Here is a 57,671-nt window from a genome sequence, read left to right on the forward strand (position 1 = left end):
TCAATTAGTCCGCCCGCTAGCGAAATGAAACCTAGTACAAATCCGAGCATTTGTAACTGGCGTTTCATTCTCAGACTCCTCTCACATAACGCCGCGCTCAGGGGCGGCTAACCTTGTGCGCATTTTGCGCAAAAATATGAGCGTAGCGAATGCGCAAAAGGTGCACAAGGTTAGCCGTCCCACTGCAGCGCAGTGTTAGATTTATAGTGGGAAGACTACACCGCAATTGTTTCGGAGATCATCAAAACTTATTTTTGCCAGTGCGATCTCCTCTTCCGTCCAGGCTGCGCCTTCTCTCCAAAATTTAGACTTAAGCCTCAGCTTCATAGAAAGAGCTGGATCAATTTCATTAAGCTTTATTGCAGCCTTATCCCACCTTTCTGCAATATCATGCTCTTCATTCACGCATTTACTCTGCCCATTTGATAATTTCGCGTAATATCTACATGTTTTATGAAACGCTTCCGATACAGCTTCTTCTGCAGCCACTTTGAATGTCTTTGAAGACTTCTTATCGCCCCGGATTGCAAAAATTGCCGTTGTGAAAAATTCACGAGCATTGGAACCGTATTTTCTGGATCTTTTGCAAATTCAATTATTTTATCAAAGTTCATAATTTCACCGAAAATCTAACAGTTTATTCAAAGGCCTGGGGCTTTATATATCCTTGGCTACTATTTACAACCCCTCCAAGAATAGAAACCTAGATTCCTTTAAAATTCAAGGGCTTACCCATGACCGTTCAAATTTTAACCGGAATTATAGAGCCCCCGGCTCAAGTCGCCTGATTATACACTTGGCAAATGAATACAAGTCACCTCATGGAAAATCAATAAGTTACGTAATATCTTCCGTAAATAGAAGCCTATGGCTCTTGAATTCATTGGTTGGCAGGGTCTATATTTCCTGGAACTGTATAAAAAACCAGTGATCGAGGACAGGTCATGGATGACATTCGCCCCCCAATCCCAGAGGAATCCGGTAAGTTTATCCCCTCTCTACGTCGACATATTCGCAAGTCAGGACTGGCTTACCGTACAGAGCAGACTTACGTCCATTGGGTCAAACGCTACATTCACTTCAATGAATTGCGCCACCCGAAAAAGCTCGGAGCCTCTGATATAGAGCGGTTCCTTAATCATTTGGCTATGAATCGCAGCTGTTCAATTAACACTCAGAAGATTGCCCTGAACGCGCTGATTTACCTTTATAAACGCTTCCTTGAGGTCGATGTATCCAATCTTGAATTCACACCTGCCCGGCAGTACCGCCGCCTGCCTACGGTTTATAGCCGCGAGGAAGTTCAGTCCATCCTTTCACACCTGCGAGGCGCCCATCGTCTGCAGGTGGAGCTGATGTACGGATCGGGGTTGCGTTGTGCGGAATTGCTGTCACTGAGGGTCAAAGATATTGATTTCGGCAGCAATAATATTTTCGTTCGTGGCGGCAAGGGAAACAAGGATCGCACGACCATGCTACCTCAGTCTCTGGTCCCCGCACTGGAAAGGCAAATTGAGTACGTGAAGCTGCTACATGCTCAGGATCTTGAGGATGGCTTTGGCGACGTGTATTTGCCCGATGCTTTAGAGCGCAAATATCCCAGCGCGGCCCACTCCCTGGCCTGGCAGTACCTTTTCCCCGCCTCGAAAGTCGGTCCCGATCCACGCTCCGGTGTTTTGCGCCGCCACCATTTGCACCCAACGGCACTCGCGAAGCAGATCCGCCGGGCCGTGCAGGCCGCCGGTGTGAGAAAGCCTGCCCGCGCCCACGCCTTCCGTCACAGCTTTGCCACCCACCTGCTGGAGGCAGGTTATGACCTGCGTACGATTCAGGAGTTACTGGGTCATTCGGATATCAGCACTACTGAGATCTACACCCATGTGGTAAACCGGGGTGGGAAGGGCGTGCTGAGCCCGATGGATCGAATGCAGCCGCTGGGCGGGATCTCGGAACCAATGGCGGCCTATGGGGTGGCTGCTTGATGAGGGGGCTGTTGGAGTTGTGACCTAAAAACCTTCCCGGGCCCTCTCCCGCAAGCGGGACAAATTTGCCGGGAGCAAATTTGGACGTCGAAGGGGCCCGCAAAAAAAAGCCCCGCGAGTGCGGGGCTTCTTCTAGGTAGGCTGGATAGGCCGGCTTACATCATGCCGCCCATGCCACCCATACCGCCCATGCCACCCATGTCAGGTGCGGCCGGCTTGTCTTCCGGAACTTCCGCAACCATGGCTTCGGTGGTGATCATCAGGCCGGCGATGGAGGCGGCCGCCTGCAGTGCAGAGCGGGTTACCTTGGCCGGGTCGAGGATACCCATTTCCAGCATGTCGCCGTACTCGCCGGTAGCAGCGTTGTAGCCGTAGTTACCGGAGCCCTGCTTGACCTTGTCGACCACGACAGAGGACTCGTCACCGGCGTTGGCGACGATCTGGCGCAGCGGCATTTCCATGGCGCGCAGCGCCGCGGCGATACCGTGGTTCTGGTCTTCGTTGTCACCAGTTACGGAGATGGCCTGGGTGGCGCGAACCAGAGCGGTGCCACCGCCGGGTACCACACCCTCTTCCACTGCGGCGCGGGTAGCGTGCAGGGCGTCTTCAACGCGGGCCTTCTTCTCTTTCATCTCAACTTCGGTGGCGGCGCCAACCTTGATCACAGCAACACCGCCAGCCAGTTTGGCTACGCGCTCTTGCAGTTTCTCTTTGTCGTAGTCGGAAGAGGATTCTTCGATCTGGGCACGGATCTGGCCAACGCGGGCTTCGATGTCTTTCACATCGCCGGCGCCGTCTACGATCACGGTGTTTTCCTTGGACAGGGTAACGCGCTTAGCGGTGCCCAGGTGCTCCAGGGTGGTGCCTTCCAGCTCCAGGCCGACTTCTTCAGAGATGACGGTACCGCCGGTCAGGATGGCGATATCCTGCAGCATGGCCTTGCGGCGGTCGCCGAAGCCCGGTGCCTTGACGGCAGCAACCTTCACGATGCCGCGCATGCTGTTCACAACCAGGGTGGCCAGCGCTTCGCCTTCTACGTCTTCGGCGATGATCAGCAGCGGCTTGGAGGCCTTGGCTACCTGCTCCAGCAGCGGCAGCAGATCGCGGATGTTGGAGATCTTCTTGTCCACCAGCAGGATGAAAGGGCTCTCCAGCTCGGCGGTCATGTTGTCCTGGTTGGTGATGAAGTAGGGAGACAGGTAGCCGCGGTCGAACTGCATGCCTTCAACCACGTCCAGCTCGTTTTCCAGGCCCGAACCTTCCTCAACGGTGATCACGCCTTCTTTGCCCACTTTCTCCATCGCTTCGGCGATGATGGTGCCAACGCTCTCGTCGCTGTTGGCGGAGATGGTGCCTACCTGGGCGATGGACTTGCTGTCGGCACAGGGAGTGGACAGGCCGGCGATGTGATCAACGGCGGCGGTCACAGCCTTGTCGATACCGCGCTTCAGATCCATCGGGTTGAAGCCAGCGGCCACGGACTTGAGGCCTTCGGTAACGATGGCCTGGGCCAGTACGGTAGCGGTGGTGGTGCCGTCGCCGGCAACGTCGGAAGCCTTGGAAGCGACTTCCTTCACCATCTGCGCGCCCATGTTCTCGAACTTGTCTTTCAGTTCGATTTCCTTGGCGACGGATACACCGTCTTTGGTAACGGTCGGAGCGCCGAAGGCCTTGTCCAGGACCACGTTACGGCCTTTGGGGCCCAGGGTGGTTTTAACCGCGTCTGCCAGGATGTTGACACCGGCCAGCATTTTCTGGCGGGCGTCATCTCCGAATTTTACGTCTTTAGCTGCCATGATTCTTGTTCCTCAAATTCTGTGTGCGAATGAAGTGAGCGCTGGGCTTAGCCTTCCAGCACGCCGTAGATGTCGCTCTCGTTCATGATGATCAGCTCTTCGCCGTCCACCTTGAGGGTGTTGCTGTCGGCGTAGCGGCCGAAGACCACTGTATCGCCCACTTTTACGGACAGGGCACGAACGTCGCCGTTGTCCAGCAGTTTGCCTTCACCCACGGCTACCACTTCGCCCTGGTTCGGCTTTTCTTTGGCAGCGCCCGGCAGCACGATACCGCCGGCTGACATGGCTTCTTCTTCCTTACGGCGCACTACGACGCGGTCGTGTAAAGGACGAATTTTCATGGATAAGCTCTCCATTGAGTCGTTTTTAAGGTTTTCCAAAGTGGAAGGCCCCGACCTTAGCGGCCGGTGGCCAAACGCCCCGCTCTGACCGGCAGAACCGGGGCAAATTCTAGGGGTGCTCCCTATCTATGGGCTCGATAGAGGATTTCAACAGCGGCAGGAAAAAAAACTGTAGAGATACGGACGGGACCGCACTCGCGTACAAATTTTGCACAAGTCAGTCTTTATCTCGCTTAACGCCCTGATCGTGACCGTCATCGCGAGAATAGTCTCCCTCGATCACATCGCGGTCGCCGCGACGCTGGTGAGGTGAGGACTCATGGGGCGTGAAGCCCGGACCGCGCACCACGGTCACGTGGCGCAGTATCCGCCCCAGCAGCAGCTGGCGCAGGCCCGGGATCAGGCAGGCGAAACCGAGAGCGTCGGTGAAGAAGCCGGGGGTCAGCAACAGTGCGCCGCCCACGGCGAGGAAAATGCCCTCCGCCATTTCCCGCGCCGGCAGTTCGCCGGCCTGCATCTTCTGCTGGGCGCGCATGACCGTGGAAAGTCCCTGGCGGCGCAGCAGCGCCAGTCCGATAACCGCGGTGAGCATCACCAGGCCGATGGTCGGCAGGACGCCGATTTCACTGCCCACGGTGATCAACAGCCACATCTCCAGGATGGGCACAAGGATAAATATCAACAGCAATGGACGCATGGAAACGGTTTCCTCCAGGGCCCGGCGCTTGGCGAACCGGGCGAATCTCAGTATTTTCGATATGCTGTAGTAAATGGAGTGAGGTGGCAAATTCTTCAAGGGCGCCGTTTTCAACTCTTTGCGCCCTTGGCACTTTCGAGGCCAAGGAGGCTAACTATGGCAAGCGAGCAGCAGGACACCATGGACGTACCGTCAATCGGCCGCAGTCGCCATCTGCTGGACGAGATACTGGGCGAGGCGGATATCCGTATCAACGGCGACCGCCCCTGGGACATGCGCCTGCACCGCGCCGAGGCGCTGGACGAGATAGTCGCGCGCAACAGCCTGGGGCTCGGCGAGACCTATATGCGCGGAGACTGGGATGTACCGGCGCTGGATCAGTTCTTCCACCGCATCCTCACGGCCGACCTGCCCCGCCATGTCAAACCCTGGCGCAATGGCTGGCGCATACTGCGCAGCTATCTTGTCAACCTGCAGAGCCGCCGCCGCGCCTTCGAGGTGGGCGAACGCCACTACGATCTGGGCAATGAGTTCTACCAGGCGATGCTCGACAGCCGACTGACCTACAGCTGCGGCTACTGGCGCGAGGCAGAGACCCTGGAAGAGGCCCAGACCGCCAAGCTGGACCTCATCTGCCGCAAACTGGGCCTCAAACCCGGCATGCGGCTGCTGGACATCGGCTGCGGCTGGGGCAGCCTGGTGAGCTATGCGGCGGAGAACTACGGGGTGGAGTGCGTGGGCGTAACCGTGTCCAGGGAGCAGAGCGCCTATATCGCCGAGCACTACGCAGAGCTGCCGATCACTGTGCACCTGCGGGACTACCGCTACCTGGACGAGCCCTTCGATCGTATCGCCAGCGTGGGCATGTTCGAGCATGTGGGGCGCAAGAACCACCGCACTTTCATGCAGGTGGCCAAGCGCTGCCTGAAGAAGGACGGCCTGCTGCTCCTGCACACCATCGGCAAGAACCAGCGCCGCTCCACCACCGATCCCTGGATCGACAAATACATCTTCCCCAATGGCGACCTGCCCTCTGCCGGCCAGATCGGCGACGCCGCCGACAATCTGCTCACCTGCGAGGACCTGCACAACTTTGGCAGCGACTACGACAATACGCTGATGGCCTGGCACCACAACTTCGAGCAAAACTGGCAGCGCTTTGCCGACCGCTACGGCCAGCGCTTCTACCGCATGTGGCGCTACTACCTATTGTCCTGCGCCGGCGCCTTCCGCGCGCGGCATATACAGCTGTGGCAGTGGATGTTTTCCGATCGGCTGCCGGGCGGAATCCAGCGCGTCTCTTAAATGCGGAATGATGAATGCGGAATGCGGAATATGGCCAATCACTGGGATATCGCCGAAAGGACCAAGCGCTTTGCGCTGCGAATCATTCGGCTCTACACCAGTTTACCGAAGCCCACAGAGGCGCAAGTCATCGGTAAGCAGGTATTGCGCTCAGGAACATCGGTTGGCGCACATATCAGAGAGGATAAACGCAGCCGATCAGATGCAGAGTTGATCAGCAAGATCGAAGTGGCACAGCAAGAGCTGGAGGAAACCATTGACTGGTTTGAGTTGCTTGTTGGCTCTAATTTGGTAAGGGAAGACCGGCTAGCCGGTCTTGTTCAGGAGGCCAATGAGCTGCTCGCCATCTTGGTGAGCAGCTCAAAAACCATTAAGCAGAGAAAACGGAAATCAGTAAGCGCCGAGTGCTGAACGCCTTATTCCGCATTCCGCATTCCGCATTCCGCATTCCGCATTAAATCCTCGCGCCGCCGTCGATATCGATCACGCGGCCGCTGACAAAATCGTTCTCGAGAATAAACGCCACGGTGGAGGCGATCTCGTCCTGCTCGCCGAGACGGCGCAGCGGCACCTGCTTGACCAGGCTCTCGAGGATTTCCGGGCGCATCTGCGCGACCATATCGGTGTTGATAAAGCCGGGCGCTATGGCCGCCGCGCGGATGCCGTAACGCGCCAGTTCTCGCGCCCAGGTGACGGTCATGGCGGCGACGCCGGCCTTGCTGGCGGAATAGTTGGTCTGGCCCATATTGCCGGCGCGGGACAGGCTGGAGATATTCACGATCACCCCACCCTTGCCACCCTCGGCCATGATGCCGGCGGCGGCGCGGCCGCACAGGAAGACACCGGTCAGGTTGACGTCGATGACCGACTGCCACTGGGACAGGGACATGCGGTCGGCCACCTTGCCATCCTTGAACTTCAGCAGCATGCCGTCGCGCATGATACCGGCGTTGTTCACCAGCACCTGCAGGCCGCCGAAGTCGGTGGCGATCCGTGCAAAACCGCTGTCCACCTCGTCTTCTTTGGCCACGTTGATCACATAACTGCGCGTCTCGGCACCGTGTTTCTCGCAGGCCGCGACACTCGCCTGCAGGTCTTCCTCGTTCAGGTCGATCAGCGCCAGGCGCGCGCCGCGCTCGGCCAGGTACTCGGCCATGGCGCGGCCCAGGCCGCGGCCGGCGCCGGTGATGGCGACAATGCTGTCGGCGATTTGCATGTTGAATTCCTCGTCTGGATTTTCTTTATATTGCTCCCTCTCCCCCACCGGGGAGAGGGCTAGGGAGGGGGGATTTCGTATGCCCTTGTCCAGAGATAAAGATCACTGACCCCAATGGCACTGAATCTTGCCGCTTGCCCTTTGTAGGGTGGGCAAAAGGTAAAAGGTAAGATGGTCAAAGGAGCGTAGCGACGTGCCCATCTTCCACGGTGCTGGTGGGCACGCTTCGCTTTGCCCATCCTACGCAAAACCCTTAAGTACCACTCGTCACCGAACCATTACCACTGGTAGCCGACGCCCACCGTGACCTTGGTATCTTCCTTTTCCAGTTCCAGCGACGGCGTGTTGTCGTACAGCCAGTGGTAGGCGATCTCCATCAGCACCCCTTCCACCAGCGGTGTGCGCACGCCGAACTTGGCGTTGGCCTGGTAGTCTTCGCTGCGGTCGAGGGACTGCAGCGTCTCCTGGTCGAAATAGATCTCCGGACCCAGGGAGAATTTGTAGCGGTAGTTCAGCGCCAGTCGGCCGGCCGCGTAGCGCTCGTCCTGGCCCTCACTCAATTCATCGTCGATAAAGTGCTCCTGCAGGCTGCTGATACCGCCCTGCAGTGAGAAGGCCGTTTTCTCGGTATCGAAGAAGAGGTAACCGAGGCCGAGACCCAGGGTGCTGCCCAGATCCAGGTTGCGCGCCTCTTCCCGTTCCAGGGCACTGTTGGCAGCGGCGAACCACTTCTCGGCGAAGATCCAGCGCAGGTTGTAACCCAGCTGGTATTTCTCCAGGCCCTCCACCTCCGAGTTGGTCTGGCTCTGGTAGAGGGCGTTGATCAGGTGGTGGAAATCGCCGTTGCGAACGTCCAGGTTGACGTTCACGTCCAGGTCTTCGCGCTCGCGGTTGCCGCTTTCGAAAACGCCGCCGGCGCTGACATTGCCGTGGAACACCACCGGGTTGCCGACGAAGTTGATATAGGGTTCGGCGCGGTCGATGGCGGGAAAGTCCATTACCCAGCCGGAGCCCTCGTCGCAGTAGAGCTCCCACTGCTCGCGGCGGTGGCCGGCCAGGGCGCAGGGGCCCTCGCGCCCGGCGATCTTCAGGTCCACATCCACATCCATGGACACCACCTTGGATTTCTCCACCTTGATCTCACCGAAGCTCTCGGATTTCCACACCACATGGTCTCTTTCCACCAACACCAGCGCACCATGCACACGGTCGCCGTTCTCCAGGGTCAGCACGCCGGCGGCGGCACCGAGGGAGACAAATGGGAGGAAAAGCAGCAAGATGAACGTCAGAGGTCGAACGGCTGTAAGCACGGGGGAAGCCTTGGAGTTGTCTGGATTACTTGAAAGCGGAATTATCTGTGGGGAAAAACGCACAAACTGACGGCAATGATGCCATATCCAGGATTTGTCGTGTACTGGCTTCGGTGCCCCGCGGGCGGGTCATCACCTACGGCGACCTGGCGGAGATGGCCGGCTACCCTCGCGCGGCGCGGCTCGCCGGGCAGACACTGCGCAAGCTGCCGCGGGATACCAGGCTGCCCTGGCACAGGGTCATCAACGCCCAGGGGCGTATTTCACTGCCGGAGCCGGGGGCACAGCGGCAGAGAGAGCGGCTGGAAAGAGAGGGAATCACGCTGTTGAAGGGGCGCGTGGAGCTGGCCAAATACCGCTGGCAGCCTTGAATCCGGGTGGGAGCCTGCCTAGCTCGTCGGTTCCGGCTCCGCCGTGCGGCTTTCCCGCCACCAGAGGAATATCGCCAGCAGCACCGCCGGCGTGCCGAGTATGGCCACGTAGATAAAGAACTGCGAATAGCCCTCCGCATCCACGACTATCCCTGAGAAGCCGCTGATAAACTTGCCCGGCAGAGTCATCAGCGAGCTGAACAGCGCATACTGGGTGGCCGTGTAGGCCTGGTTGGTCAGGCTCGACAGGTAGGCGATAAACACCGCATTGGAAATACCGCCACTGATATTGTCGGCGCTGATCACCAGCGCCAGCCAGGCCTTGTCCGGGCCTATCTGCGCCAGCTGCGCAAACAGCAGGTTGGTGGCAGCCACCATGGCGGCGCCGAGAATCAGCGGGCGCATGATGCCGTAGCGCACTACCAGCAGGCCACCGAGGAAGGAGCCTATAATGGTGCAGAAGAAGCCGAACACCTTGCCGATCTCGGCGATATCGCTCTTGCTGAAGCCAAGGTCCAGGTAGAAGGGGTTGGCCATCACCCCCATGGCGATATCGCTCAGGCGGTAGATACCGATAAACAACAGCAAGACCAGCGCGAAACGGCCGTTGCGCTGGAAGAATTCGATAAACGGGCAAGCCACCGCGCGCACGAACCATTCCTTCAATGGTCCGTGCTCACCGCTGCCGAGGACCCTGTCGACCCAGTCGTGCTGGAAGGGCTCCGACTGGCTCTTCACCTTCTGGTGATCCGGCTCCGCCACCAGCAGGGTAGTGATAATGCCGACGCCCATCAGAACTGCCATGCTGGTGTAGGACACGGACCAGGTCGCCAGCTCGGCGATATACAGGGCACCGGCACCGGCCACCAGCAATGCCACCCGATAGCCGAACACATAGTTGGCAGCCATGGCGCCCTGCAGGTCCCTGTCCACCGATTCGATACGGTAGGCATCGATCACCACGTCCTGGGAGGCGGAACAGAAAGCCACCCAAACTGCCAGTATCGCCACCTGGGTCAGGGCGAGCTGCGGATTCAGGTTCGCCATCGCCAGCAGGCCCAGGGAAACCCCCAGCTGCGACACCAGCATCCAGCTGCGGCGCTTGCCGAGCCAGCGGGTTACCAGCGGCAGGCGCAGGTAGTCGATCACTGGCGCCCAGAGCACCTTGATGGAAAAGGTAATGCCCACCCAGGCGAAGAAGCCGATAGCGGTACGGCTGACGCCGTAATCGCGCAGCCAGGCGGTGAGCGTGGAAAAAACCAGCAACAGCGGCAAGCCGGCGGAAAAACCGAGGAAAAACATCGCGAGTACGCGGGGTTTGAGGTAAACCCGCAGCGCCTGTCCCCAGGTGAGTTTTTGCTGCTCCATGCCGCTTGATCGCTTCCTTTGATGTGTTATCGCGCCTGGGCTCTTCCCGCCCGCGGCCCCTCGGGGCCCAGTCTCAGTGGCCCCAGAGCACTTCCAGCTCCGCCTCGGCAAGCTTGTTGGCATTCACATTGAAGCCCACCATCGCCGGGGTGGCGTTGTCGTCCAGCGGCAACTCTTCGACCTTGAGGGCGTAGATGCGGAACTGGTAGCGGTGATCGCCGTGGCCCTTGGGCGGGCAGGCGCCGCCGTAACCGGGATTGCCGTAATCGTTGCGCCCCTGGATGGCCTCGGGAATAAGGCCGTTTTTCGGGTCGCCGGCGCCCTCCGGCAACTCGCTTACATTTGCAGGGATATTGAAAATCACCCAGTGCCACCAGCCGCTGCCGGTGGGCGCATCGGGATCGTGCACCATCAGCGCGAAACTCTTGGTGCCTTCCGGCGCGCCGCTCCAGCTGAGCTGGGGGGAAATATTCTCGCCGCCGCAGCCGTTGAAGACGTGGGCCATCGGCTTTCGCGCGCCGGGCTTCAGGGAATTCGACGTAAGGGTAAACTCGGCGGCATTGGACATGGAGGCAAAGACCGATAGCAAAGTGGCAGCCACCAGTTTAGCAGCCTGTGCGGTGCCGAAACCGGGCAGAATCCGGCTTAATACTGAAACGCTCAAGGTGACTCCTCCCTATCATTAAACAGGTCCGCGACCCTGTGCAGGTCCATATTGCCGCCGGTCAAAACGATGGCGACGTTTTTATTGCGAAAGCGCGCGCCGTGTTCCAGCACCGCCGCCAGCCCTACCGCCGCGGACGGCTCTACCAGCTGCTTGGTGCGGGTCCACAACAGGCGCATGGCCTCGACGATACCATGTTCGGTCACCGTAACGACATCCCGCACCGTGCGCCGGATCACCGCGTAGTTGCGGCGTCCCAGGGTTGTGCGCAGGCCATCGGCGATGGTATCGGGTTTCTGGGTGGTGACATGCGTGCCGCCGCGCAGGGAGCGCTGCGCGTCGTCGGCGCCGGCGGGCTCCGCACCCATCACGATAATATCCGGTGCCAGCGCCGCCACCGCCAAGCCTATCCCGGCGAGCAACCCACCACCGCCCACCGGCGCCACCAGGATATCCGGGGTAAACCCCTGCTCGCGGCACTGCTGTACTATCTCCAGTGCCACAGTGCCCTGCCCCGCGATGATGCGACGATCGTCGAAAGGCGGCACTATATGGGCGCCAGTCTGCTCCACCAGTTTCTGCAACGCCGACTCCCGGTCGGCCTGGGAAGGGCCACAGATCACTATCTCTGCGCCATAACCGGCGACGGCAGCGCGCTTTGCCAGCGGCGCAGTTTCCGGCATTACCACAGTACAGGCGAGCCCCCTTTCTGCCGCCGCCCAGGCGAGCGCGGCACCGTGATTGCCGGAGGAGTGCGTGGCGACCATCTGTGTCGCCGGCGGCAGCAGTGCCAGGGCGTTGCTGGCGCCGCGCGCCTTGAAGGCGCCCACCTTCTGCAGCTGCTCGCATTTGAACCAGAGATCGGCACCGCTCAGCCGGTTGATCTGCCCGCTGCTGATCAGGGGCGTGCGGTGGATGCGGCCGGATATATTTTGTGCCGCGGTGAAGACATCGGCACTGGTGGGGAGGTCATTGTGGTCGGTTGGCATAGGTTATTGAAACGCGTTGATGATTGTTCCCAATAGGGGAGCGTCCGTTGGCCGCAATAAAACCCGGAATTGTCTGTAGTATCGATCGCGGCCAACGGCGGATGGCCGCCCTGCCGCTACTACAGCAAAGCCCGGGATCCGCGCTAGCGCAACAGCCGCAGCAGCTTGAATTTCCGCGCATTGAAAGGCGCGTAGCGCAGATCCAGGTCAAAAATATTCCTGCGCTTCATCACCGCCTTGAAGTGGCTGAAGGTGCGGAAGCCGTGCTCTCCGTGATAGTTGCCCATGCCGCTGGAACCGACGCCGCCAAACGGCAGCTCGTGGGCGGTCATAAACATCATGCAGTCGTTGACACAGGCGTTGCCGGAGCTGCAGCGCGCGAGTATGCGATCGGCTGTCGCCTCTTTCCGGGTAAAGACATAGAGCGCCAGCGGCTTTTCGCGGCCGTTGACAAACTCTTCGACCTTGCAGAAATCGTCCAGCTCCACGACGGGTAGTACCGGGCCGAAAATCTCCTCCTGCATCACCGCCGCGTCAACCCTCACGCCGCGCAGCAGGGTCGGCGCTATATAGCACCCGTCGATATCTGCCTGGCCACCGAATACCACCTCGCCGTCGGCGAGGAAACCGGCCAGGCGGCGGGTGTGTCGGCTGTTGACGATGCGACCGTAATCCGTCGACTGGCGCGGGTCCTGGCCAAACATCTCACGCACAGCCCGTTCGATCGCCGGCACCAGCCTGTCCGCGGTGGCCCTGGTGCACAGCAGGTAGTCCGGCGCTATGCAGGTCTGGCCCGCGTTGGTGAACTTACCCCAGGCGATCCGCCGCGCGGCAACTTCGATATTCGCGTCGTCGGCGACGATACAGGGGCTCTTGCCCCCCAGTTCCAGGGTTACCGGCGTCAGGTGCCTGGCGGCTGCAGCCATGACGATCTTGCCCACCCGGCCACCGCCGGTATAGAGAATGTGGTCCCAGCGCTGATCCAGCAGTGCCGTAGTTTCCGGTACCGCGCCCTCGATACAGGCGAAGGCATCGTTGTCCAGGTAGCGGGGCAGCAGTTCCGCCACCAGCGCGGAAGTGGCCGCCGCCAGTTCCGAGGGTTTCAACACCGCACAATTGCCAGCCGCGATGGCCGGCACCAGCGGTGAGAGCAACAGTTGCAGGGGATAATTCCAGGCGCCGATGATCAGCACTACGCCCAACGGCTCCGGCAGCAGGTAGCTTTTCGCCGGCTGGGCGACAATGGGGGTCGAGGCGCGCCGCGGCCTGCTCCATTTCTTCAAGTGTTTGAGGGCGTGGTCTATGTCCCCGTACAGGGCAGAGACTTCCGTCATAAAGCCCTCCTGCGGCGCCTTGTGCAGGTCTTGCTGCAACGCCTGCAGGAAACGGCTTTCATTGTCGGAGAGCATTTTTCGCAGCTGCCGCAATTGCTCGCGTCGCCAGCTCAGGTCGGCGCTGGTACCGCTGCGAAAATAAGTGCGCAGGCCGGTGACCAGCGCGGCGGCGTTAAGATCGTTGCCAGAGGCTCTGGTCGACGCCATTTGAGGTTCCAACGAAGACACTTCCAACCCTGCTACCTCCATGAGTGTACCCGCCAAAAGTCTGTTTATTATTGTTATCGGGCCCGGGGCGGGAATATTCCCTCCCCGGGCCTGCTCGACGCAATATCTTGGGAAGGTGCAGGTAAGTCAAGAATGCAATTGGAACAATGTTCTAAATTTGGCGCCAGTTCACGGATGGGTTGCACCTGGTCACTGATCACTAATCACTGGCTGCATTCACAGATCGAAGAGTACTGCCAGCGCCAGCAGGGTGATCCACAATAGCAGCGCCCGGGACAGCAGCGCCTGCAGCCCCTCCAGCTGGGCCCCGCAGATTCGCTGACCTTCGGCGACTTCGACGCCCGCACTGCACTCGCCGGCATCTATGCCGCCCAGTGCGCCCTCGAGATAGGCTTCAAGCACTTCCGCGGTATCCCGCTCCCGGCAGGTCAGGCACTGGCGCCAGGCCCGGTAGCAGCCGGCAAAGTTGCCGACGATCGCAAAACTGAACCCCATGACCCGCACCGGCAGCCATTCGAGCAGCCACAGCCAGCGCTCCGCGGTGGCGCTGCTATCCGCACCGCGGGATTCTTCGGCATAGATAGCACTGAGGCGAAACAGCAGGGCACCGGGAATCCCCAGCAGTACAAACCAGAAGAGCACCGCAAACAGGCGCTCGAAGGCGCGGTAGGCGGCGCCGCGGAAAACCTGTTCGTGCAACTGCTGGCCGTCCGCCGCCTCCTCGTGCAGATCGCGCAGCAGCGGCGCCGCGGCCTGCTGCGCCGCCGCCAGGTCGCCCCGGTACCAGTTACGCAGGTAACTGGACACCATCTCATTGAAGTTGCCCCGCCCGAGGCAGTAGAGCAGCAGGGGCACACCCAACAGCAGCGTCCCCAGACCACCGAGGGATGTCTCCGCCAGCACCATCAGTACCGCCGCCAGCAGCGCCGGCGGCAGTATGGTAGCGCCCAGCATCAACCCCGGGTCCTTCTGCAACCGCTGGACGCCCGCCAGGCGCCGGCGCCACCAGTGAAACCAGTCGTCCCGGTGCAAGGGGGCACCGGAACCCCACAGCTGCACCAGCGCCAGCGACAGCAACACGATTAACAGTGCCATAGTGATTCTCGAAACAGGGTTTGGTAGAGAAGAATAACGCCAGCGGCGCCGGCGTGGAAGTTGATTGCGGGAGCCGAGGTTCCGCCCCGGAGGGTGCACCGCTGGCGGTCGACTAGGACGCTAGTTGGTGCGCACGGCGCACCCTACCCACTCACCACACCCTCGAGCTCACGGAAATAGCGCTGCCAGTCGAACCCCGGGCCCGGATCCAGCTTGCGCCCCGGCGCTATGTCCGAGTGGCCGGTGATCCGGTCCCTGTCGATTGCCGGGTAGGCGGCCATGATCGCGGCACTCACTTCCGCCAGGGAGCGATACTGGGCGTCGGTATAGATATCCGTGTCCAGCCCTTCCAGCTCGATGCCGATGGAAAAATCGTTGCAGTTGCAGCGCCCGCCAAACTCCGACTGGCCGGCGTGCCAGGCGCGCCTGTCCAGGGGGACATACTGGGTAACGCGGCCATCGCGGTCGATCAGGATATGTGCGGAAACCTGCAGTGCGGCTATTTCCGAGAAATAGGGATGGGCGTCTATATCCAGCTGCCCGAGAAAGAAGGCATCGATATAGGGGCCTCCGTACTGGCCCGGGGGCAGGCTGATACTGTGGATCACCAGCAGGTCAACCGGGCAGCCTTCGGGCCGGCTGTTGCAGTGGGGGCTGGGAACCTGCCGCGCTCCGGACAGCCATCCGGATTCCAGTTGGTATTTCACTCGGTGATCTCCGCTCCGATCCGGCCCGGTTCAAGCCCCGGGCCCGGCGAATTACCATTTTATGGAAGCGTTGATCGATATGCCAATTTGAATGGAGAGGCCCGGAGACTACCCAGCAGGCGGGGTTCCAGAGCAATTACCAGGATGCCAGGGTGCGATAGTGCACTCGTGGTTCCAGCGGCAATTCAGCCGGCCTTGTCCCGTCCAGCCACACAGGCCTCCAGCCCGGTCTCGCCAATGGTCCCCGCCACATAGTTCAGCGCACGCTCGAACAGCGGCCCCTTGTCCAGTGGCTTGATCACCTCGTCGCGCAGGGCGTGGGCCAGTTCCAGCCGCGAGTAAACCGCCGCTCTGGCGCCGGCGCGGTTGACGAACATGAATTGGTCCAGCTCCTTGATGATCGCCGCCAGGCGACAGCGCACCGGCGCCTTATCCGCATCCTGCAACATGAACCAGCTGTACTTCAGGTGATAGGTCTGACGCCAGAACTCGTCACTGTCGGCCAAGGGGGCCAGGCCGGCTCTGGGGGCCACAGACGCCTTCTCCGCAACCCGTTGCAGTTCTTCCATTGCCGGCAGGTCGGTCTCGCGGTCGAGTATCTGCAGCGTTTTCGCCTCATCCACAGATTCGACGAGGGCGGGAGTCTCTGCGGCCTCCGCCGCCAATCCCGCTTCGGCCACTTCCGGCGCTTCGGGGATTTCCATCACGCTGTCGGCTTCGCGGCGCAGCTCCTGCACCAGACGCTCGCGGGCGCGGCGTTCGCGCTCCGATTCGACCCGCTCGCCGAGCGCCTGGCGCTCCCGGTACAGGGTTTCCAGTCCCTCCATCAGGCGCTGCCGGTCACCGGCAGCGAGCGACAGCGACTGCGCACCCTCGTCCAGGCGTCGGCGCAGGTCGGGCAGCACCAGCTGCATTTTGAAGCGGCTCTCAGGCATAGGTGCCACCACGCTCCACACCAGGTCGCGGGCGGTCAGCACATTGCGACGCCAGCCGGCGCCGTCGGTGCCCTCTCTGAGACAGGTGCGGAACAGGACGCCATTCCAGACCCGATTCAGCCACTCGTGCACCAGCCGGGGCAACTTGCGCTCGGCAGTCAGGGCATCGAACACCGCCGCCACCCGGGCCCGGGCCGCCTCGACCCGGGCACTGCCCCGGGCCTCATCCACTGTGCGCCGCTCCATCACTTCGGCGCGGCGGCGCTCGCGGGCGACAAATTCTTCGAAGGATTGCAGCAGGCGGGCAAAGACACATTCGTCACTGTCGAACTCCTGCAAAACCTGTTCGACGACGGCGCGCACCTCGCAGTAAAAAGCCTCCTGCTGGTAGTTCTCTGCCGGCTGCCAGCCGATGGCCGCATCCGCCAGCGCATTGAACAGTTTGCGCGCCGGGTGGCCACCCTTGCTGAAGAAAGACTTGTCGGCAATGGCCAGTTTCAGCAGCGGCAATTGCAGCCTGATCAATTGCGCCTTGATGGATTCGGCCAGGTTGCGGTCCTCCAGCATGAAGGAGAACAGCAGTTCCACCATGCGAATGACTTCGGTGTCCCGCTCATGCAGGGAAGCGCCCAGTTTCGCCGCCACCAGGCGCTGCTGCAGGAGATGACCGACATCCAGCACCCGCCCCTGCCCCCCCTCCTGCAGTGGCACCGCCTGCAGGGCGCCCAGGTGCTGCAGCAGGTCGGGCGTGGCCATGGACGCAACGCCGGGAAGGGACGGCAACAGGCCGTAATCGCCGCCAGCGGCAGCGGCTCCTCCGCCAGAATCCGGAATCCGGACCTGTGCACCGGGGAGGGCCGCGGCCGAAGGTGCGGCGGGAATCCCCGACCGGAGAAAGGCGCCATCGGCGCCGCCGTCAGTGGGCGGCGGCGGGGATCTTGCCGGCCTGCCTCCCTGCCTGGGGTGGAACAGCGGGGGTTTCAGCCCGGGCAGCACGCCCTTTTCAATCAGCAGCTGATTGCAGCTCTGGTAGAGGGCCGCCAGTTTCGCCGCCAGCAGCTGTTCGAACTTTTTCAGTATTGTGAGGCGTGCGCGCAGTTGTATGTCGAGAGGTGCCAGGGCCCGCTCCAGGGCGCGACACAGCAACGCAGGCGACAGCGGCATATTCTCATCGTAGATCTTGAGCGGCAGCAGCGTATCCAGGCGCAGTGCCATTTCGGCGATGGGGCAGGCGCAATCGCGTTTCACGTCGGCAATGATGGATTGCAGTGCTACCTGCTGTTCCAGAACGTCATTGCGGAGCAGGGACAGGCCCTCTGCCGCCGCAGTCGGCTCCTGGGCCTGGTCCCGGGCGGGATCGTCGACTTCGACAAACCCCCGCTGCACACCGCTGACAAAGCGCTCGGTCAGGCGACTGCGCTCCAGTCGCAACACGCGCAGGGCCTGGAAGAGACCGTCCTGCTCCTCCTGGGTGTGCACCTTTTCCGCGGCGGCGAACAGGGTATCGTCCACGCCGGCAAACACTTCTTTCATACGCGCAAACAGCCAGCTGCTGGCGGAGTCGCGCACGCTGATGACGGCGGCGGGTAAAGCGGGGGGTCGGATTCGGTTGGCCGCCTCGACTTTACTGTTGAAGGCAACAACGCGGGAAAATTCGTCGGTGTCCATTTCAGCCTCAATGCGCCGCGCCGGCGCGAAGAGATTCTGTTTATCCGGCGATCGGCCCTGATCGCAGCGGATCCAATTTACCTCTGTAAAGACTCAATGAATTGTGAGAATTCAGGCGCCCGCCCCGAACGGTGAAATGACATGCGCCAGAAGTAAAACGGGAATGGGTCACACTTTTTCTGGAATTTCTGCGCCAGTGGGGACTATCGGGCAATTGGCACAAGCGCGCAAGTGGCGCGCGGACAGTTGGACGCCGATTTATTCGAAATAATTTCAGGACTTGCAGGGCAGTCAGGAAAGAGAGGTGGTCGGTGGTCGGTGGTCGGTGGTCGGTGGTCGGTGGTCGGTGGTCGGTGGTCGGTGGTCGGTGGTCGGTGGTCGGTGGTCGGTGGTCGGTGGTCGGTGCAGTCTCCGTCATCCCACCACTGACCACCAACCACTCATCACTTAATTTCCTTCGCTGCGTTTCTTGCGCACATTGCCGATCACGGATTGCAGTGCGCGCTCAAACAGCATGCCGTCATCCAGCGGCATCAGTTGTGCCGAGCGGAGGGCGTAAGCCAGTTCCAGTCGGGCAAATTCCGCCACCTTGGCGCCGTTGCGGTTGACGAAAATAAACTGGTCGATATCGCGGATCACCGCCGCCAGGCGACAGCGGAACTGCTCTTCGTCCGAGCGCTTCAGTTCGAACCAGCTGCCCTGGGCGAGGCGGAAGGTCATCTGCCAGTGGGGATCGTTTTCCGGCAGCGCAGCCAGTCCCTCCCGCTCCGGCTCCGCCGGCGCCATCCCGGCCTCGGCGACCACCTGCTCCAGCTCTTCCATCTGCGGCAGCGCCGCCTCTTCCGGCACTTCTGCTTCCGGCATTGCTATTGCTTCGGCCACCGGCGCCACCTGTTCCGCGGTGGCCTCCTCGCGCAATTCCCGCTCCGCCTGCTCCCTGGCCTGGCGCTCGCGCTGTGCGCTGATCTCCTGTGCCAGGGCAAAGCGCTCGCGATACACTTCTTTCAGGCCGGCAAAGAGCGCACGGGCCTCGAAGGGATTCAGGGACACTGCCTCGACGCCCTCGCGCAGCCGCTCCTGCAGTGCCGGCAGCAGGCCCAGCAACTGCTGGCGACTGTCGGGCATGGGCGCCTGGACACTCCAGACCAGGTCGCGCGCGGTACGCACGTCGCGACTCCAGGCCTCGCACTCGGTGCCCTCCTTGACGCAGGTGAGGAACAGCACGTTGTGCCAGACCTTATTCAGCCAGCCCTCCACCACCTGCGGCAGTTCGCGCTCGGCCACCAGCGCATCCATCACCGCGGCCACGCGGGCGCGCGCCGCCTGGGTCTTGGCGCGGCCGTCGGCCTCGTCCACCACACGGCGCTCAAGCATTTCCGCGCGCTTGCGCTCGCGCTGGATAAACTGGCGGAAGGACTCCAGCAGCAGCGAGAAGATATTGACGTCCCGGTCGAATTCGTTGAGCACCCGCTCCACGACCTGGCAGACCTCGCGGAACAGCGGATCCGACTCGTAGCTGTCCCCGGCCTGCCAGCCGGTTGTGGCGTCGGCCAGCTCGTTCAGCAATTTGCGCGCCGGGTGGCCGCCCTTGCTGAAGAAGGACTTGTCGGCAATGGCCACTTTCAGCAGCGGCAGCTGCAGGCGGCCCAGCTGGGATTTGATCGGCTCGGCCAGATTGCGGTCCTCGAGAATAAACGAGAAGAGCATCTCGACCAGCTTGATGATGTCACTGTCCACCTTGGCGAGGGAAGCCGCCTGGTTGGCCTGTATCAGGCGCTGCTGCAGCAGGTCCCCCACGTTTAGCAGCTGGATATCACCGGAACCCTCGTACTGGGCACTGCTCTGCAGCTCGCCCAGGTGCGTCAGCAGGTCACCGGAGGGCATGGGCGCCAGGCCCGCGGTTGCCGGCAGCAGTCCGGGGTTGAAGTTGCCACCGGCCGCTGCGCCTGCGCCCATACCGGACGCAGCGACACCGGCCTGAAGCTGCCCAGACCCGGCGCTCGTTCCGGGCGCACCGGCGGGGCCTCCGGCCGCGGGGCGCTGCGCGGTCCTCTGCCGGGCGACGCGACGCTGCTCCCGCAGCGAAGGCAGTACACCGCGCTCAACCAGCAGCTGATTGCAGAGTTCGTAGAAATCCTTCAGTTGCAGCATGACCACCTGCTCGAACTTCTTCAGCAGGGTCAGGCGGGCGCGGATATGGATGTCCAGCGGGCGCACCGCTTCGACAAAGGCATCGCAGATAGCATCCGGGCCCAGGGGGTTGTTCTTTTCGTAGATTTTGACGGAGTAGAGGGTATCGAGGCGCAGGCACAGCTCGGCGATCGGCTCGGCATAGCTGCGCTTGGCATTGGCGACCATGGTGTCGGCGGCGACCAGCTGCTCCAGGTCGTCATTGTGGACCAGGGACAGGTTGTCCGAGGCGAAGACCTGCTCCCCCTCGCCTTCCGGGGAGCGGACCTGGAAGGCTTCATTGATATTGTTGGCAAAGCGCTCGGCAATATTGCGGCGCTCGACGCGCAGCAGGCGCAGGGCCTGGAAGAGGCCGTCCTGTTCCTCCTGCCCATGGGCTCTCTCGGCCATGGAAAACAGGGAGTCATCCACCTTGGCAAACAGCTGCTTGGCCTGTTCCAGAAGCAGGTTGCGCGCCTTGTCCCGCAGTGCCACCACCGCGGAAGCCAGCGGAGCGAGTCTGCGCGCGGGCAATTCCTGGCCAACGCCGCCTTTCTCCGCCAGGGAAACCACCTTGTTGGGCTCTTTCATTTCCAGGTCGACCTCTGGATACCGCAATGGCATCCTGCACTGTTGATAGTGTTAGAAGTTCGCCCGCCGGAGCACTCCGACCGGGCCTACATGCAACCGTATAATTTTTGTACTCGCCTGCTCCATTGAATGAGCGCAGGTCTTCTTTCGGAAAACCCCCATTCTACAGGCGATTCAGGGTGGCTTAACAACCGCAGACTACGTATTTGAGACGCTTGTCACAGCTGGTTGCGGATTCTGCTGCTATCCGCTTTTGCCTGTCATCCGAGTTTAATGACAGCGCTGGTACATCCAACCGGAATCGGGGAATCCAAACCCCGGCGCATTTGCTAAACTCCGCCCCCCAGACTCGAGAGTCCACTATGCAGCCACAAGACACCGCCATTCCCAACCTGGTTTCCGATATCCGGCGCGCCGTGAGCGCAGCGCTGCAGGAGGATGTGGGCGACGGGGATATCACCGCGCAGCTGATTCCCGCCGATCGCGCTGCCCGCGCCCGGGTGATTACCCGCGAGGACTGCACCGTCTGCGGCCGCGCCTGGGTGGAGGAAGTGTTCCGCCAGCTGGATCCGCAATTGCAGCTGGTCTGGCACTGCGAGGACGGCGACCGTGTCGCGGCCGACTCGGTGCTATTCGAGCTGCAGGGCAATGCCCGCACCATATTGACCGGCGAGCGCACGGCGCTGAACTTCCTGCAGACGCTGTCCGGCACCGCCACCACCGCCGCCCACTACGCCACGCGCGTAGCGGATGTAAGTGCCGCCCGCGCGGCGGGCACCTCGATCAGGATACTGGACACCCGCAAGACGATTCCCGGCCTGCGCAGCGCGCAGAAATATGCGGTGCTCTGCGGCGGCTGTCACAATCACCGCATCGGCCTCTACGATGCCTTCCTGATCAAGGAAAACCATATCGCCGCCGCCGGCGGTATCGACAGGGCCATTGCCCAGGCGCGCTCCATCAAACCGGGCGCTCTGGTCGAAGTGGAAGTGGAGAGCCTCGACGAACTGCAGCAGGCGCTGGACAGCGGTGCCGATGTGATCATGCTCGACGAGTTCAGCGACGCCGATACCCAGGCCGCGCTCTCACTGGCGAAAGGCAGGGCCAAGATAGAGATATCCGGCAGTGTCGACAGCGAGCGACTGCAGCAGCTGGCCGGCCTGGATGTGGACTACATCTCTTCCGGCAGCCTGACCAAGCACCTGCGCGCTATAGATCTCTCCCTGCGCATCGACCTCTGATCCCTATTCCCCTTCCCGACAGGAAAAAGAGCTTTCCGCGCACCCGGAAAGCTCTCTGCGCTCTCTTCGCCTAAGGTTAAACAGGAAATAGCCCCCCCTAACGGAGACAGACGCAATGAATCGCTGTGAAACCTGCGGCAACGACTACGACAAGACCATGGAAATCAAGATGGGCGGTGCCACCCACACTTTCGACAGTTTCGAATGCGCCATTCAGGCCCTGGCACCCAAGTGCGAGCAGTGCAACTGCCGCATTCTCGGCCACGGCACCGAGGCCGAGGGCAAATACTACTGCTGTGCCCACTGTGCAGCCCGCGCCGGCCATACCGATATGGTCGACCGGGCCTAGGGGCCTGTCGAACTTAGGACTACTCTGCTGCGGAAAAGCCGGATTTGCGCAAGAAATAGCTCGAACCGGACTTTCCCTCGCGACGAGCGCCTAAGTCCGGCAGGCTCCTGGCACAACAAGAACGGGGCCAAAAGGCCCCGTTCAGGTTTACCGCTCAGCGGGTTATGGCAGATTGTGCACGTGGCTGCCCACAGGGCCGGAGAAAATACCGCCGTCGTGCATATCCCAGTTAATTGACCAGGTCATGACGCCATTGAAATCCGGCCACGCCTGGCTCGGGGTCAGGCCTGCGCAACTAGTACGCGCGGTCAGGCAGTCCAGGGCCCGGTTGATATCCGCGGTGCTGGCCTGGCCGCTGCCGGCAGAGCTGGGGCCGGACGGCAATCCCAGTGCCACCTGCTCCGGAGCCAGGCCGTCAAAGAAACCGGCCGAGCCGCCGCCGAGCGGAAAACCCTCGATCAGCATCATCGCCGATGCCACCATCATATCCACCGACCCCGCCGGATAGGCCTGGGCACTGTAGGGCGTGGACAGGCCGCCGTTGTTGTACAGCTGCACGTGCAGCAGGTCCAGCTCACTGCGCAGCTGGTCGATCATCGGCAGGTAGGCACCCCAGATCCCCGAATAAGCGACATACCCCCCCTGAACATAGGGGTGCTCCGGCGCCATGGACAGGTACAGATTCGGGTAGCGCTGCTTCAGTTGCCGGACTGCATCCACCAGGTTGTCGATCACCGGCGCCCCGTGTATGACCCCTGCGCCGGATTCCAGGTCGATATCGATACCGTCAAAACCGTACTCATCGATAATCGCCGCGGTGCTGTCGACGAAGTTGGTGACATTCTCCGCATTGTTCAGCGTCACAGTGCCATTCTGGCCCCCGAAGGACAGCACCACTATCTTGCCGGCGGCGCGCTTGGCGGCGATATCGGCGATAAACTGCTGCCTGTCCAGGCCCGGATCCAGGTTGAAGGCGACGCTGCCGTTGCCGGCGTCGTCGGCAAAGGCCACCACTATCACATCCCAGACATCGGACACTTCGCTGATGCGGTAGAGGCCGGAGCCGTTATCGAAGTTGTGCCAGTAGCCCACCAGCGCGTGTCTCGGCAGCAGGCCGCTGTTGCCACCGCCGGAGCCCCCCGAACTGCCGGAGCCGCCAGAGGAACTGGAAGAGCTGGATCCGGAACCGCCATCGCAGTCCCCCAACTGGGACCAGGCATCGTCCCAGGCCCAGCCGACACCCGGTTCATAGGCACCGCCCTGGCTGCACCAGCCGGCAATATCGCAGCGGAATTCGAGTCCGACGTTCTGCACCACATCGCCGACACCGTAACCGGTGCCCTCCACATACTGCGGCGCGCTGCAGCTGCCGCTGCCGCTGCTAGAGCCCCCTGAAGAAGAGCCCCCGGAGGAACTGGAGGAAGAAGAACTTGAGGAAGAGCCGGACGAGGAACTTGAAGAAGAACTGCTGGACGAGGAACTGGATGAAGAGGAACTGCCGTCACAGGCGCCCTCGTAGCGCCACACATCCCAGGTGCCCGAGTTGGTCACCGGATCCTGCGCCTGGGTCCACCACTTGGCTGCATAGGCATTGTTCAGGTGCTGCACCCGATCATCACCCACATAGACAGCGGCGTTTTCCCAGTTCGGCAGATTGCTGCAGTCCACTGCCGCGGCATTGGCCGCGCTGAGACCCAGGGCAAATATGCCAAGCCATAGCGTTTTCATTTATTGAGTCCTATTTATTAGGTCAAGAGTTGGGTCAAGAGTCTGTCGCCAGCCCCGAAACCGCCGGGCGCACCTGGCTCCGCCTGTCGGGCTGACCGCCTGTATTGAATAAACTTCCCGGTTTGAAACGCAGCAGCGGAAAATAGCGGCCGATGAATGCGAAGAGGCCGCGCTGCTCGATATAGCGCGCATAGGCGACATAGTCCGGATCCCAGGACAGATGCCTTTCCTCGGTGCGCGCGCGCATGAAGTAAATAAAGTTCACCAACAACAGCAACAGCGAGTGCCGCAGTGCCTCATCGGCGCTGCCGCTGACCATAAAGGGCATGGATATCATCCACCAGGACAGGTTCTTGCTGACGTAAGCCGGGTGCTTGGTGTAGCGATAGGGGCCGTTGGTGAGGATGCCGCGGTGGGTCAGGTTGGAGAAACGGATGCCGAAAGGCACACTGGCCCACACATATATGGCGATCAACAGCAGAATCGCACTGCCCCACAGACTGTAGGCCCAGGGCGTATCCCAGAACCAGTAGCCCCAGGCCGGGCCCTCATCGTACTTGAGGTAATTGCCGGAAAATGCGCTCCAGAATGGCTGGTAACTGATCAGCGCCACCCCCCAACCGAGAAAACTCGGCTCCGCGGTGCGGATATGGGAATCGAAAAGGCGCAGGGTGCACACGTAACCGACGGTCACGAACAGCAAGTCGATGTAGTAGAGAAAGTTGAAGGTGAAATCGAACACTGCCTTGAAGCTTCCGTCCATGCGTGACAGGTCGAAATTCAGCAGTGTGGTCAGGTTGTTACCCAGGTAGACAAACATCAGCGGCAGGAAGAACAGCTTCACCAGCCAGCCCAGCAGCAACTGGCCTATGGCGCGGCCGTCGACGTCGCCACGGCGCCCGAGCAACCAGCTGCCCAGGTGCCAGTAGCCATCCTTCGGCTTCAGCATATGGCCATCCAGCCAGTAAAAATAGGGCACAGCCAGCAACAGCCACCAGGGCAGTGCCGCCTTCACCACCGCGTAATAATTGTCGTAGAAGGAGCCGTGATATTCGGGAAAAACCCAGTAGACAAGGGCCACCAGGCCCACACTGGCGTAAAAGCCCAGCAGCTTCACCGCTGTGCGCCGTTCACTACCGTTCTTGCGCGGCCGGGAAAAATCCAGGCCAGCGGATCTATTGCGGTAGGGCTTCAGGAACAGCCACTCCAGTAGGATGATCGGCAACGCCAGCGCCGCGCAGACCACCACCAGACCCACAGTGCGCGAGGGCAGCTGTTGCCCGTACTCGCGCAGCCACACCACCGCCAGCAGGGAAATCACCAGGGCGGTCAGATTGATGACAATGCTTGTGGGGGCCTTGGGACAGGCGACGGCCTCCACCGTCGCGGGCTTTTTATTCTTTTTCATATCACGGCCAGTTAATCAGCAGTTTTTCCGGGACCCGGTCCTGAAGAAGCTCCGGGGCGGTCCTGCTACCGGTGGCCTTTTGCGGGACACGCTGTAAATACATCCCTGTACGCTCTCCACGGCCATCCATGGCCGCAGAAGATCCCGCAAAAGCCCCCCGGCATCAGGGCCTTCACATCAAGCCTTCGGATTTCTATCCGAATCCCGATCAAAGTTACTGATTACTGTGCATGGCTTCAATCAATTCGCCATTTGTCGTGTCTCCGGAGAGTTCCCAGAAGAAGGAACCACCCAGGTTCTCGTCGGCGATGTACTGCATCTTGCCGGCGATGGTCGACGGGGTGTCATAACTCCACCAATTGTTGCCGCAGTGGGCATAGGCGGTGCCGGCGACGGTGCCGCTGGCCGAACAGGTGTTTTTCAGCACCTTGTAATCCTCGATACCGGCCTCGTAGGTGCCCGGTGCCGCACCGGTGGCGGAACCGCCGGGGGCCGACTGGCTGACACCGGTCCAGCCGCGGCCATAGAAGCCGATACCCAGGCCGAGTTTGCTCGACGGAACCCCCTTGTTCTTCAGCGCCTGGATGGCGTTGTCGGAATAGAAACCGGCAATCGGGATACCCTGGTAGTCGTGCAGCGCGGAGTGCGGCGCAGTCGGACCGTCGGCATCAAAAGCACCGAAGAAGTCGTAAGTCATGACGTTGTAGAAGTCGACATACTGGGCAGCGCCGGCGTAATCGGCCTGATCCATCTTGCCGCCGGTGTTGCCGTCCGCGGTGATGGCCGCGGTAACCAGCTTGTCGCCGAAGCGGTCGCGCATGGCCGACATCATATTGGAGAAGGCGGAGAAGCCGCTGCTGTCACAGCTGAGGCCGCAGGCGTTGGGGTACTCCCAGTCCAGGTCGATACCGTCAAAGACGTCCGCCCAGCGGGAATCGTAGACCAGGTTGTAGCAGGAGTCGGCAAAGGCCTGGGGATTCTGCACCGCCTGGCCGAAGCCGCCGGACCAGGTCCAGCCGCCGAAGGACCAGAGCACCTTGATGTGCGGATACATCTGCTTCAGCTTGCGCAGCTGGTTGAAGGAACCGCGCAGAGCGCCGGCGTCCCAGGTATCGGCCACACCATCGACACTCTCGGCAGCGCTGTAGAAGCGGTCGTAGTCTGCATAAGAATCGCCGATGGTGCACTGACCGCCCTGAACATTACCGAAGGCGTAGAAAATATGGGTCAGTTTTTCGGCCGATCCACTGGTGACGATGTTTTTCACATGGTAGTTGCGCTGGTAGACGCCCCACTGGACGAAGTAGCCACCCAGGCGCTCGCCACCGCTGCTGGAACCACCGCCGGAAGACGAAGAACTGGAGCTGGAAGAACTCGAGGAAGAGGAACCGCCGGAAGAGCTGGAAGAACTGGAGGAGCTGCCGCCGCAGGCACCCTCGTTTTTCCAGACCCCGTACTCACCGGACTGGCTCGGGTCTTCGCCCTGGGTCCACCACTTGGCAGAGTACTCGACACTCTGGTGCTGCACATGGTCACCGCCCACATAGACCTCGGCAGCGGACCACACAGGGAGGTTTCCGCAACTGCCACTGCCGGATGAACCGCCGGAAGATGAGGAGCTGCTGGAGGAGGAAGAACTACTGGAGGATGAGCCGCCGGAAGAGGATCCGCTGCCACCGTCACAGGCGCCGAGATCGCTCCAGGCCTCATTCCAGGCCCAGCCTGCACCGGGTTCATAGGCGCCACCCTGGCTGCACCAGCCACCCACATCGCAGCGGTAGGCCACATTGCTGTTCTGGACTATATCGCCCGTGCTGTAGGCGGAACCGTCGACATAGACCTGGACGCCGCCGCAATCGTAAGCGTACGCCTGTCCTGCCAGCAGGCCGAGCAGCATCGCGGCTGTCAGTCGCAGATACGTGATTATTTTCATGATTTTTTCACCGTTATTTTTGGATGGGGTCGAACGGGTCAACGGCGAAACAAGACGCAGATACTCCGCGATGGAAAACGCCGCGACCCCACAACTGCTGTACTCCTTCGATACCGCCTCAGCGAGCCGTGTCGATACGAAAGTACAAATTGTTGCGCTGCCGGCCCTACAGCCGCTGTCACGACTGACTTCCGCAAACAGACGAAATTACCCGGCACCTTACTGAGTCCCACACGCGCGGACAGCGCTGTCATCAAAAAATGATAACGCTGTCATTTGTACGTAACGGAAGATAACCCCGATCTCCTTTTCACGCCAGATGGCATTCGCAACAAAGTGCTGAAAGTCACACAGAAAAAGAGAAAAAATTGCGCCCTTTTTTGTGGGCAGGGAAATTTGGCGCTGATTTATTCGGTTAGTGAAAACCTGCGCCAGCGAGAGACTCAGTGGTGGTGATGGTGATGCTCCTCTACCGCCTCCGCTGCCGGAGCACTGCCGTGGTCCCCGTGGCTGCCGTGCCCCAGCGCACCCCAGATGGTCCAGCAGCCGAACAGTAAAATTGCACCGGCAAACAGCAGCCGCACCGCGGGCCGCTGTACAAAGCCGCGCACCCGTGCTGCCGCTGCGCCTGTGGCGAACATGGCCGGCACAGTGCCGAGACCGAAGGCCAGCATGGCCAGGGCCGCCCCGGAGCTACTGCCCTGGGCAAGGGCGAAGGCGAGTGCGCTGTATACCAGTCCGCAGGGCAGCCAGCCCCAGAGCCCGCCCAGTGCCAGCGCCTGGGGCGCCGACTGCACAGGCAACAGCCGCGCCGACAGAGGCTGCAGGTAGCGCCACAGATAGGCACCGCCCTTCTCCAGCCACACCAGGCCGCGCCAGATACCGGCGATATAGAGCGCCATTGCAATCAGCATTATTCCGGCCGCCAGGCGCAACGGCGTCAGCGCGGGAAGTGCCGCGGCGCCCAACGCGCCGGCCAGGGCCCCCATCAGGGTGTAGCTGCCGAGGCGGCCCGCAGAATAGGAGACCAGCTGGCCCCAGGCGGTCTTCTGCCCGGGAATCGCCATACCCAGGGCGCCGGCGATACCGCCGCACATGCCGATGCAGTGACTGCTGCCGAGAAAGCCGATGGCCAGTGCCGCGGCCAGATACCCCCAGTCGCCCATTCAGCGATCCTCCCCGTCTGTTGGCCGCGCCTCTGTCCGCTCCCGGGGCGCCTCATCGTCGTCGAACAGGATACGCCGTCCCTCTGTCTCCAGGTCGTCGTACTGGCCGCTGTTTACGGCCCAGAAATACAGTTTGACTGCAGCACCGATAAACAGGATGGCGATGGGGATCAGGAAATACAGGCTGTCCAAACTTAACTCCAGCTCTCCCGACCTGTAGAAACCTGCCCGGCAGGCGATTTTTCACCGGTGGGGCTCGCTGCCACACGGAATCGGGAAAGACGCAACGCATTCAAAACCACTACCAGCGAGCTGAGCGACATGCCAATCGCCGCCGCCCAGGGCGGCACCAGCCCACACACCGCCAGGGGCAGTGCCAGCGCATTGTACCCCAGGGCCCAGGCCAGATTCTGGCTCACTATCCGCCGGCTCCTGCGCGCCAGCTCGATGGCCTGGGGCAATACCCTGAGATCGCCGTTCAGCAGAATCGCATCGGCGCGGGACTGGGCCAGGTCGGCGGCGGACATCATCGCCACCGATGCATCGGCACCGGACAACACCGGTACGTCGTTGAGACCGTCGCCGACCATCAGTACCCGTTCGCCGCTTTGCTGCAGCTGCTGCAGGTGTGCGAGCTTCTGCTCTGGGGAAGCACCGGCGCGAAAGCGGGCTATACCGGCGGCGTCGGCGAGGCGCGCCACTTCGGCGGACTGATCACCGCTCAACAGTTCCACCTCGAGGCCGCCCGCCTCCAGCTGTGCCACCGCAGCCTGCGCCGATTCACGCAACCGGTCTCCCAGCGCTATCCAGGCGACCGGGCCGAGCGAATCCGCCAACAGCAGCCACTGCCCCTCGCTGGAAGGGATTTCCGGCGCCGATTGTGCGGCAAGCTGCGCGGCAAAGTCCGCGCGACCGAGGCGCAGGCGCTCGCCGTCGACCGAACCCTCGATACCACAGCCGGTGTACACCTTTATTTCGCTGGCGCTGAGATTGCCACGCCAGGCACTGAAGGCGCGCGCGAGCGGATGGTTGGTCTGGGACTCCAGCGCGGCGGCCACATCCTGAACCCGCTGCGCGCTCCAGCCGTCGCGCAGCACAACGATCTGCAGGATTCGCGGCTCGCCGCGGGTCAGGGTCCCGGTCTTGTCGAAGACGACCCGCCCGATACGCGGCAGCGTCTCCAACAGATTGCCGCCGGCCACCAGCAGCCCCATCTGCTGCAGCCGTAGGGTTGCCGACGCCAGTGCCGCCGGAGTCGCCAGCGACAGTGCACAGGGGCAGGTCACCACCAGCACCGACAGGGCCACCCAGAAGGCGCGCCCCGAATCTATCTGCCACCAGGCGAGAAAAGCCGCAATGGCCGCCAGCAGCACCAGGCCGACAAAGTAACCGGCCACGCGATCCGCCAGCGCCACCTGCCGCGGCTTCTGCAGCTGCGCCCGCTCCACCAGGCGCTCTATCGCCGATAGCCGCGTGGCCTGCCCGGCGGCAGTGACGCGAACCTTCAGGGTGGAATCGCCGTTGACGCTGCCGGCGTAGACGCTACTCCCCACCGCTTTCTGCTGCAGCGCCGACTCGCCGCTGAGCAGGGATTCATCCACACCGCTTTCCCCGTCGATCACTTCGCCGTCGGCGGCAATGGTATCGCCAGGTTTCAGCAAAATACGATCGCCGACCACCAGCGCCGCCACGGGTACATTCTGTATTTCGGTGCCTTCAATCTTCGCCGCAGTCAGCGGTAACAGTTGTGCCAGTCCACCGCTGGCGAGGCCGGCGCGGTGGCGCGCGCGCATCTCGATGGTGCGTCCGAGCAACAGAAAGAAGGTGAACATGGAAATGGATTCAAAATACACCTCACCGGTTTCGAATACCGTGGCGTAAAAGCTGGCGGCATAGGCGAGCCCTATGGCCAGGGATACCGGTACATCCATACTCAGGTGGCGGGCGCGCAGGCTGCGCAGGGCCGCAGCAAAAAACGGGCGCGCTGAGTACAGGACCACCGGTGTCGCAACCAGCAGTGAAACCCAGCGCAGGTAACGTTCCAGATCCGCTTCAATACCACTGCTGGCGCCGAAATAGAGCGCAACGGCGAACATCATCACCTGCATGGTACCCAGCCCGGCCACACCGAGGCGCCGCAGGGCACTGCGCTGTTCACGCTGGATCATACTCTCGCTATTGGCTGCAGTGGCCGGCGCCGGCCGGTAGCCGATGCACTCCAGCTCAGCGAACAGCTGGCTTGGGTTCACCCGGGCCGGATCGAAACAGATCTGTGCGCGCTGGGTGCTGGCGTTGACCGCCACCTTGTCCACCCCTTCGCACCGGCCCAGGTGCTTTTCGATCAGCCACACACAGGCGGCGCAGCTGATACCGCCGATCAGCAGGGCCGCTACCCTTTGTCCTTCGCCAAGGTCGCACACAAATTGTCGCTGCACTTCGGGCAAATCGTAGACAGCCCAGCGGTCGGGTTCTTGCGCGGTTTGTGCAATGGAATCTTCGGGCCGCTCGCTGTTGCCGTCGCGATAGCGGTAAAAATTGTCCAGGCCGCCGGAAACAATGGCCCCGGCCACCGCCTCGCAGCCGGGGCAGCACATTGGGCGTTCGCTACCACCGATATTCACCGAGTGGTTGCTGCCGGCGGGCACCGGCAGGCCGCAGTGGTAGCAGGCGGTAGCGTTCATCGAAAGGCGGCGCTCATTGGCTGGCGGGATTCAGGGGTGCCGCGCGACCGAGATCGAAATTGATCTCACCCTTGAGGCGCCACTCGGCCTTCTGATGCTGTTGCGGGTTCAGCTCCGGCATCAGCCGCAGATACCAACGGTACTGCAAATCTCCCGGTACGCTACCCGTGTAGCGTCCGACGGATACCTGTTCCAGCAGGATATGGCGATCCATATCCGCCTCCACCGGGTGACTCAGGGTCAGCAGCAGCCGCTGTGGATATTCCAGCTCCCCGTTCAGTTCCAGGGTCACGGTACTTTTTTTGCGCTCAGGGGTTTTCTTTGGGCGCTCAGGGCTGTCATTTGAGTGCTCAGGGCTGCTGTCTTCACCGAACTGCACCATGGCCGCCAGGCCCAGCGCCGCTGCACGCTTATCCTGATCCGCAGTGAAGTGATACATACGGCTGTCTTTGTAATAGGTATCGCTGACGGTATCATCCGCATGGCGCACAGCGATGGAAACCATCACGGAACTGACCACAACCGTCAGGATCAGCGGCGACAGTACCATCCAGACCCAGAATTCGCGGTACCAGGGTTTAGCCATTTCTTCACTCATATTTTGCATAATCACCCTACGGGAAACTGCGGCCCGACCTTGCTGCAGCAAGAATGTCGTTCCGAGTCTCTGAATCTACTGTTTCGGCCCGATAAACACCGTCTGGTGTTTGTCCATCAGTTCCGGTTTGTCCACCGCCTGCACAACAATATAGATATCGTGCTTGGTTCTCTTCAGTTGCTCCTTGGGCACACTTACGCGAATAGGCACAGCGAAAATCTCACCCGCCTGCAGGTAGATCTCCCTGGGTTTGCGCAACGAATAATCGTAGCCGGCAACACCCTCGACGCCAATGGAGAACTCGTGCGCTTCCCGATCCATATTGTTGATTTTTACCGTGTACACATTCTGGATCAGTCCCTGCGACTCGCGATACATACGCGCACCCCGGTCGCGCAGCACTTCCGCTTCAATGGGGCTGCGGGTCAGCACCTGCTGTGCAAACAGGCCGACCATCGCCAGCAGCACCAGGGCATAGCCGAACAGGCGCGGGCGCAGGAAGCTGGTCCTGCCCGTCTCCAGCTCGTCTTCGGAAGTGAAGCGGATCAGCCCGCGTGGATAGTCCATCTTGTCCATCACGCTGTTGCAGGCATCCACGCACAGGCCACAGTTGATGCACTCGAATTGCAACCCGTCGCGAATATCGATATCCACCGGACACACCTGCACGCACCAGTAACAGTCGATGCAGTCACCCATGCCTTCGGCGCGATAGTCGATGCCCTTCTTGCGCGGCCCGCGGCTTTCGCCGCGCCGGGCGTCGTAGTAGACCGCCAGCGTATCCTGGTCGTACATCACCGACTGGAAGCGCGCATAGGGACACATGTATTTGCACACCTGCTCGCGCAGGAAGCCGGCGTTCATATAGGTGGCGAAAGTGAAGAAAGCCACCCAGAAGACGCCCTGCGGGTGGGCATTGAAAGTCGCCAGGTCCACCACCAGGTCGCGGATGCCGTAGAAGTAACCGACGAACGCCAGTGCCGTGGCGACGGAAATAAACAGCCAGATACCGTAGGTACCGCCCTTCCGCAGTACCTTCTCCATACTCCAGGGGGCGGCGTCGAGTTTCATGCGCTTATTGCGGTCGCCCTCGCAGATCCGCTCGGCCCAGATAAACATCATGGTCCAGACAGTCTGGGGGCAGGTGAAACCGCACCAGACACGTCCCAGCCAGGTGGTGACGGCGAAGAGGGCAAAGGCGGCGATGATCAGCAGCCAGGCGAGGAGGAAACCGTCCTGCGGGCCGAAGGAGCTCCAGAAAATATGGAACTTGCGCGTCGGCAGGTCGAAATACACCGCCTGGCGCCCCTCGATATTGAACCAGGGAATAAAGAAGAAGAGTGCCAGCAGGGGCAGGCCGGTGTATTTGCGAATACGGGTGAAGACGCCGCGAATGTGGCGAATGTAGACCTTGTCTTCCGACTCGTAGAGCATGCGATAGCGCACTTCGCCATCGCCATCCTGCTCCTCGCGGGTAGGTATCAAATCACTCACAAAAACCTCACATTACCCGGGCGAAAACTGCGCACGGGTAGGTTCGTCTGGCCAAGCTATGAGGCTTTTTTTCTTCGTCCCTGCAGCGCCCGTATCCCGTGCGGCCCGAAACGGGCCGCGACTCCAGGTATTATCGTTTACTGTTCTACGTCTTCCTGACGCGACAAGCTGTAGACGTAGGCCGCCACCAGGCGGATCTTGTCTTCACGCAGCTTGCCCTTTTGCGCCGGCATCTCGTTTTTGCGGCCGCCGCGAATGGTGTGCTGAATCTGCTCACGGCTGCCGCCATAGAGCCAGACGTTGTCGGTCAGGTTGGGGGCTCCCAGTGCCTGGTTGCCCTTGCCGTCCGCGCCGTGACAGGCCATGCACACGGTGCCGAAGACTTTCTGTCCCTCGGCCGCCATTTCCGCATTGTGCTCCAGGCCGTTCAACGCCAGTACATACTCGGCGGTGTTCTTCACGCCCTCTTCACCGATGACCGGTCCCTGCGGTGGCATCAGGCCCTGACGACCATTGTGCAGGGTCTCGAGGATTTTCTCCGGTGTGCCACCGTAGAGCCAATCGCCGTCGGTCAGGTTGGGGAAACCGTAGTTGCCGCCGCCGTCGGCGCCGTGGCACACGGCGCAGTTGTTGGCAAAGATGCGCGCACCCATCTTGAGTGCTTCGCGGTTATCCGCGATCTGTTCGATCGGCATTTCCACATATTTGCCAAAAGTCTCGTCGAACTTCTCCTGCGCCTTGGCCTGCTGGCTCTCGAGCTGCCCGACAGAGGTCCAACCGGACAGGCCCTTGAAGTTGCCCAGGCCCGGGTAAACCGCCAGGTAGGCCGCAGTAAAGAACAGCGTCGCTACGAACAGCAAGAACCACCACTTGGGCAGGGGGTTGTCATACTCTTCGATACCGTCGTAGACGTGACCTGTGGTTTTGTTTTCCGGGTCCGCCTGGTCGTCCACCGCCACCTTGCGGTTGGCAAACAGCACCCAGGTAACCAGTCCCAGATTGGTGAGGGTGAGCACAATTACCCAAACACTCCAGAATGTACTCATTTTTTGTCCTGCCCCTTCTCTTGTTTTTTGCTGGCGTTTTCTGCCGATTTTTCGGAAAGCTCTTCATCCTCGAACGGCAACCTGGCGTCCTCCTCGAAGCGCTTTTTGCGCTTGGGGGAAAAGGCCCACCAACAGACTCCCAGGAACGCCAGGGCTCCCAGGACGACGGCAATTTGTCGCAATATGTCGATCATGTGCGAATCCCTATTCCACTGCCTCTAGCGCTTCTGCTGCACCAGGGTGCCCAGTTGCTGCAGGTAGGCCACGAGGGCGTCAATCTCCATCACCTTACCGCCGACAAAGGGCTTGGAGGCGTTGGCGATATCCTCGTCGGTATAGGGCACGCCCACCGTGCGCAGGGCTTCCATTTTCCTGGCCGTATATTCGCCGGTGACCACATTGTCGAACAGCCACGGATAGGCCGGCATGATGGATTCCGGCACCACACTGCGCGGGTTGTACAGGTGCGCGCGCTGCCACTCGTCGGAGTAGCGGCCACCCACCCGGGCCAGGTCCGGACCGGTGCGCTTGGAGCCCCACAGGAAGGGGTGGTCGTACACGGATTCCTGGGCCATGGAGTAGTGGCCGTAGCGCTCTACCTCGGCGCGCAGCGGACGGATCATCTGCGTGTGACAGACGTGGCAGCCCTCGCGGATATAGATATCGCGCCCCTCCAGCTCGATCGGGCCCAGCGGCTTGAGCCCGGCGATGGGCTCGTTGTTGGCCTTGGTAAAGAACTGCGGGACGATTTCCACCAGGGCGCCAAAACTGATGGCAACGATGGTCAGTACGATCAGGATGCCGACGTTTTTTTCTACTATGTCATGGTTTTTCATTTTCTGACCTCCTACGCCGGCTGTACCGATCTGACGGTATTGTCATTGTGGGCTTCGTTTTCCTTTTCGGTAACGGTGCGGAAGACGTTGTAAGCCATCAGCAGCATGCCCAACAGGAAGAAGCCTCCGCCGATCAGGCGCACCACGTAGCCGGGGTGGCTGGCGATAACGCTCTCGACAAAGCTGTAGGTCAGGGTGCCGTCGGCGTTGAAGGCGCGCCACATCAGGCCCTGGGTGATGCCGTTGACCCACATGGCGGCGATGTACAGTACCGTGCCGACAGTGGCCAGCCAGAAATGCGCATTGATCAACTTCACGCTGTACATTTCCTTGCGCTTCCACAGCACCGGCACCAGGTGATAGAGGGCGCCGATGGAGATCATCGCCACCCAGCCCAGTGCACCGGAGTGCACGTGGCCAATGGTCCAGTCGGTGTTGTGGGACAGGGCGTTGACCGTCTTGATGGACATCATCGGCCCTTCGAAAGTGGACATGCCATAGAAGGACAGGGATACCACCAGGAAGCGCAGGGTCGGGTCGGTGCGCAGTTTGTGCCAGGCGCCGGACAGGGTCATGATGCCGTTGATCATGCCGCCCCAGGAGGGCGCCAGCAGAATGATCGACATCACCATCGCCAGGCTCTGGGTCCAGTCAGGCAGTGCCGAGTAGTGCAGGTGGTGACCGCCCGCCCAGACGTAGATGGAGATCAGCGCCCAGAAGTGCACGATGGACAGCTGGTAGGAGTAGATTGGACGGTTGGCCTGCTTGGGCACGAAGTAGTACATGATGCCGAGGAAGGCAGCAGTCAGGAAGAAGCCCACCGCGTTGTGGCCGTACCACCACTGGATCATCGCGTCCTTGGTGCCGGAGAAAATGGAATAGGACTTGAACGGATAGATCGGGATTTCCAGGTTATTGACGATATGCAGCGCCGCAATGGTGATGATGTAGGCACCGAAGAACCAGTTGGCCACGTAGATGTGGGAGGTCCTGCGTTGGGCAATAGTGCCGAAGAACACCAGCGCATAGGCGATCCAGATCAACGCAATCAATATATCGATCGGCCACTCCAGCTCGGCGTATTCCTTGGTGGAGGTATAGCCCATCGGCAGGGTAATGGCGGCGGCGATAATGACCACCTGCCAGCCCCAGAAGGTAAAGGGAATCAGCCAGCCGCCCCAGAGACGCGTCTGGCAGGTGCGCTGCACTACATAGTAAGAGGTGGCGAAGAGCACGCTGCCGCCGAAGGCGAAGATCACCGCATTGGTGTGCAGCGGGCGCAGGCGTCCGAAGTGGGAGAACGGCTGCCAGATGTCGTTGAGCTGCGGCCAGGCCAGCTGCGCCGCAATCAGTACACCCATGCCCATACCAAAGATGCCCCAGACCACGGACATAATGGTGAACTGGCGCACGATCTTGTAGTCATAGTCCGGCACAGGGCCGGTCTTTGCCACCGCTGTCGTCATTGTGTTACTTCCGTTGCTTTTTAAAATTCACTGCGATTGTGCGTGAGGGCTGAACGTGCAGAAGCCGCAATGAAACCTGCGGCTCTATGCCTTCACGATAGCCGCCGCCAGCTGCCGGGCGACGATTTAAACGCATCATTCGCCCGCGGCAGCTGATCTAGCGCCCGCGGCCGTCTCTCTGTCAGAGTAATTTTCTGCCCTTGCCCGCCGCGATGCGCAAACGCAAGGCGTTCAGTTTGATAAAGCCCTCGGCATCCTTCTGGTCGTAGGCACCGGCATCCTCTTCGAAGGTGGCGATACGCTCGTCGAACAGACTGTCGGCAGAGCGACGGCCCACGGCGCTGACACTGCCTTTGTACAGTTTCAGGCGCACCTCACCGTTGACCACCTGCTGGGATTCATCGATGGCCGCCTGCAGCATCTCCCGCTCCGGGGACCACCAGTAACCGTTGTAAATCAGCTTGGCGTAGCGCGGCATCAGCTCATCTTTCATATGCGCCACTTCGCGATCCAGGGTGATGGACTCGATGGCGCGGTGGGCCTTCAGCAGGATGGTACCGCCGGGGGTCTCGTAGCAGCCGCGGGACTTCATGCCCACGTAGCGGTTTTCGACGATATCCAGGCGGCCAATACCATTGGCGCCGCCGAGCTTGTTCAGCTTCTCCAACAGGGTCGCCGGGCTCATGCGCTCGCCGTCGATCGCCACAGGGTCGCCCTTCTCGAAGGTCAGGGTGATATAAGTGGGCTGGTCCGGGGCCACCTCCGGGCTCACACTCCAGCGCCACATCTCCTCCTCGGCCTCCGCCCAGGGATCCTCGAGACTGCCGCCCTCGTAGGAGATATGCAGCAGGTTGGCGTCCATCGAATAGGGGGATTTCTTCTTGCCGGAAGAGAAGTCCACCGGAATCTTGTGCTGGGCGCAGTAATTCATCAGCGATTCGCGCGAACCCAGATCCCACTCTCGCCAGGGCGCGATCACCTGGATGCCCGGTTTCAGCGCGTAGGCACCCAGCTCGAAGCGCACCTGGTCATTGCCCTTGCCGGTGGCGCCATGGGAGATGGCGTCGGCACCCGTCTCATTGGCGATTTCTATCAGGCGCTTGGCGATCAGCGGACGGGCGATGGAGGTACCCAGCAGGTACTCGCCTTCGTAGATGGTGTTGGCGCGGAACATAGGGAAGACGAAGTCGCGCACATACTCCTCGCGCAGGTCGTCGATATAGATCTCCTTGACGCCCAGGGCCTCCGCCTTGGCGCGCGCCGGCTCTACTTCCTCGCCCTGACCGATATCGGCGGTGAAAGTCACCACCTCGCAGCCGTAGGTTTCCTGCAGCCATCGCACAATCACCGAAGTGTCCAGACCGCCGGAATATGCCAGTACCACCTTGTCGATTTTGCTCATTGCTGTCCTCTGCTGGGAGTGTGCTGCCACCACAAAAACGCCACAGCGCCGGGCGCTGCAGGCTACGGAATTTGCGTCGGTCTGGGGGGATTATTCTTGGAGGTGTGCCCAGGATTGGCAGTCGGGCTGCCTTTTTCGGGGCGCGATTGTAGCGCCTCGGGAGCCGGACGACTAGCGGCAAGGGATTATCCTCGCGCACTGTCTACTTTATAAACAGCAGGCACATCGCAATTTACCCGCGCTTCCGGTAGCATGCGCGCCACCACTCACCACCGGCCACCGACCACAAGCTATGACGGAGCAACTCACCCTTCGCGCCCCCGACGACTGGCATATCCACCTGCGCGACGGCGCCGCACTGGAGCGCACCGTCGGCGATGCGGCACGTCAATTCCGCCGCGCCATCATCATGCCCAACCTGGTACCACCGGTGGTGGATGCCGAAGATGCCCTCTTCTACCAGCTGCGCATCCGCGAGCAGATCCCCGAGGGCAACCCCTTCGAGCCGCTGATGGTAATCTATCTCACCGACAGGACCGATGCCGAGACGGTCAGGCTGGCACACGAGGCCGGCGTCATCGCCGCCAAACTCTATCCCGCCGGCGCCACCACCAACTCGGACTCCGGCGTCACTGATATAGCCAATATCTACCCGGCACTGGAGGCCATGCAGGCCTGCGGTATGAAGCTGCTGCTGCACGGGGAAGTGACCAGCTCCGACATCGACATCTTCGACCGCGAGCAGGTGTTTATCGAGAAGACCCTGTCGCGACTGGTGGACGACTTCCCGAGCCTGAAGATAGTGCTGGAGCATATCACCACCGCCCACGCGGCCGAGTTTGTGCAGAATGCCCGCGACGGCGTCGGCGCCACCATCACCGCGCACCACCTGCTGTACAACCGCAACCATATGCTGGTGGGCGGCATACGCCCCCATTACTACTGCCTGCCGATCCTGAAGCGCGGCTACCACCAATCCGCCCTGATCGAAGCGGCCACCAGCGGCAACCCGAAATTCTTCCTCGGCACCGACTCCGCACCCCACAGCCAGGGCAAGAAGGAGACCGCCTGCGGCTGCGCCGGTTGCTACACCGCCTTCGCCGCCATAGAGCTCTACGCCGAGGCCTTCGATCGCGCCGGTGCGCTGGACAAGCTGGAGGGCTTTGCCAGCGAGTTCGGCCCGGACTTCTACGGCCTGCCGCGCAACGAGGGCAGCATCACCCTGGTGAAACAGCCCTGGGCACTGCCCGAAAGCCTGGATATGGGTGGCGAGCCACTGATTCCGCTGGCTGCCGGTGAGACATTGAACTGGAAGCTGGTCTGACCGGGACTCGCAGGGTGCTCCGTGCGCACCGACCGGCCAATGGTGCGCACGGCGCACCCTACGGCCAGAGTTTGAAAGAATACCGAAGCTTGAATGGAAGGCCCTGATGCCGGTGGCGTCTCGCGGGACCTTATGAGGCAGGGATGCCGATTAGAGCCTGCAGGGATGTATTTACAGCGTGTCCCGCAAGACGCCACCGGCAGCAGGGCCGCCCCTAAACTCGAACAAAACCACTCAATACCAAATTAAGGACCCCAAGTGACCCCCGCCGAAGAGCCCACAGGACCAAAAAGCCCCCTCGCCCAGCGATTCCGCGGCTTCCTGCCGGTGGTGGTCGACCTGGAGAGCGGCGGCTTCAACGCCCGCACCGATGCCCTGCTGGAGATTTCCGCAGTCATCCTCGATATGGATGAAAACGGCGTGCTCTTCCCGCAGGAGACCCACAGCTTCCACCTGGACCCCTTTGAGGGCGCCAATATTGAGCAGTCGGCGCTGGACTTTATCGGCATAGACCTGGAATCCCCGGAGCGAGACGCCTGGCCGGAAGAGATAGCCCTGCCGGAGATGTTCCGCAAGATCCGTACCGCGGTGAAAAAGCACAGCTGCACCCGCGCGGTTGTCGTCGCCCACAACGCCCACTTCGACCTCGGCTTTATCAACGCCGCCGTGGAGCGCTGTGGCATCAAGCGAAATCCCTTCCACCCTTTCTCCTGCTTCGACACCGCCAGCCTCGCCGGCCTCGCCTATGGGCAGACGGTACTGGCCAAGGCCTGCCAGGTGGCCGGAATCGAATTCGATAACAGCAGCGCCCACTCCGCCGAGTACGACGCGGAGAAAACCGCCGAGCTCTTCTGCGGCATAGTGAACAAGTGGCGGGAAATGGGCGGATGGCCGCTGCCGTCGCCGGCGGAGTCCGAGCGGGAAGACTGACCCCCTGCTGGAGCGGATGGGCACCCCGCCACTCCTACAACCCCGACTACAACCAAGGTCGCATTCCCAGCGCCGCGGCACCCTTCTAGGCTGCCCGGTGCCTATTCGATAAAAATAAAGGTGAATGCGATGATGACTCCCAACCCCGGGCGCGGGCTGCTCCGCCGCCTGCTGTTCGCCCTTGCGCTCTGCTCAGCCGCCGCCGGACACGCCGGCAGCTGGCAACAGAATGTCGCCATCGGCGGCTTCAGCAAGGTACACATCTACACCCCCGACAGCCATTCCGCGATCGGCGAAGGCAAGTCGCTGCTGATAGTACTGCACGGCTGCGTGCAACCGATCGACAACTACCTGACCGCCAACCTGGAAGACGCCGCCGAGGAGTTCGGCATGGTGGTGGCGGTACCGGACGCGATGAACAAGGCAGGCTACAGCTGCTGGTCCTACTGGCAGGGCACCAGATCGCGCTCCGCCGGTGACTATAAAAACCTGATCAATCTGGCCAATGCCATGTCCGGGGACGGCGCCCGCGATATAGACCCGGACCAGGTCTATATCGCCGGCCTCTCCTCCGGTGCCAGCTTTGCCAACACCACCGCCTGCCTGGCGCCGGACGTATTCGCCGGCGTCGGCGTCAGCGCCGGGCCGAGCATCGGCACCAGTTCCAATGGCGCCCTGGGCCCCTGTGAGAGCGCCGACGTCACCAGCCGCTGCAACAGTTACGCCGCTGGCTACGCCACTCACTTCGAAACCCAGATAGCCTCCATCGCCCACGGCACCAACGATACGACCGTCAATGGCTGCTACAACGAACAGAACGCCGGCGGCATGGCCGGCGTCTACGGCGTCGACCAATTGCCGGGCACCAATACGCTTTCCGAAGGCAGCCGCAGCGCAGAGGAAACACTCTGGGAAGATGGACGCGTCTCCATGCTGTGGCTGAACGGTGTCGATCACTCCTGGTCCGGCGGCGAAGGCGCAAGCGGAGGCTATATCAGCAGCGCCGGCATCAACTACGCCCGTTACCTGGGGCAGTTTTTCCTCGACAACAACAAGCGCGTGGACAGGAACCAGGGGCCGCTACTCAGCAATGTGGAAACCAGCACCAGCGGCGACCGCATACTCGTCAGCGGTACCGCCAGTGATGCGGAGGGCAGCGTCGTCCAGGTGGAAGCCTCTTTTACCGCGATTGCAGCGGAAGAAAGCACCAGCACAAACGGAGGTGTGGACGGCAGTGGTTTTTTTTCCCTGACCAGCGAGCCCCTGGCAGACGATCTCTATGAAATCACAGTGGTCGCCACCGACAACGACGGTGTCGGCAGCCTGCCCTTTGCCGACACGGTGCGCTTGGGACCCGAGCCGCCGGAAACAGCGCCGGAGTTGAGCGAAATCTCCGCGCAGGCCAGCGGCCAGTGCGTCACCGTCAGCGGCACAGTAGTGGATGTGAACCAGGACCTGGACTCGGTGTTAGTGGCATTTGCCAACGGCGATGTGATTGCCGCGGTGACCGGCACCGCCTTCAGTGCAGAGCAGTGCGACCTGCCTGGCGGCGACGGCAGTGCACAGGTTACCGCCACCGACCTGACCGGCCTCAACGATAGCGCCAGCGTTACCTTCGCTATCGACGCCGGCGCGACCGCGACACTGGATTCCCATATCACTGCCGGCCGCCTCGACTACACCGCCTATGCCAACTGCTACCTGGAGTACGGTTCCTCCACCCCCTTCCGACTGGACGAGCACAGTATCGGCGGCGGCCAGTGCGAATGGCGCGACAACGATGCCTCCTGCGTGGGACCGCAAGTGGCCTGTTCCGGAGGTGGAGGCAGCAGCGGGGGAGGTGGTGGCGGCGGCAGCTGCAGCGAACAGACGACCTACAACTACTACCACAAGACCGCCGGCCGCGCCTACAGCACCGGCAATCCCATGGCCCCGGACTACTTCGCCAGTGGCAGCGACGATCCAATGACCGGCTCCACCTGGGGCTGGAACACCCTGCACAGTGATGACAGCAGCAGCTGGCAAATGGGGGCCTGCCCCTGAGAAATCGCAGGGAAACGGAGCCGCGCGACTCTATCATCTGCGAGATTAGAGCGTTGCCATTCAGAGGAGATGAGGTATGAACTCCCCCAAGTGCGGCCTGCGCCTTTCCAGCGTATTGTTCGGTCTGATGTCCCTGGGACAGTTGTGGCGACTGATAGCGCAACCGCAGCTGCAACTGGACGGCGCACCCGTGCCCACCTGGCCAAGCGCCATCGCGTTTATCCTACTGCTGGTTCTCTGCCTCTGGCTGTGGAGGCTGTCAAACAGGACCAATTGAGTTACAGCGACATAAACAATGGCAAGCCCGGTGGACCAGTCGGGCTTTTTAATGTTTTTCGCCATCGAGAACCGTTGCTGAGTGACCTTTAGGCAGACGGGTGATTTTTTGTGCAGACTCGTGTAGAATGGCCGGTTCACGCATAGAACCGGAAATTTATTGTGGCCAAGAAAGCTTCCGCTGCTTCCAAACGCAAGCAGCCCACCTCCGTAGAAACCCGCGAGAGCATCGAGGAACAGGTGCAGGCCTTTCTCGCCAAGGGTGGTGAAATCCAGCAGGTGCCCAAGGGCGTGAGCGGGCAGACCAACACCTCCGGCCCCAAACATATCACCCTGGGCAAGAAGCCAAGGGCTTCCTGAGTGGTCGATGGTCAGTGGCCGGTACCGTTAACCACTGACCACTAGCCAATCGCCGCTTCGATCAGGGCATTTCCTCCAGCTCCGCCCCTTCCTTCACCGGCGGCATCAGGTCTTCCTTGGTGATATTCATCGCCATCAGCACGTTTGCAGCCACATACACGGAAGAATAGGTACCCACTACCACGCCGACGATCAGGGCCAGCGAGAAGTTGTGGATCAGCTCACCGCCGAAGAACTGCAGCGCCCAGAGCACCAGCAAGGTGGTGAACGAGGTCATGAAGGTACGGCCCAGGGTCTGGCTGATGGAAATATTGATAATTTCCTCGGAACTCGCCTTGCGCACCTTGCGGAAATTCTCGCGGATACGGTCCGCCACCACGATGGTGTCGTTCAGTGAGTAACCGATCACAGCCAGCACCGCCGCCAGCACTGTCAGGTCGAAATCCAATCTGAGCAGGGCGAAAAAGCCCAGCACAATGATCACATCGTGGGCCAGGGCCACCACGGCACCGACCGAAAACTTGTACTGGAAGCGCAGCGCCACATAGGCCATGACCACCACCAGTGCGAACAGCATGCCGAGGCCGCCGTCGTCGCGCAGCTCCTCACCGATCTGGGGACCCACCATCTCCACACGGCGCAGTTCCACATCGCCAGCGGAGTTCTGCTCCAGCACGGCCACCACCTTGTCGCCGATGGATTGGGAGGCTTTTTCGTCCCGGGCGCTGACCTGTGTCTGCTCTTCGGCCACCTCGGGCGGCAGCTTGATCAGGATTTCGTGATCGGAACCGAAACGCACCACCGAGGCGCCTTCGTAACCGGCTGCATCCAGCTGGCTACGCACGTCGTCGATGCGCGGTGCCTGTTCGTAGCCCACTTCAATCTGGGTACCACCGGTAAAATCGAGGCCGAACTGCAGGCCGTTCATCGCCAGCGCAGTGATGGCCGCAATCACCATGGCGATGGATACCGCCGCGGCCAGCTTGCGCCAGCGCATGAAATCGATCACGCGCTTGCCCATGTACTCGGTAATCTTGCCGTTTTCCACTTTGCTCTCGCTCATTGCCAACCCCTTAAATCCAAAGCTTCTGCACACGGCGACCGCCGTAGAACAGGTTAACCAGCGCGCGGGTACCCATGATGGCGCTGAACATGGAGGTCAGGATGCCGATAGACAGGGTCACCGCAAAGCCCTGCACCGGACCCGAGCCGATCGCGTAGAGAATCACCGCGACAATCAGGGTGGTGATGTTGGCATCGACGATGGTGCTGTAAGCGTTATCGAAGCCGGCGGTGATCGCCGACTGGGGCGGCATGCCATTCCTGAGTTCCTCCCGTATTCGCGAGAAGATCAGCACATTGGCATCCACCGCCATACCCACGGTCAGCACGATACCGGCGATACCGGGCAGCGTGAGGGTGGCGCCGAGTATCGACATCACCGCCACCAACAGCACCATGTTCATCGCCAGGGCGATATTGGCGGCGAGCCCGAAGACCCGGTAGGAGATCAGCATAAAGAAGACCACCGCCAGCAGGCCTATCTGCACCGAGGTCACGCCCACCTCGATATTGTCTGCGCCGAGCGACGGCCCGATTACCCGCTCCTCGACAAAGTACATGGGCGCGGCCAGGGCGCCGGCGCGCAGCAGCAGTGCCAGCTCCTGGGCTTCCGCCGGGCTGTCCAGGCCGGTGATGCGGAACTGGCGGCCAAGGGCGCTCTGCACCGTGGCCAGGCTGATGATTTTCTTGTCGTCGGTGCGCACCTGCACCGTGGTTTCGTTGCCCTCTGCGTCCACCTTGGTTTCCGGTACGAAGCGGCTCTCGATAAACAATGTGCCCATGCGGCGGCCGACATTCTTCCAGGTGGCACGGTGCATCAGTTCGCCGCCGCGGGAATCCAGGGTGATATTCACCTGCGGGAAGCCGCTCTCGTCGTAGCCGACGCGGGCGTCGGTGACGCGGTCACCCTTGATGATGACCTTGCGCTCCAGCCAGGCGCCGCCGTACGCCTGGCGCTGCTGCTCATTGCGATACTCGAAGTACTCCTTGTTGGTCACCAGCGTGTCCGGGCGGGCTTCCATGCGGTACTCGAGGTTGGCCGTCTTGCCGATGATGCGTTTGGCCTCGGCGGTGTCCTGTACGCCCGGCAACTCCACCACGATGCGGTTGCGGCCCTGGCGTTGCACTATCGGCTCGGCCACACCCAATTCGTTGACGCGGTTGCGCAGTGTGGTGAGGTTCTGGGTTACCGCGTAATCCTCCAGCTGCTTGATCTCCTGTTCGGACAGGGTCGCGCGCACCTCGAGGTTGTCGCCGCTACCGGATTCGGTCAGCTGCAGCTGCGGGAATTCCTTGCGCAGCGTGGAAACGGCCAGGTCGCGCAGCTCATCGCTGCGGAAGCGCGCGACGATTTCGCGCTCATCCACCAGGTCGACACTGCGGTAGCGCGCCTTGGCCGCGCGCAATTTGGCCTTCACATCCTGCGCATAGCCCTCCATATTGGTCCTGACGATGGTGTTGGTGTCGACCTCCATCAGGAAGTGCACGCCGCCGGCAAGATCCAGGCCCAGCTTCATCGGGCTGGCGCCCATGTTGGCCAGCCAATCCGGCGTGGTGGAGGCCAGGTTCAGGGCCACCACATAGTCGCTGTGGCCCAGTGCCTCCTGGATGGCGCGCTTGGCTGGCAGCTGCTCCTCGATGGAGTTGAGGCGCAGCAGCACCGCCTTGTCCCCCACTTCACCGCCGAAGTACTCGATACCCGCCTCGTCCAGCGCCTGCTGCGCCCTGTCGAGCACGCCCTGTTCCACTTGCATGGCGCTGGACTGGCCGGAAATCTGCACGGCGGGATCCGGGGCGTAGAGGTTGGGCGCGGCGTACAGGAAGCCGAGGGCCGCAACCGCGAGAATCAGTAGGTACTTCCAGAAGGGGTAGCGATTCATGCTGCTCTCATTGTTGTAGTGCGGCCATCACGGCCGGTAAATCTTGGCAATGTCGGGGGATATGCGGGCGCCAACGGTGGATTGCAAGGCGCGGAGCCCCCAGGTGGGGGCCGATTATACGGGGATAGGGTTGGGGTACAAATCGAGACTCGGGACTCGGGACTCGGGGCTCGGGACTCGGGACTCGGGACTCGGGACTCGGGACTCGGGACTCGGGACTCGGGACTCGGGACTCGGGACTCGGGCGATCGTGACCTGTAGGAGCTTGCCCTGCAAGCGAACAGCTGCGGAGCTCCGCCCCCATCGCCTGCAGGCAGGCTCCTACATCCACCGCACTCTATGCCAGCGGCGGCACCTCGCGCCCCAGGCGCCGGTAGAACTCCGCCACGAAGATCTCCAGCTCGCCGGCGGCGATGGCATCGCGCAGGCCCTGCATCAGCCGCTGGTAGTGGCGCAGGTTGTGGATGGTGTTGAGCTGCGATCCCAGGATCTCGCCACAGCGATCCAGGTGGTGCAGGTAGGCGCGGGAGAAGTGCTCGCAGGTATAGCAGTCACACCCCTCTTCCAGCGGTCCCGTATCGTGGCGGTGTTTGGCGTTGCGAATCTTGACCACGCCCCCGGCAGTGAACAGGTGCCCGTTGCGCGCATTGCGGGTGGGCATCACGCAGTCGAACATATCCACGCCGCGACGCACCGCCTCGACGATATCCTCCGGCTTGCCCACCCCCATCAGGTAGCGCGGCCTGTCCGCCGGCATCCTGTGGGCCAGGTGATCCAATACCGCAATCATCTCCTCCTTCGGCTCACCCACGGAAAGGCCGCCGATGGCATAGCCGTCGAAGCCTATCTCGGTCAGGCCGCGCAGGGAGATATCGCGCAGTTCCGGGTACATGCCCCCCTGCACTATGCCGAACAGCGCCGAGGGGCTGTCGCCGTGGGCCTGTTTGGAGCGTCCAGCCCAGCGCAGGGACAGCTCCATCGACTTGCGCGCCTCATCCGGCGTGGCCGGATAGGGGGTGCACTCGTCGAAGATCATCACGATATCCGAGCCCAGATCCCGCTGTACACGCATGGATTCCTCGGGATCCATAAACACCGGGCTGCCGTCAACCGGCGACTGGAAAGAGACCCCCTCCTCGGTGATCTTGCGCATCTTCCCCAGGCTGAACACCTGGAAACCGCCGGAGTCCGTCAGAATCGGGCCCGACCACTGCATCAAATCGTGCAGGTCGCCATGGGCCTTTACCACTTCGGTACCCGGTCGCAGCATCAGGTGAAAGGTATTGCCGAGAATGATCTGTGCACCGATAGCCTCTACATCCCGCGGCAACATGCCCTTGATAGTGCCGTAGGTACCCACCGGCATAAACGCCGGCGTTTCCACCACCCCGCGGGGAAAACGCAGGCGGCCGCGGCGGGCCTTGCCATCGGTGGTGTCTAACTCAAACTGCATAAAGCACTCGCGGCTCAATGGAAACTCCTGGTTTTTGTTCGGGGTTCGGGATCTAGTTGTAGGATGGGCAAAGCCTAGTGTGCCCATCCTAGACGGCTACCAATCGCTGACGTCGGGATTGCGGCCGATCAGCATCGCATCCCCGTAACTGAAGAAACGGTACTTTTCTGTCACCGCCTCGCGGTAGGCGTTCATTGCCTGCTCGTAGCCGGCGAAGGCGCTGACCAGCATCAGCAGCGTCGATTCGGGCAGGTGGAAGTTGGTGATCAGTCGGTCCACCACGCGGAACTTGTAGCCCGGATAGATAAAGATATCCGTCTCCCCCACCGTTGGCCGCAGCTCGCCGCTCGCAGCAGCGGTCTCCAGTGCGCGCACACTGGTGGTACCCACGGCGATCACCCTGCCACCGCGGGCGCGGCAGTCCGCCACCGCCCGGCACACGGATTCCGGCACATTCAACACCTCGCTGTGCATCTTGTGCGCGAAAATGTCGTCCACCCGCACCGGCTGGAAAGTGCCGGCGCCCACGTGGAGGGTTACAAAGGCAGTCTCGACGCCCTTGCTGCGCAGCGCATCCAGCATCTCATCATCGAAATGCAGCCCCGCCGTCGGTGCGGCCACCGCGCCCGCCTCGCGGCTGTAGACCGTCTGGTAGCGCTCGCGATCGGAGACCTCGTCGGGCCTGTCGATATAGGGCGGCAGCGGCATATGGCCCAGGCGCTCCAGCACCGGCAGCGCCCCCTCCAGTGGGAAGCGCAGTTCGAACAGCGCCTCGTGGCGCGCCACCATCTCCAGGGCCGTATTGTCCTCGAGCAATATCTCGCTGCCGGGCTTGGGGGACTTGCTGGAACGGATATGGGCCAGCGCCCGGTGCTCGTCCAGCACCCGCTCGATCAGTATCTCCAGCCTGCCGCCACTGGCCTTGCGCCCGAACAGGCGCGCTGGTATCACCCGGGTATCGTTGAATACCAGCAGGTCGCCGGCATCCACCAGATCGGCCAGCTCGGCAAACTGCCGGTGTTCTATGTCACCACTGGGCCCATCCAAGCACAGCAGGCGGCTGCCGCGGCGCTCCTTCGCCGGCGCGCGGGCAATCAGTTCATCGGGCAGATCGAAGTGGAAATCCTGGCGGCGCATGGCATCAGTTTAGGCGGTCAACAGTCGGGCGCGAAGAGTAACGGAAAGCCGCCCCGCCGCCAAATCCGGTTGACCGCTAACCGCCCATGGCTATAATCGTCCCCCTTGTCGAGGCAGCCAAACCACAGCCTCGAGCCGCTGCCAGAGTGGTGAAATTGGTAGACACGACGGATTCAAAATCCGTTGCCTTCACGGGCGTGCCGGTTCGAGTCCGGCCTCTGGTACCAAATCGAGAAAGCCCGCAAATTGCGGGCTTTTTTCATTTCAGGCAGCCTTCGGCTGTGCAGAACGGCTGGTCCGGCCGCTCCGGGTATTCACGGCACCTTCGGCCCTGCCGTTTTGTATTGGATGCCGGCCCGGGCGAATTAAGACTGCACCGCCACCTGCGCGGCACCCCGCAACGTCAGCACCGACAATCCCAACGCCAACAACGCGCAAACCGCGATAGCCGCCACCAGCGGCAGCGGCGTACCGTCGAACACCTGGCTGACAATCACTATCGCCACGGCCCCGAGCAGCATCTGCAATGCACCACCCAGCGCCGCCGCGGTGCCGGCAATGGGGCCGTGTTCCTCCAGGGAAAGCACCATCGAGGTCGGGATCACCAGGCCGAGGAAGGCATTGGTCACTATCAGCATTCCCACCAACAGCGCAAAATTGTCGTATCCCGCCGCGATCACGCTGCACATCAGTGATGCACTGGCGGCAAAGCCGGCCACCGCCCAGCGCACCACCACCACCGATCCGAAACGTTCGCCGAGATTGGCGGCGAACTGGCTGGCAGTGAAAAAGCCCAGTGCATTCAGTGCGAAGGCGAGGCTGAACTGGGTCGGCGTCAGGCCATAGTGGCCCGTATAGAGGAAAGAGGCCGTGGACAGGAAGGCAAAGAAGCTCGACATACCCAGGCCGCCGATCAGGGTCAGGCCCATGTAGCCGGGATCGCGCAGCAGCGTGGCGAAGGCCCCGGTCATGGCACTGAATTTAAACGGTACCCGCTCCGCCGGCGGCAGTGTCTCCGGCAGGCCGACGCCGGTGAGCACCATACTGGCGACGGTCGCCAGGGCCACGGCAATGAATACCGACGGCCAGCCGAAGGGGCCTATCAGCGCGCTGCCGGCCAGCGGCGCCAACATCGGCGAGATGGAAATCACCAGCATCACCGTGGTCATCAGTCGCGTGGCCTCGGTGCCGGTGTAGCGGTCGCGGATCACCGCCCGCGGAATGGACATCACCGAGGCGGCGCCGACACCCTGCACAAAGCGCAGTGCGATCAGCCACTCGATACTGGGGGCAAAGGCGCAACCGATGGATGCCAGCGCGAAGAGCACCAGGCCGAAATAGAGCGGCGGTTTGCGCCCGAACATATCCGAGGCGGGCCCGTAGAACAGCTGGCAGACGCCGAAGGCCACGAAGTAGGACATCAGCGTGTACTGGGTGGCCTCCACCGGCGCGCCGAGACTCTCGGCAATCGACGGCAGCGCCGGCAGATACATATCGATCGCAAAGGGGCCCACGCAACTCAGGAGCCCGAGAATCAACGCCATCCTGACCAGATCCGACTTCATAACAAACTTCCTATTGCTGAATACCACCCGGCCCTGACTTAGTCATGGAGGAACGCTCAGGCGTGAAGCGGGATTCTATCAGGATAGAGAGCGTTACCAAGACCCACATATAGGTCAGACTTTGGCGACACTGACGATCTTTGCCATTTCACCTCCTAAAGATTGAACCAATTCCGGTATGGCCATCCACGTTAGAGTTAGACTTCAGGGCCCGACCAAAGACGTAAAAACAAAACAAGACGGTAGGTATCGGAATGAAGTCCCTTCGAGAATCCCCAGACCGCATCCCCACAGCGCCGCGCGCCAGCCGGCCACCTGCCGAAACCCAGTAGACCAATCAGTCAGTCATTAATATCCAGTATCAGATACAGGGAAATTCGACCTAGTCGTTGAACGTTGCTCGATCACGGACCGCAGTAGCAACCACTGGATCCGTCGCCCCAGGCTGGCGACGGTATTGCAGAACAGGTGATCAAGATGCACGACGGACAACTTCCCCAACCGGCAGCGATTTGCACAGTTGCCACCGCCCCCCGCCACACCGCAGGTGGCCGGGAAAAATGAACCAGTCCAGACACCGCAGGGTAGCCGCAACCCTGAGACGCTCATTCAACCGTATCTCCAGCCCACCCCACTACCGGGACCTGGGTAACCTGCTGATCAATATTCTGCTCGGCCGATCGCCGGCTCCGGCAGGGGTGACAGCCGCCGAATCCCGCGGCCACCGGCACCGGGCCGCGGCGGCAAAACCCGAACGGGCCCGCCGGCCGCATCCCCAGGTGCGCCCGCGTAAAAAAGCACTGCGGGATCGGGAGCGCCCCAGCCTCAAACGCCCTACCAGGCAGCTGTCCCCCTATGCGGCCAACACCCCCTGTTGGGTGATCACCCTGGCCGCGGAAGGTGAGTCGGCGCGCTCGCTGATGACAACCCTGAAAAAACAGCGACTGCCGGCGTGTACCATCGCAGGAGTCGACGGCCGCAATGGCGTGCCCACCCTGGAACCGGGCGAGCGCATCGCCAACGCCACCACCCGCTGGCGCCACCTTTGCGAGCTGAAGAATTCCGAGGTGGGTTGCTACCTGGCGCACCTGCGCGCGATACGCCGGGCCTATGAATCGGGACTGGAACGCGTCTGCATACTCGAGGACGACGTGCACCTCGAACCCGAGTTCGGCCGGGTGCTGGCCGAGCTGGAACAGCTGCCGGAAGAGGTGGAGATGGTGCGCCTGATGGGACTCAAGGTGCGCAAACGCAGGGAAGTCCAGCCGCTCGCGGGCGGCAGCCACCAGCTGGTGCGACCCGAGCGCGGCTGGTGCGGTGCCCAGGGCTACCTGATCAACCGCGCCGGCATGGAAAAGGTACTGGGCTACGGCAGTCGCATTTTCGAGCCCATAGACAAACTGTTCGACCACTTCTGGCAGTATGACCTGCGCCTCTACGGCGTGGAGCCACATCTGCTGTGGGAGACGGAACACGAATCGAGTATCCAGAAATCCAATGTGCACAGGGACAGGGTCGCCCCCTGGATCTACTGGCTGCACCCACTGGGCAAACTCTGGCGCAGCCTGGAGCGGCACTACTATTTGCGCCGGCATGCTGGAGACTTCTACCCGGCGCAGAAACCGCAGGGCAGGACCGGACGAACCGCCAGGATGAAACGGTAACGCGGCTCAGTCTCTCCAGTATTCCTGCATCTTCAGGTACATGAAAGAGGCCGTCCAACGCTCGAGGTGAATCACCACCGTCACCGCACCCGGAGGCTGTTAAGCAGAAAGGCAATCGGCATATCAGCGTCGACCCCGAAAAAACGTCCGGACCAGATTACTGGCTTCCTCGGCCATTACACCGGACGCCACTTCAATCCTGTGATTGAAGAAATCGGCTTCACTCAAATTCAGACGGCTCTCCACAGCACCGGCGCGGGGCTCGGTAGCGCCGTAAACCAGCCGGCCAACACGCGCGTGCACCATGGCGCCGAAACACATGGTGCAGGGCTCAATGGTCACATAGAGGGTGGTCTGCGGCAGGCGGTAATTCTGCATCTCCTCTGCCGCACGGCGCAGGGCGATGATCTCCGCGTGGGCACTGGGATCGCAGTTGCCGATCGGGCGGTTGCTGCCCTCGCCGATAATCTTTCCCTCACGCACCAGCACCGCGCCCACCGGCACCTCGCCGCGCTCGCCGGCAATTTCCGCCAGCTCCAGTGCGCGGCGCATAAATCCGTAATCTCTCGGGGTTGCCATAAATTCCTTCGATTATTCGCGACTCCGAAGTGGGACGGGCGGAGTCCCTCCCCGAATATGTGCGCAGTCATCTTTTGCTGATCAAACGCCGCACCACGAAGTCCGCCTCCAGCTTCAGGCTGTCCCGCAACTCCAACTCGCGGCGCACGTCGCTGTTACCCTTCCAGGCGAATGGCGTCATTTTCAGGAAATCCGCGATGGCCTCGCGGCCGTGCAGCTTGAACGGAAAACAGCAGCGCACCTCCACTTCCGGCGCGAAACCCGCCACCGGCTTGGGCGGTGGATGGCGACGCGGCTCATCGTAGAGAGCCTCCTTCAGCGGCCACAGGTGCTCGGGCCCCGGCGACACATCCAGCAGCGAGCCGCCCGGGTTCAGCACCCGGCCCATTTCGTCATCCGGGGCCGGCGCGAAGATCCGCAGCAGGTGGTCGACGCTGTCCCGCGCCAGCGGCAGTTCGATATTGCTGGCCACTACAAACTGCACGCCGGGCTGGCTTTTCGCCGCCATGCGCACACCGGCCTTGGCGATGTCCACGCCGGCCAGCGCCTGTGCCGGCCAGCCTCCGCCCTGCAGCCCGCGGAGATAAAAGCCCTCGCCGCAGCCGATATCCAGCAGCTGGTGCCCCGGTGCATAGGGCAGCAGGGCCACTATCGCCTCAACAAGTGGCCGGTAGTGGCCCGCCTCGAGAAAGCGCCGCCGCGCCTGCAGCATTTCCGCCGAATCGCCGGGCTCCTTGCTGCGCTTGCGGTTGACCGGCAGCAGGTTGACGTACCCCTCGCGGGCACAGTCATAGCTGTGCCTGTCGGCGCAGCGCCAACTACTGTCGCCGAGTTGCAGTGGTAACTGACAGACGGGGCATTGCCAGATCATTCTGTTTCCAAAACTTCGGTATGTACGAATTGCGGGGCCGACTGTTTGCCCAGTATCAGGTCCGCGGCTTTTTCCGCGATGGCGATCACCGGTGCATTGGTGTTGCCGCTGATCAGGGTGGGCATTATGGAGGCGTCCACCACGCGCAGTCCATCGACACCGTGTACTTTCAACTGCGAATCCACCACGGCGAGTTCATCGGAACCCATTTTGCAGGTGCCCACCGGGTGATAGATGGTCTCCGCACGGCTGCGGATAAAGCGCTTGATGGATACTTTGCTGCGCAGCGACTTTTCCGGGCTCCACCAGTGCTTGTGGTACTGCTGCAAGCCCGATGTCAGCAGTATGTCGCGGGCCATCTCAAAGGCCTCCATCATCACTGCCATATCCTCGGGATCACTCAGGTAGTTGGGCTGAATCAATGGTTGCGAGCGCGGATCGCGGTTGGCCAGGGTAATTTCACCGCGGCTCCTGGGCCTCAGTGCGCAGGCGTGCAGGGAGTAGCCATAACCGCCGAATTTTTTCAGGCCGTGCTCGAACAATGGCGCGGAGGAAAAGTGAAACTGGATATCCGGCTGCCCACCGGCGCGGCTGGAGCAGGCAAAACCGCCGGCCTCGGCCACATTGTTGGTGAGCGGACCGCGGTTGGCGAACAGAAACTCCGGCAGGCGCAGGGCGGTCAGGATTTTCGGCCAGAGGGAGTCGGAAAAGGTGACCGGTTGCGAGGCCTCCACCACCTGGGTGATATCCAGGTGGTCCTGCAGATTCCCACCGACACCCGGCAGGTGCGCCTGGGGCACTATTCCGTGCTTTTTCAGCTCTGCCTCCGGCCCTATACCGGAGAGCAGCAGCAGTTGTGGTGACTGTATCGCGCCGGCGCACAGCAATACTTCCTTGTTCGCCAGTATGCGCTTGCCGTTCAATAGCTCCACGCCAGTCACGCGGTCACCCTTGAACAGCAGGCGCGCGGCCTGGCTGCGGGTGAAAACGCTGAGATTGGGTCTGCTTTTAACCGGGTGCAGGTAGGCCGCTGCCGAGGAACAGCGACGGCCGTGTTTCTGAGTCACCTGGTAAAAGCCGACGCCGTTCTGCTGGCTGCCGTTGAAGTCGTTGTTGAGGCGGTGGCCGGCAGACTGGGCCGCGCGCACGAAGGCAATCCCCGCTTTTGTTTTCCATTTCAGGTCCGATACCGCCAGCGGGCCGTAGCCGCTGTGGTGGGCATCGCTGCCGTGCTCATTGCCCTCGGACATCAGGAAGTACGGCAACAGGTCGCGCCAGCCCCAACCGGGATTGCCCGCCGCCTCCCAGGCGTCGTAGTCGGCGCCGCTGCCGCGAATGTAGAGCATCGCATTGATGGAACTGCTGCCCCCCAGGGTGCGCCCGCGCGGCCAGAAGAGACGGCGCCCGTTCAGCTGCTGCTGTGGTTCTGTGTAGTGGTGCAGGTTGTAGCGCTTGCCGGGCAGCAGGTAGCCGATCCCGGCGGGTATCGAGATCAAGAGGCTGCGATCCACCGGCCCCGCCTCCAGCAGGCAGACGCGGTGCTGTTCATCGGCGCTGAGCCGGTTGGCGAGCACGCAGCCGGCAGAACCGCCGCCGACGATCACATAGTCGAACACCATTTGACGGGGCATATTGTTTTCTCTCTTATCCATTCTGCCAAACAGACGGTACACTCGATCGCAGTCATGTCACAGGCCGCGCGGTGCAAACCCATGAGTGATTCCGAATTCAGTGATAAAAAGATATTACACAGCTGGCACAGGAATGCCGCACCCTGGATCCGCGCCGTCGACGGCGCCGCCATCGCCAGCCGCAGACTGGTCACGGACGCTGCAATTGTAGCCGCCGCCCTGGCGCACCGACCCGCCAGCGTGCTGGACATCGGCTGCGGTGAGGGCTGGCTGGCGCGGGAGCTGGCGGCTGAAGGCGTAGAAGTCTGGGGCATTGACGCGGTAGCGGAACTGGTGGAGGCCGCTCAGAGGCGCGCCGGGCCGCAGGAGCACTACCGGTTGCTCTCCTATGAGGCACTGGCGGCCGGTGAGCTGCGACAGCGATTCGACCTGCTGGTGTGCAACTTCTCACTGCTGGGAAAAGAGTCGGTGGAGGGATTGTTTACCGCGGCGCGGGAGCTGCTGAACCCCTGCGGGCACCTGCTTGTACAGACGCTGCATCCGCTGGCCGCCTGTGCCGATGGCGACTACCGCGACGGCTGGCGGCCCGGCTCCTGGGCCGGCTTCAGCGAAGACTTCAGCGACCCGGCACCCTGGTATTTCCGCACCCTGGAGACCTGGATCGAGATGTTCCAGCGCAATGATATGGCACTGGTGCAGCTGCGGGAGCCTCTGCACCCGGAGACCGGCAGGCCGGCATCGCTGATTCTGTGCGGGAGGCTTTAGGGAGGCGGATAATCCGATCGCGGCCATAGGCGGACGGACGACCCGCCGCTCCTGCAGGGTCGGCCGTCCGCCCCTGGCCGCGGTAGATGTCGGGATCAGCGCTGCGCTGTTGCCGGCTGCGGCAGCGCCAGCTCCACCGCGCGGCCGGCGCGGCGGCCGCCGGCGCTGCGGGCGCGCACTGCCCTTACCCCCTCCGCCAGGATTTCTCCGTCCACCGGCTGCCAGTGGTCGCCGTCGAAGTATTCCAGCGGCAGCCCCGGGAAAGGCAGCGCCATCTTCAGCTCGCCCCCCTCACTCACCGCGCCTGGTACCGGTATCCGATAGCCCACGCCACCCAGGTCCAGTTTCAGCAGCTCCTTGTTGCCAACAGTTGCGGCAAATTCGCGCCAGTCGGCGGCGAGCGCCGCTTTGTCCACAGTGTCGGTCTCGGCGGAAAACTGCTGCCCTGCAACCGGCGACAGCTCCCAGTCCGCCCGGTGCCAGGCGCGCTCTGCCAGGGCCAGCAGGCGCGGGAAGATCATATATTCCACCTGCGCATCGGTGCGCACCGCCTCACTCCAAAGCTGCCCCTGGATACCGCGCACGCGCTCGGCGAAGTCCGCTGCCGGTGCTGTCGCGGACCAGGCATTGCCGTCGCGGTCGGTGGATACCTCTGCCAGCTGGGCGGTATTCAGCGGCGCGTAACTGAAGGTCTTTTGGGTATCGATATAGCGCGAGGCCCAGTAGTAGCCGCTCTCCTTCGGATCCACCTCGTAGGGCATATCGAAGTAGAGGAAGTCCGAGTGGGACTGCACCACCTCGAAACCGGCTTCAGCCAGGTGCGCGCTCTCGTCGCCGCCGCCCCAGAAGAGCGGCGCCCAGGAGTTGACGTAGTTCTCTTCAGTTGCCAGCTCCTCGCCGGCGTCCTCTATACGTTTGACCCCGTCGTTCCAGGCAGCCATGGTGGGGATGCCGGCGTCGGCCACCAGGTCGCTGACGCGCCTGGCGTAGAGCTCGCCCAGTTCGTCGATGGCGTCCACCTCGCCACTGGCCACCAGCTTCTGGCAGGCCGGCGATTGGCTCCAGGGCTTCTGGCGCGCCGCCGCCGGCGCATCGCCCTTCTCCGGATCATTGCCGGGCGCATCCTCGAAGCTGTCAGCGGCGAGGATATTCACCGCCTCATCGCCGCCGAAGTGCCAGCTGGCCAGGGGAGCGCCGGCCGCCCGATGCATGGCCTGCACCTCGCGAATCAGCTTGCCGACGAAGCGATAGGTGGAATCGATGCAGGGGTTGATATAGCTGTCGTCGTAGAACTGCACCGACAGGTATTGGGTGTTGTCTTCGGGATCTACCAACCGGTACTCGGCCGCCTGTTCCGGCAATTCGTCCACCAGTCTTTTGTAGCGCGCCTCCATCGCCACCACCGCGGCGCGTGCGTGGGCCGGCATATCGAATTCGGGAATCACCTCGATATGCCGCGCCCTGGCATAGCGCACTATCTCGATATAGTCGTCGACGCTGAAGTAACCGCTGCCATTGTTGTCGGAGTCGGGGCCGGAACCCAGCTGTGGCAGCAGGCACCGGGTCTCGCTCGGGTCGAAGCAGCGCTTGCCGCCCACTTCCGTCAACTCCGGCAGACCGGGGATTTCCAGGCGCCAGCCCTCGTCGTCGGACAGGTGGAAGTGGAAGCGGTTGAGCTTGTAGGCAGCCATCTGGTCCAGCAGCTTCAGCACCACATCTTTGCTGTGGAAGTTGCGTCCCACATCCAGGAAGAGGCCCCGGTGCTGGAAGCGCGGTGCATCCTCAACCCGGGCCCGCGCCAGGGTGCGGCTCTTTACATCTACCAGGGCCAGCAGGGACTGCAGACCATTAAAGGCGCCAGCCTGGTCGAAGCCGAGAATCTGCGCACTGCGCTCGCCCACGTCAAGCCGGTAGGCTCCCGCCGTTTTCCCGTCGAATCTGCTCTCATCTATATCCACCCGCACCGAAAAGGCGCCGGGGCCGGTGGGTGCCAGCTGCAGCTGCTCCAGGCGCTGGC

At 61.8% G+C, this 57,671-nt stretch carries 49 protein-coding genes and 1 tRNA gene (1 of these 50 running past the window's edge); 14 read left to right on the forward strand and 36 right to left on the reverse strand.

Annotation, left to right across the window (positions count from 1 at the left end; translation table 11 throughout):
- Window positions 1-201: 201 nt before the first annotated feature.
- The gene (locus IG627_RS05705; RefSeq protein ID WP_193190893.1) at window positions 202-489 is read right to left on the reverse strand and encodes a hypothetical protein; all 288 of its coding nucleotides are present in this window, start codon (window positions 487-489) and stop codon (window positions 202-204) included.
- A gap of 455 nt (window positions 490-944) precedes the next feature.
- Here IG627_RS05705 and IG627_RS05710 point away from each other — a divergent pair, with 455 nt between their 5' ends.
- A complete protein-coding gene (locus tag IG627_RS05710) occupies window positions 945-1,982 on the forward strand; it encodes an integron integrase (RefSeq protein ID WP_193190895.1) in 1,038 nt (345 codons plus the stop codon).
- 155 nt (window positions 1,983-2,137) lie between these two features.
- Here the strand turns inward: IG627_RS05710 and groL are convergent, their stop codons facing one another.
- The 3 genes from groL to IG627_RS05725 form a co-directional block, all read right to left on the reverse strand.
- Complete coding sequence (gene groL, locus IG627_RS05715; RefSeq protein WP_193190897.1) at window positions 2,138-3,778, reverse strand: chaperonin GroEL; 1,641 nt, start codon at window positions 3,776-3,778, stop codon at window positions 2,138-2,140.
- Window positions 3,779-3,825: 47 nt separating this feature from the next.
- The gene (locus IG627_RS05720; RefSeq protein WP_193190899.1) at window positions 3,826-4,119 is read right to left on the reverse strand and encodes a co-chaperone GroES; all 294 of its coding nucleotides are present in this window, start codon (window positions 4,117-4,119) and stop codon (window positions 3,826-3,828) included.
- A 217-nt stretch (window positions 4,120-4,336) separates the two neighbouring features.
- Entirely contained in the window at window positions 4,337-4,816 is a 480-nt protein-coding gene (locus IG627_RS05725; protein ID WP_193190901.1) for an FxsA family protein, read from the reverse strand.
- A gap of 156 nt (window positions 4,817-4,972) precedes the next feature.
- Between IG627_RS05725 and cfa the strand changes: the two genes are divergently transcribed.
- Entirely contained in the window at window positions 4,973-6,121 is a 1,149-nt protein-coding gene (gene cfa / locus IG627_RS05730; RefSeq protein WP_193190904.1) for a cyclopropane fatty acyl phospholipid synthase, read from the forward strand.
- 30 nt (window positions 6,122-6,151) lie between these two features.
- Window positions 6,152-6,532 carry a four helix bundle protein gene (locus tag IG627_RS05735; protein ID WP_226864763.1) on the forward strand — a complete coding sequence of 127 codons (381 nt, stop codon included), beginning with the start codon at window positions 6,152-6,154 and terminating at the stop codon, window positions 6,530-6,532.
- Between the two features lie 43 nt (window positions 6,533-6,575).
- Here the strand turns inward: IG627_RS05735 and IG627_RS05740 are convergent, their stop codons facing one another.
- Window positions 6,576-7,337 (reverse strand): SDR family oxidoreductase, encoded by a 762-nt coding sequence (locus tag IG627_RS05740; RefSeq protein WP_193190908.1) that lies wholly within the window; start codon window positions 7,335-7,337, stop codon window positions 6,576-6,578.
- Window positions 7,338-7,615: 278 nt separating this feature from the next.
- A complete protein-coding gene (locus tag IG627_RS05745; protein WP_226864764.1) occupies window positions 7,616-8,614 on the reverse strand; it encodes a DUF481 domain-containing protein in 999 nt (332 codons plus the stop codon).
- A gap of 80 nt (window positions 8,615-8,694) precedes the next feature.
- Here IG627_RS05745 and IG627_RS05750 point away from each other — a divergent pair, with 80 nt between their 5' ends.
- Window positions 8,695-9,018 carry an MGMT family protein gene (locus IG627_RS05750; protein WP_193190912.1) on the forward strand — a complete coding sequence of 108 codons (324 nt, stop codon included), beginning with the start codon at window positions 8,695-8,697 and terminating at the stop codon, window positions 9,016-9,018.
- A gap of 18 nt (window positions 9,019-9,036) precedes the next feature.
- Here the strand turns inward: IG627_RS05750 and IG627_RS05755 are convergent, their stop codons facing one another.
- The 8 genes from IG627_RS05755 to IG627_RS05790 form a co-directional block, all read right to left on the reverse strand.
- On the reverse strand, window positions 9,037-10,386 hold the full coding sequence (locus IG627_RS05755; protein ID WP_193190915.1) for an AmpG family muropeptide MFS transporter: 1,350 nt from the start codon (window positions 10,384-10,386) through the stop codon (window positions 9,037-9,039).
- Window positions 10,387-10,459: 73 nt separating this feature from the next.
- Entirely contained in the window at window positions 10,460-11,050 is a 591-nt protein-coding gene (locus IG627_RS05760) for a YbhB/YbcL family Raf kinase inhibitor-like protein (protein ID WP_377483596.1), read from the reverse strand.
- Complete coding sequence (locus IG627_RS05765) at window positions 11,047-12,039, reverse strand: threonine ammonia-lyase (RefSeq protein ID WP_193190917.1); 993 nt, start codon at window positions 12,037-12,039, stop codon at window positions 11,047-11,049. Before IG627_RS05765 ends, IG627_RS05760 begins: the two co-directional genes overlap by 4 nt.
- A gap of 143 nt (window positions 12,040-12,182) precedes the next feature.
- A complete protein-coding gene (locus IG627_RS05770; protein WP_226864765.1) occupies window positions 12,183-13,580 on the reverse strand; it encodes an aldehyde dehydrogenase family protein in 1,398 nt (465 codons plus the stop codon).
- Window positions 13,581-13,817: 237 nt separating this feature from the next.
- Entirely contained in the window at window positions 13,818-14,696 is an 879-nt protein-coding gene (gene ampE, locus IG627_RS05775) for a regulatory signaling modulator protein AmpE (protein ID WP_193190921.1), read from the reverse strand.
- 143 nt (window positions 14,697-14,839) lie between these two features.
- Window positions 14,840-15,403, reverse strand: coding sequence for a 1,6-anhydro-N-acetylmuramyl-L-alanine amidase AmpD (gene ampD, locus IG627_RS05780; RefSeq protein WP_193190923.1), 564 nt, complete (start codon window positions 15,401-15,403; stop codon window positions 14,840-14,842).
- 185 nt (window positions 15,404-15,588) lie between these two features.
- Window positions 15,589-18,006, reverse strand: coding sequence for a DUF1631 family protein (locus tag IG627_RS05785; RefSeq protein ID WP_193190925.1), 2,418 nt, complete (start codon window positions 18,004-18,006; stop codon window positions 15,589-15,591).
- A 447-nt stretch (window positions 18,007-18,453) separates the two neighbouring features.
- Window positions 18,454-20,766 carry a DUF1631 domain-containing protein gene (locus tag IG627_RS05790; RefSeq protein WP_193190927.1) on the reverse strand — a complete coding sequence of 771 codons (2,313 nt, stop codon included), beginning with the start codon at window positions 20,764-20,766 and terminating at the stop codon, window positions 18,454-18,456.
- A gap of 362 nt (window positions 20,767-21,128) precedes the next feature.
- Between IG627_RS05790 and nadC the strand changes: the two genes are divergently transcribed.
- Window positions 21,129-22,007, forward strand: a complete 879-nt coding sequence (nadC, locus tag IG627_RS05795; RefSeq protein ID WP_193190929.1) for a carboxylating nicotinate-nucleotide diphosphorylase — start codon at window positions 21,129-21,131, stop codon at window positions 22,005-22,007.
- Between the two features lie 115 nt (window positions 22,008-22,122).
- Entirely contained in the window at window positions 22,123-22,356 is a 234-nt protein-coding gene (locus IG627_RS05800) for a hypothetical protein (RefSeq protein ID WP_193190931.1), read from the forward strand.
- 162 nt (window positions 22,357-22,518) lie between these two features.
- On the opposite strand, the gene IG627_RS05805 is transcribed toward IG627_RS05800, so the two are convergent.
- The 13 genes from IG627_RS05805 to IG627_RS05865 form a co-directional block, all read right to left on the reverse strand.
- Complete coding sequence (locus IG627_RS05805) at window positions 22,519-24,084, reverse strand: glycosyl hydrolase family 18 protein (RefSeq protein ID WP_193190932.1); 1,566 nt, start codon at window positions 24,082-24,084, stop codon at window positions 22,519-22,521.
- A gap of 34 nt (window positions 24,085-24,118) precedes the next feature.
- A complete protein-coding gene (locus IG627_RS05810; protein ID WP_226864766.1) occupies window positions 24,119-25,492 on the reverse strand; it encodes an isoprenylcysteine carboxylmethyltransferase family protein in 1,374 nt (457 codons plus the stop codon).
- A gap of 214 nt (window positions 25,493-25,706) precedes the next feature.
- A complete protein-coding gene (locus tag IG627_RS05815; protein ID WP_193190934.1) occupies window positions 25,707-27,425 on the reverse strand; it encodes a glycosyl hydrolase family 18 protein in 1,719 nt (572 codons plus the stop codon).
- Between the two features lie 443 nt (window positions 27,426-27,868).
- Complete coding sequence (locus tag IG627_RS05820) at window positions 27,869-28,591, reverse strand: sulfite exporter TauE/SafE family protein (RefSeq protein WP_193190936.1); 723 nt, start codon at window positions 28,589-28,591, stop codon at window positions 27,869-27,871.
- On the reverse strand, window positions 28,592-28,783 hold the full coding sequence (gene ccoS, locus IG627_RS05825) for a cbb3-type cytochrome oxidase assembly protein CcoS (RefSeq protein WP_193190938.1): 192 nt from the start codon (window positions 28,781-28,783) through the stop codon (window positions 28,592-28,594). It abuts the gene before it with no gap.
- 2 nt (window positions 28,784-28,785) lie between these two features.
- Window positions 28,786-31,272: a heavy metal translocating P-type ATPase gene (locus tag IG627_RS05830; protein ID WP_193190940.1), complete on the reverse strand. Its 2,487-nt coding sequence runs from the start codon at window positions 31,270-31,272 to the stop codon at window positions 28,786-28,788.
- 13 nt (window positions 31,273-31,285) lie between these two features.
- Complete coding sequence (locus IG627_RS05835) at window positions 31,286-31,858, reverse strand: FixH family protein (RefSeq protein WP_226864767.1); 573 nt, start codon at window positions 31,856-31,858, stop codon at window positions 31,286-31,288.
- 87 nt (window positions 31,859-31,945) lie between these two features.
- On the reverse strand, window positions 31,946-33,364 hold the full coding sequence (gene ccoG / locus IG627_RS05840; RefSeq protein ID WP_193190944.1) for a cytochrome c oxidase accessory protein CcoG: 1,419 nt from the start codon (window positions 33,362-33,364) through the stop codon (window positions 31,946-31,948).
- A gap of 137 nt (window positions 33,365-33,501) precedes the next feature.
- The gene (gene ccoP / locus IG627_RS05845) at window positions 33,502-34,410 is read right to left on the reverse strand and encodes a cytochrome-c oxidase, cbb3-type subunit III (protein ID WP_193190947.1); all 909 of its coding nucleotides are present in this window, start codon (window positions 34,408-34,410) and stop codon (window positions 33,502-33,504) included.
- Window positions 34,407-34,604, reverse strand: a complete 198-nt coding sequence (locus IG627_RS05850) for a cbb3-type cytochrome oxidase subunit 3 (RefSeq protein ID WP_193190950.1) — start codon at window positions 34,602-34,604, stop codon at window positions 34,407-34,409. Before IG627_RS05850 ends, ccoP begins: the two co-directional genes overlap by 4 nt.
- 24 nt (window positions 34,605-34,628) lie before the next feature.
- Window positions 34,629-35,246 (reverse strand): cytochrome-c oxidase, cbb3-type subunit II, encoded by a 618-nt coding sequence (ccoO, locus tag IG627_RS05855; protein WP_193190960.1) that lies wholly within the window; start codon window positions 35,244-35,246, stop codon window positions 34,629-34,631.
- An 11-nt stretch (window positions 35,247-35,257) separates the two neighbouring features.
- Window positions 35,258-36,712 carry a cytochrome-c oxidase, cbb3-type subunit I gene (gene ccoN, locus IG627_RS05860; protein WP_193190968.1) on the reverse strand — a complete coding sequence of 485 codons (1,455 nt, stop codon included), beginning with the start codon at window positions 36,710-36,712 and terminating at the stop codon, window positions 35,258-35,260.
- Window positions 36,713-36,893: 181 nt separating this feature from the next.
- Window positions 36,894-38,114 carry an argininosuccinate synthase gene (locus IG627_RS05865; RefSeq protein ID WP_193190971.1) on the reverse strand — a complete coding sequence of 407 codons (1,221 nt, stop codon included), beginning with the start codon at window positions 38,112-38,114 and terminating at the stop codon, window positions 36,894-36,896.
- A gap of 292 nt (window positions 38,115-38,406) precedes the next feature.
- Here IG627_RS05865 and pyrC point away from each other — a divergent pair, with 292 nt between their 5' ends.
- The 5 genes from pyrC (at window position 38,407) to IG627_RS05890 (ending at window position 43,047) form a co-directional block, all read left to right on the forward strand.
- Window positions 38,407-39,438, forward strand: a complete 1,032-nt coding sequence (gene pyrC / locus IG627_RS05870; RefSeq protein WP_193190972.1) for a dihydroorotase — start codon at window positions 38,407-38,409, stop codon at window positions 39,436-39,438.
- 258 nt (window positions 39,439-39,696) lie between these two features.
- Complete coding sequence (gene rnt / locus IG627_RS05875) at window positions 39,697-40,368, forward strand: ribonuclease T (RefSeq protein WP_193190974.1); 672 nt, start codon at window positions 39,697-39,699, stop codon at window positions 40,366-40,368.
- Between the two features lie 129 nt (window positions 40,369-40,497).
- Complete coding sequence (locus IG627_RS05880) at window positions 40,498-42,411, forward strand: extracellular catalytic domain type 1 short-chain-length polyhydroxyalkanoate depolymerase (RefSeq protein WP_226864768.1); 1,914 nt, start codon at window positions 40,498-40,500, stop codon at window positions 42,409-42,411.
- 76 nt (window positions 42,412-42,487) lie between these two features.
- On the forward strand, window positions 42,488-42,688 hold the full coding sequence (locus IG627_RS05885) for a hypothetical protein (protein ID WP_193190976.1): 201 nt from the start codon (window positions 42,488-42,490) through the stop codon (window positions 42,686-42,688).
- 161 nt (window positions 42,689-42,849) lie between these two features.
- On the forward strand, window positions 42,850-43,047 hold the full coding sequence (locus IG627_RS05890; RefSeq protein ID WP_193190978.1) for a hypothetical protein: 198 nt from the start codon (window positions 42,850-42,852) through the stop codon (window positions 43,045-43,047).
- Window positions 43,048-43,108: 61 nt separating this feature from the next.
- Here IG627_RS05890 and secF read toward each other — a convergent pair whose 3' ends face one another.
- The 4 genes from secF to queA all read right to left on the reverse strand — a co-directional run bounded on the left by secF (window position 43,109) and on the right by queA (window position 48,579).
- Window positions 43,109-44,110, reverse strand: a complete 1,002-nt coding sequence (secF, locus tag IG627_RS05895) for a protein translocase subunit SecF (RefSeq protein WP_193190980.1) — start codon at window positions 44,108-44,110, stop codon at window positions 43,109-43,111.
- 10 nt (window positions 44,111-44,120) lie between these two features.
- Entirely contained in the window at window positions 44,121-45,989 is a 1,869-nt protein-coding gene (secD, locus tag IG627_RS05900) for a protein translocase subunit SecD (RefSeq protein ID WP_193190982.1), read from the reverse strand.
- Between the two features lie 337 nt (window positions 45,990-46,326).
- Complete coding sequence (tgt, locus tag IG627_RS05905) at window positions 46,327-47,442, reverse strand: tRNA guanosine(34) transglycosylase Tgt (RefSeq protein ID WP_193190985.1); 1,116 nt, start codon at window positions 47,440-47,442, stop codon at window positions 46,327-46,329.
- A gap of 96 nt (window positions 47,443-47,538) precedes the next feature.
- Window positions 47,539-48,579 (reverse strand): tRNA preQ1(34) S-adenosylmethionine ribosyltransferase-isomerase QueA, encoded by a 1,041-nt coding sequence (queA, locus tag IG627_RS05910; protein WP_193190988.1) that lies wholly within the window; start codon window positions 48,577-48,579, stop codon window positions 47,539-47,541.
- Window positions 48,580-48,719: 140 nt separating this feature from the next.
- On the opposite strand from queA, the gene IG627_RS05915 reads away from it, so the two are divergent.
- Window positions 48,720-48,806 (forward strand) — tRNA-Leu (locus IG627_RS05915).
- A 138-nt stretch (window positions 48,807-48,944) separates the two neighbouring features.
- Here IG627_RS05915 and IG627_RS05920 read toward each other — a convergent pair.
- Window positions 48,945-50,144 carry a multidrug effflux MFS transporter gene (locus IG627_RS05920; protein WP_193190990.1) on the reverse strand — a complete coding sequence of 400 codons (1,200 nt, stop codon included), beginning with the start codon at window positions 50,142-50,144 and terminating at the stop codon, window positions 48,945-48,947.
- A 560-nt stretch (window positions 50,145-50,704) separates the two neighbouring features.
- Here IG627_RS05920 and IG627_RS05925 point away from each other — a divergent pair.
- Window positions 50,705-51,808 carry a glycosyltransferase family 25 protein gene (locus tag IG627_RS05925; RefSeq protein ID WP_193190992.1) on the forward strand — a complete coding sequence of 368 codons (1,104 nt, stop codon included), beginning with the start codon at window positions 50,705-50,707 and terminating at the stop codon, window positions 51,806-51,808.
- Window positions 51,809-51,931: 123 nt separating this feature from the next.
- Here IG627_RS05925 and tadA read toward each other — a convergent pair whose 3' ends face one another.
- From tadA to IG627_RS05940, 3 genes are all read right to left on the reverse strand, one after another.
- Window positions 51,932-52,387 carry a tRNA adenosine(34) deaminase TadA gene (gene tadA / locus IG627_RS05930; protein ID WP_193190994.1) on the reverse strand — a complete coding sequence of 152 codons (456 nt, stop codon included), beginning with the start codon at window positions 52,385-52,387 and terminating at the stop codon, window positions 51,932-51,934.
- A 67-nt stretch (window positions 52,388-52,454) separates the two neighbouring features.
- On the reverse strand, window positions 52,455-53,258 hold the full coding sequence (locus tag IG627_RS05935; protein ID WP_193190996.1) for a putative RNA methyltransferase: 804 nt from the start codon (window positions 53,256-53,258) through the stop codon (window positions 52,455-52,457).
- Window positions 53,255-54,889 (reverse strand): GMC family oxidoreductase, encoded by a 1,635-nt coding sequence (locus tag IG627_RS05940; protein ID WP_193191000.1) that lies wholly within the window; start codon window positions 54,887-54,889, stop codon window positions 53,255-53,257. Before IG627_RS05940 ends, IG627_RS05935 begins: the two co-directional genes overlap by 4 nt.
- 81 nt (window positions 54,890-54,970) lie before the next feature.
- On the opposite strand from IG627_RS05940, the gene IG627_RS05945 reads away from it, so the two are divergent.
- Entirely contained in the window at window positions 54,971-55,654 is a 684-nt protein-coding gene (locus tag IG627_RS05945) for a class I SAM-dependent methyltransferase (RefSeq protein ID WP_193191002.1), read from the forward strand.
- Between the two features lie 95 nt (window positions 55,655-55,749).
- On the opposite strand, the gene IG627_RS05950 is transcribed toward IG627_RS05945, so the two are convergent.
- A protein-coding gene (locus IG627_RS05950) for a family 20 glycosylhydrolase (protein WP_193191005.1) crosses the window boundary here: on the reverse strand, window positions 55,750-57,671 show its 3' portion. The gene runs 781 nt beyond the window's last position; only the last 1,922 of its 2,703 coding nucleotides appear in the window; its start codon lies beyond the right edge, outside the window; the stop codon is at window positions 55,750-55,752.

This window comes from Microbulbifer taiwanensis, assembly GCF_014904815.1.
GTDB classification, from domain to species: domain Bacteria; phylum Pseudomonadota; class Gammaproteobacteria; order Pseudomonadales; family Cellvibrionaceae; genus Microbulbifer; species Microbulbifer taiwanensis.

Excerpts from the sequence above, each read along its gene's own strand:
- IG627_RS05710 (WP_193190895.1), top strand. The coding sequence starts at position 945 with ATGGATGACATTCGCCCCCCAATCCCAGAGGAATCCGGTAAGTTTATC.
- groL (WP_193190897.1), bottom strand. The coding sequence starts at position 3,778 with ATGGCAGCTAAAGACGTAAAATTCGGAGATGACGCCCGCCAGAAAATG.
- IG627_RS05720 (WP_193190899.1), bottom strand. The coding sequence starts at position 4,119 with ATGAAAATTCGTCCTTTACACGACCGCGTCGTAGTGCGCCGTAAGGAA.
- IG627_RS05725 (WP_193190901.1), bottom strand. The coding sequence starts at position 4,816 with ATGCGTCCATTGCTGTTGATATTTATCCTTGTGCCCATCCTGGAGATG.
- cfa (WP_193190904.1), top strand. The coding sequence starts at position 4,973 with ATGGCAAGCGAGCAGCAGGACACCATGGACGTACCGTCAATCGGCCGC.
- IG627_RS05735 (WP_226864763.1), top strand. The coding sequence starts at position 6,152 with ATGGCCAATCACTGGGATATCGCCGAAAGGACCAAGCGCTTTGCGCTG.
- IG627_RS05740 (WP_193190908.1), bottom strand. The coding sequence starts at position 7,337 with ATGCAAATCGCCGACAGCATTGTCGCCATCACCGGCGCCGGCCGCGGC.
- IG627_RS05755 (WP_193190915.1), bottom strand. The coding sequence starts at position 10,386 with ATGGAGCAGCAAAAACTCACCTGGGGACAGGCGCTGCGGGTTTACCTC.
- IG627_RS05765 (WP_193190917.1), bottom strand. The coding sequence starts at position 12,039 with ATGCCAACCGACCACAATGACCTCCCCACCAGTGCCGATGTCTTCACC.
- IG627_RS05770 (WP_226864765.1), bottom strand. The coding sequence starts at position 13,580 with ATGGCGTCGACCAGAGCCTCTGGCAACGATCTTAACGCCGCCGCGCTG.
- ampE (WP_193190921.1), bottom strand. The coding sequence starts at position 14,696 with ATGGCACTGTTAATCGTGTTGCTGTCGCTGGCGCTGGTGCAGCTGTGG.
- IG627_RS05785 (WP_193190925.1), bottom strand. The coding sequence starts at position 18,006 with ATGGACACCGACGAATTTTCCCGCGTTGTTGCCTTCAACAGTAAAGTC.
- IG627_RS05790 (WP_193190927.1), bottom strand. The coding sequence starts at position 20,766 with ATGAAAGAGCCCAACAAGGTGGTTTCCCTGGCGGAGAAAGGCGGCGTT.
- nadC (WP_193190929.1), top strand. The coding sequence starts at position 21,129 with ATGCAGCCACAAGACACCGCCATTCCCAACCTGGTTTCCGATATCCGG.
- IG627_RS05800 (WP_193190931.1), top strand. The coding sequence starts at position 22,123 with ATGAATCGCTGTGAAACCTGCGGCAACGACTACGACAAGACCATGGAA.
- IG627_RS05805 (WP_193190932.1), bottom strand. The coding sequence starts at position 24,084 with ATGAAAACGCTATGGCTTGGCATATTTGCCCTGGGTCTCAGCGCGGCC.
- IG627_RS05810 (WP_226864766.1), bottom strand. The coding sequence starts at position 25,492 with ATGAAAAAGAATAAAAAGCCCGCGACGGTGGAGGCCGTCGCCTGTCCC.
- IG627_RS05815 (WP_193190934.1), bottom strand. The coding sequence starts at position 27,425 with ATGAAAATAATCACGTATCTGCGACTGACAGCCGCGATGCTGCTCGGC.
- IG627_RS05820 (WP_193190936.1), bottom strand. The coding sequence starts at position 28,591 with ATGGGCGACTGGGGGTATCTGGCCGCGGCACTGGCCATCGGCTTTCTC.
- IG627_RS05830 (WP_193190940.1), bottom strand. The coding sequence starts at position 31,272 with ATGAACGCTACCGCCTGCTACCACTGCGGCCTGCCGGTGCCCGCCGGC.
- IG627_RS05835 (WP_226864767.1), bottom strand. The coding sequence starts at position 31,858 with ATGGCTAAACCCTGGTACCGCGAATTCTGGGTCTGGATGGTACTGTCG.
- ccoP (WP_193190947.1), bottom strand. The coding sequence starts at position 34,410 with ATGAGTACATTCTGGAGTGTTTGGGTAATTGTGCTCACCCTCACCAAT.
- IG627_RS05850 (WP_193190950.1), bottom strand. The coding sequence starts at position 34,604 with ATGATCGACATATTGCGACAAATTGCCGTCGTCCTGGGAGCCCTGGCG.
- ccoO (WP_193190960.1), bottom strand. The coding sequence starts at position 35,246 with ATGAAAAACCATGACATAGTAGAAAAAAACGTCGGCATCCTGATCGTA.
- ccoN (WP_193190968.1), bottom strand. The coding sequence starts at position 36,712 with ATGACGACAGCGGTGGCAAAGACCGGCCCTGTGCCGGACTATGACTAC.
- IG627_RS05865 (WP_193190971.1), bottom strand. The coding sequence starts at position 38,114 with ATGAGCAAAATCGACAAGGTGGTACTGGCATATTCCGGCGGTCTGGAC.
- pyrC (WP_193190972.1), top strand. The coding sequence starts at position 38,407 with ATGACGGAGCAACTCACCCTTCGCGCCCCCGACGACTGGCATATCCAC.
- IG627_RS05880 (WP_226864768.1), top strand. The coding sequence starts at position 40,498 with ATGATGACTCCCAACCCCGGGCGCGGGCTGCTCCGCCGCCTGCTGTTC.
- IG627_RS05885 (WP_193190976.1), top strand. The coding sequence starts at position 42,488 with ATGAACTCCCCCAAGTGCGGCCTGCGCCTTTCCAGCGTATTGTTCGGT.
- secF (WP_193190980.1), bottom strand. The coding sequence starts at position 44,110 with ATGAGCGAGAGCAAAGTGGAAAACGGCAAGATTACCGAGTACATGGGC.
- secD (WP_193190982.1), bottom strand. The coding sequence starts at position 45,989 with ATGAATCGCTACCCCTTCTGGAAGTACCTACTGATTCTCGCGGTTGCG.
- tgt (WP_193190985.1), bottom strand. The coding sequence starts at position 47,442 with ATGCAGTTTGAGTTAGACACCACCGATGGCAAGGCCCGCCGCGGCCGC.
- queA (WP_193190988.1), bottom strand. The coding sequence starts at position 48,579 with ATGCGCCGCCAGGATTTCCACTTCGATCTGCCCGATGAACTGATTGCC.
- IG627_RS05920 (WP_193190990.1), bottom strand. The coding sequence starts at position 50,144 with ATGAAGTCGGATCTGGTCAGGATGGCGTTGATTCTCGGGCTCCTGAGT.
- IG627_RS05925 (WP_193190992.1), top strand. The coding sequence starts at position 50,705 with ATGAACCAGTCCAGACACCGCAGGGTAGCCGCAACCCTGAGACGCTCA.
- tadA (WP_193190994.1), bottom strand. The coding sequence starts at position 52,387 with ATGGCAACCCCGAGAGATTACGGATTTATGCGCCGCGCACTGGAGCTG.
- IG627_RS05935 (WP_193190996.1), bottom strand. The coding sequence starts at position 53,258 with ATGATCTGGCAATGCCCCGTCTGTCAGTTACCACTGCAACTCGGCGAC.
- IG627_RS05940 (WP_193191000.1), bottom strand. The coding sequence starts at position 54,889 with ATGCCCCGTCAAATGGTGTTCGACTATGTGATCGTCGGCGGCGGTTCT.
- IG627_RS05945 (WP_193191002.1), top strand. The coding sequence starts at position 54,971 with ATGAGTGATTCCGAATTCAGTGATAAAAAGATATTACACAGCTGGCAC.